The organism is Micromonospora arida (assembly GCF_003857035.1).
Classification (GTDB): domain Bacteria; phylum Actinomycetota; class Actinomycetes; order Mycobacteriales; family Micromonosporaceae; genus Micromonospora; species Micromonospora arida.
This window is the reverse complement of sequence record NZ_QGSY01000220.1, coordinates 1-43,833: the sequence shown is the minus strand read 5'-3', so window position 1 is coordinate 43,833 and position 43,833 is coordinate 1. Positions and strand designations below refer to the sequence as shown.

The 43,833-nt window shown below is 72.2% G+C and carries 41 protein-coding genes; 21 read left to right on the top strand and 20 right to left on the bottom strand.

Features of this window, described 5'->3' with window-relative positions; genetic code table 11:
- On the top strand, positions 1-203 hold a 203-nt coding region (locus DLJ58_RS21585), incomplete at its 5' end, for a carbohydrate-binding protein (protein WP_341869916.1).
- A gap of 64 nt (positions 204-267) precedes the next feature.
- Positions 268-882, top strand: coding sequence for a DUF305 domain-containing protein (locus DLJ58_RS21580; protein WP_124858818.1), 615 nt, complete (start codon positions 268-270; stop codon positions 880-882).
- Positions 883-916: 34 nt separating this feature from the next.
- Here DLJ58_RS21580 and msrB read toward each other — a convergent pair whose 3' ends face one another.
- The gene (gene msrB / locus DLJ58_RS21575; protein WP_091400676.1) at positions 917-1,321 is read right to left on the bottom strand and encodes a peptide-methionine (R)-S-oxide reductase MsrB; all 405 of its coding nucleotides are present in this window, start codon (positions 1,319-1,321) and stop codon (positions 917-919) included.
- A 47-nt stretch (positions 1,322-1,368) separates the two neighbouring features.
- Here msrB and ligD point away from each other — a divergent pair, with 47 nt between their 5' ends.
- The 3 genes from ligD (at position 1,369) to DLJ58_RS21560 (ending at position 3,889) form a co-directional block, all read left to right on the top strand.
- The gene (gene ligD, locus DLJ58_RS21570; RefSeq protein ID WP_124858817.1) at positions 1,369-2,400 is read left to right on the top strand and encodes a non-homologous end-joining DNA ligase; all 1,032 of its coding nucleotides are present in this window, start codon (positions 1,369-1,371) and stop codon (positions 2,398-2,400) included.
- A gap of 203 nt (positions 2,401-2,603) precedes the next feature.
- Positions 2,604-3,233, top strand: coding sequence for an HIT family protein (locus tag DLJ58_RS21565; protein WP_124858816.1), 630 nt, complete (start codon positions 2,604-2,606; stop codon positions 3,231-3,233).
- Positions 3,230-3,889 (top strand): YdeI/OmpD-associated family protein, encoded by a 660-nt coding sequence (locus DLJ58_RS21560; RefSeq protein WP_124858815.1) that lies wholly within the window; start codon positions 3,230-3,232, stop codon positions 3,887-3,889. The genes DLJ58_RS21565 and DLJ58_RS21560 overlap by 4 nt, the downstream gene beginning before the upstream one ends.
- Before the next feature lie 38 nt (positions 3,890-3,927).
- Here DLJ58_RS21560 and DLJ58_RS21555 read toward each other — a convergent pair whose 3' ends face one another.
- Positions 3,928-4,314, bottom strand: coding sequence for a winged helix-turn-helix transcriptional regulator (locus DLJ58_RS21555; protein WP_124858814.1), 387 nt, complete (start codon positions 4,312-4,314; stop codon positions 3,928-3,930).
- Between the two features lie 46 nt (positions 4,315-4,360).
- On the opposite strand from DLJ58_RS21555, the gene DLJ58_RS21550 reads away from it, so the two are divergent.
- The 8 genes from DLJ58_RS21550 to DLJ58_RS21520 all read left to right on the top strand — a co-directional run bounded on the left by DLJ58_RS21550 (position 4,361) and on the right by DLJ58_RS21520 (position 13,827).
- Positions 4,361-5,116, top strand: a complete 756-nt coding sequence (locus DLJ58_RS21550; RefSeq protein WP_124858813.1) for a Rossmann-fold NAD(P)-binding domain-containing protein — start codon at positions 4,361-4,363, stop codon at positions 5,114-5,116.
- A 115-nt stretch (positions 5,117-5,231) separates the two neighbouring features.
- Positions 5,232-5,711 (top strand): DUF2975 domain-containing protein, encoded by a 480-nt coding sequence (locus DLJ58_RS21545; protein ID WP_124858812.1) that lies wholly within the window; start codon positions 5,232-5,234, stop codon positions 5,709-5,711.
- The gene (locus tag DLJ58_RS21540) at positions 5,711-5,926 is read left to right on the top strand and encodes a helix-turn-helix domain-containing protein (protein WP_030336216.1); all 216 of its coding nucleotides are present in this window, start codon (positions 5,711-5,713) and stop codon (positions 5,924-5,926) included. Before DLJ58_RS21545 ends, DLJ58_RS21540 begins: the two co-directional genes overlap by 1 nt.
- Complete coding sequence (locus DLJ58_RS34110; protein ID WP_167493726.1) at positions 5,923-6,087, top strand: hypothetical protein; 165 nt, start codon at positions 5,923-5,925, stop codon at positions 6,085-6,087. Before DLJ58_RS21540 ends, DLJ58_RS34110 begins: the two co-directional genes overlap by 4 nt.
- A 115-nt stretch (positions 6,088-6,202) precedes the next feature.
- Positions 6,203-9,388: an ABC transporter permease gene (locus tag DLJ58_RS21535; RefSeq protein ID WP_124858811.1), complete on the top strand. Its 3,186-nt coding sequence runs from the start codon at positions 6,203-6,205 to the stop codon at positions 9,386-9,388.
- Positions 9,385-12,093: an FtsX-like permease family protein gene (locus DLJ58_RS21530; RefSeq protein ID WP_124858810.1), complete on the top strand. Its 2,709-nt coding sequence runs from the start codon at positions 9,385-9,387 to the stop codon at positions 12,091-12,093. Before DLJ58_RS21535 ends, DLJ58_RS21530 begins: the two co-directional genes overlap by 4 nt.
- Before the next feature lies 1 nt (position 12,094).
- Positions 12,095-13,090 (top strand): ABC transporter ATP-binding protein, encoded by a 996-nt coding sequence (locus tag DLJ58_RS21525; RefSeq protein WP_124858809.1) that lies wholly within the window; start codon positions 12,095-12,097, stop codon positions 13,088-13,090.
- Positions 13,087-13,827 (top strand): ABC transporter ATP-binding protein, encoded by a 741-nt coding sequence (locus DLJ58_RS21520; protein WP_244219070.1) that lies wholly within the window; start codon positions 13,087-13,089, stop codon positions 13,825-13,827. Before DLJ58_RS21525 ends, DLJ58_RS21520 begins: the two co-directional genes overlap by 4 nt.
- Before the next feature lie 110 nt (positions 13,828-13,937).
- Here the strand turns inward: DLJ58_RS21520 and DLJ58_RS21515 are convergent, their stop codons facing one another.
- The gene (locus DLJ58_RS21515; RefSeq protein WP_124858808.1) at positions 13,938-14,390 is read right to left on the bottom strand and encodes a GNAT family N-acetyltransferase; all 453 of its coding nucleotides are present in this window, start codon (positions 14,388-14,390) and stop codon (positions 13,938-13,940) included.
- A 74-nt stretch (positions 14,391-14,464) separates the two neighbouring features.
- Between DLJ58_RS21515 and DLJ58_RS21510 the strand changes: the two genes are divergently transcribed.
- Entirely contained in the window at positions 14,465-14,977 is a 513-nt protein-coding gene (locus tag DLJ58_RS21510) for a potassium channel family protein (protein WP_124858807.1), read from the top strand.
- Here DLJ58_RS21510 and DLJ58_RS21505 read toward each other — a convergent pair.
- Entirely contained in the window at positions 14,904-16,475 is a 1,572-nt protein-coding gene (locus DLJ58_RS21505; protein WP_124858820.1) for an alpha/beta hydrolase, read from the bottom strand. The genes DLJ58_RS21510 and DLJ58_RS21505 overlap by 74 nt on opposite strands.
- Positions 16,476-16,533: 58 nt before the next feature.
- Positions 16,534-17,649 carry an ATP-dependent DNA ligase gene (locus tag DLJ58_RS21500; RefSeq protein ID WP_112584960.1) on the bottom strand — a complete coding sequence of 372 codons (1,116 nt, stop codon included), beginning with the start codon at positions 17,647-17,649 and terminating at the stop codon, positions 16,534-16,536.
- A gap of 135 nt (positions 17,650-17,784) precedes the next feature.
- Here DLJ58_RS21500 and DLJ58_RS21495 point away from each other — a divergent pair, with 135 nt between their 5' ends.
- Positions 17,785-17,997: a hypothetical protein gene (locus DLJ58_RS21495; RefSeq protein ID WP_124858806.1), complete on the top strand. Its 213-nt coding sequence runs from the start codon at positions 17,785-17,787 to the stop codon at positions 17,995-17,997.
- Positions 17,998-18,170: 173 nt separating this feature from the next.
- Positions 18,171-18,593, top strand: coding sequence for an SRPBCC family protein (locus DLJ58_RS21490; protein WP_124858805.1), 423 nt, complete (start codon positions 18,171-18,173; stop codon positions 18,591-18,593).
- Here the strand turns inward: DLJ58_RS21490 and DLJ58_RS21485 are convergent.
- Complete coding sequence (locus DLJ58_RS21485) at positions 18,568-19,062, bottom strand: GNAT family N-acetyltransferase (RefSeq protein ID WP_124858804.1); 495 nt, start codon at positions 19,060-19,062, stop codon at positions 18,568-18,570. The genes DLJ58_RS21490 and DLJ58_RS21485 overlap by 26 nt on opposite strands.
- Before the next feature lie 97 nt (positions 19,063-19,159).
- On the opposite strand from DLJ58_RS21485, the gene DLJ58_RS21480 reads away from it, so the two are divergent.
- Positions 19,160-19,663, top strand: a complete 504-nt coding sequence (locus tag DLJ58_RS21480) for a DUF1990 family protein (RefSeq protein ID WP_244219069.1) — start codon at positions 19,160-19,162, stop codon at positions 19,661-19,663.
- 21 nt (positions 19,664-19,684) lie between these two features.
- Here DLJ58_RS21480 and DLJ58_RS21475 read toward each other — a convergent pair whose 3' ends face one another.
- Positions 19,685-20,605 (bottom strand): DNA-3-methyladenine glycosylase family protein, encoded by a 921-nt coding sequence (locus DLJ58_RS21475; protein ID WP_124858802.1) that lies wholly within the window; start codon positions 20,603-20,605, stop codon positions 19,685-19,687.
- Positions 20,606-21,028: 423 nt separating this feature from the next.
- On the opposite strand from DLJ58_RS21475, the gene DLJ58_RS21470 reads away from it, so the two are divergent.
- Positions 21,029-22,942 carry a stealth family protein gene (locus DLJ58_RS21470; RefSeq protein WP_124858801.1) on the top strand — a complete coding sequence of 638 codons (1,914 nt, stop codon included), beginning with the start codon at positions 21,029-21,031 and terminating at the stop codon, positions 22,940-22,942.
- Between the two features lie 48 nt (positions 22,943-22,990).
- On the opposite strand, the gene DLJ58_RS21465 is transcribed toward DLJ58_RS21470, so the two are convergent.
- The 12 genes from DLJ58_RS21465 to DLJ58_RS21410 form a co-directional block, all read right to left on the bottom strand.
- On the bottom strand, positions 22,991-25,828 hold the full coding sequence (locus tag DLJ58_RS21465; RefSeq protein WP_124858800.1) for a stealth conserved region 3 domain-containing protein: 2,838 nt from the start codon (positions 25,826-25,828) through the stop codon (positions 22,991-22,993).
- Positions 25,825-26,793: a hypothetical protein gene (locus tag DLJ58_RS21460; protein WP_124858799.1), complete on the bottom strand. Its 969-nt coding sequence runs from the start codon at positions 26,791-26,793 to the stop codon at positions 25,825-25,827. Before DLJ58_RS21460 ends, DLJ58_RS21465 begins: the two co-directional genes overlap by 4 nt.
- A 14-nt stretch (positions 26,794-26,807) precedes the next feature.
- Positions 26,808-28,619 (bottom strand): stealth conserved region 3 domain-containing protein, encoded by a 1,812-nt coding sequence (locus DLJ58_RS21455; protein WP_244219068.1) that lies wholly within the window; start codon positions 28,617-28,619, stop codon positions 26,808-26,810.
- 345 nt (positions 28,620-28,964) lie between these two features.
- The gene (locus DLJ58_RS21450) at positions 28,965-31,031 is read right to left on the bottom strand and encodes a DUF6541 family protein (protein WP_124858798.1); all 2,067 of its coding nucleotides are present in this window, start codon (positions 31,029-31,031) and stop codon (positions 28,965-28,967) included.
- A 202-nt stretch (positions 31,032-31,233) separates the two neighbouring features.
- The gene (locus tag DLJ58_RS21445; protein WP_124858797.1) at positions 31,234-31,881 is read right to left on the bottom strand and encodes a hypothetical protein; all 648 of its coding nucleotides are present in this window, start codon (positions 31,879-31,881) and stop codon (positions 31,234-31,236) included.
- A 203-nt stretch (positions 31,882-32,084) separates the two neighbouring features.
- On the bottom strand, positions 32,085-32,867 hold the full coding sequence (locus tag DLJ58_RS21440) for an anti-sigma factor family protein (RefSeq protein ID WP_124858796.1): 783 nt from the start codon (positions 32,865-32,867) through the stop codon (positions 32,085-32,087).
- Positions 32,864-33,556 (bottom strand): sigma-70 family RNA polymerase sigma factor, encoded by a 693-nt coding sequence (locus DLJ58_RS21435; protein WP_124858795.1) that lies wholly within the window; start codon positions 33,554-33,556, stop codon positions 32,864-32,866. The genes DLJ58_RS21440 and DLJ58_RS21435 overlap by 4 nt, the downstream gene beginning before the upstream one ends.
- Positions 33,557-33,681: 125 nt before the next feature.
- Positions 33,682-34,539 carry a spermidine synthase gene (locus tag DLJ58_RS21430; protein ID WP_124858794.1) on the bottom strand — a complete coding sequence of 286 codons (858 nt, stop codon included), beginning with the start codon at positions 34,537-34,539 and terminating at the stop codon, positions 33,682-33,684.
- Positions 34,540-34,557: 18 nt separating this feature from the next.
- Positions 34,558-35,517 (bottom strand): hypothetical protein, encoded by a 960-nt coding sequence (locus DLJ58_RS21425; protein WP_124858793.1) that lies wholly within the window; start codon positions 35,515-35,517, stop codon positions 34,558-34,560.
- Positions 35,514-37,988, bottom strand: a complete 2,475-nt coding sequence (locus DLJ58_RS21420; RefSeq protein ID WP_124858792.1) for an AAA family ATPase — start codon at positions 37,986-37,988, stop codon at positions 35,514-35,516. Before DLJ58_RS21420 ends, DLJ58_RS21425 begins: the two co-directional genes overlap by 4 nt.
- Positions 37,988-39,136, bottom strand: a complete 1,149-nt coding sequence (locus tag DLJ58_RS21415) for an exonuclease SbcCD subunit D (protein WP_124858791.1) — start codon at positions 39,134-39,136, stop codon at positions 37,988-37,990. The genes DLJ58_RS21420 and DLJ58_RS21415 overlap by 1 nt, the downstream gene beginning before the upstream one ends.
- Before the next feature lie 18 nt (positions 39,137-39,154).
- A complete protein-coding gene (locus tag DLJ58_RS21410; protein ID WP_124858790.1) occupies positions 39,155-40,906 on the bottom strand; it encodes an ATP-binding protein in 1,752 nt (583 codons plus the stop codon).
- Between the two features lie 233 nt (positions 40,907-41,139).
- On the opposite strand from DLJ58_RS21410, the gene DLJ58_RS21405 reads away from it, so the two are divergent.
- Positions 41,140-41,658: a SigE family RNA polymerase sigma factor gene (locus DLJ58_RS21405; RefSeq protein WP_124858789.1), complete on the top strand. Its 519-nt coding sequence runs from the start codon at positions 41,140-41,142 to the stop codon at positions 41,656-41,658.
- On the top strand, positions 41,651-42,388 hold the full coding sequence (locus tag DLJ58_RS21400; RefSeq protein ID WP_124858788.1) for a hypothetical protein: 738 nt from the start codon (positions 41,651-41,653) through the stop codon (positions 42,386-42,388). Before DLJ58_RS21405 ends, DLJ58_RS21400 begins: the two co-directional genes overlap by 8 nt.
- A gap of 4 nt (positions 42,389-42,392) precedes the next feature.
- Here the strand turns inward: DLJ58_RS21400 and DLJ58_RS21395 are convergent, their stop codons facing one another.
- Positions 42,393-43,139: a pyrimidine reductase family protein gene (locus tag DLJ58_RS21395; RefSeq protein WP_124858787.1), complete on the bottom strand. Its 747-nt coding sequence runs from the start codon at positions 43,137-43,139 to the stop codon at positions 42,393-42,395.
- Positions 43,140-43,289: 150 nt separating this feature from the next.
- Between DLJ58_RS21395 and DLJ58_RS21390 the strand changes: the two genes are divergently transcribed.
- Positions 43,290-43,833, top strand: a 544-nt coding sequence (locus DLJ58_RS21390) for a plasmid pRiA4b ORF-3 family protein (protein WP_148098003.1), incomplete at its 3' end; no start/stop codon positions are given.

The window sequence follows — 43,833 nt, the reverse complement described above, 5'->3', positions numbered from 1 at the left end:
CCTCTTCACCCACCCCACGGCCCACCCCGACCACCACGCCGACGACTCCGCCCGCGCCGGGCGGCAGTTGGACGACGGGTCGGGCGTACCAGGTCGGCGACCAGGTCACCTACGGCGGAGCGACGTACCGCTGCCGGCAGGCGCACACCGCGATCCCGGGCTGGGAGCCGCCGAACGTACCGGCGCTCTGGCTCCAGGTCTGACCGCACGGGTGCGGCCCCATGGTCGCACCCGTGTCGCCGCTCTCGCGTGAACGGAGCAACCGGCATGCCCCGCCGTACCCCGCTGGCGTCCCTCGTTGCGGCTCTGCTGCTCACCGGAGCCTGCGCCGGACCGCCCACGTCGAGCCCGTCGACCCTGCCGCAGCCGGCCCCCGCGTCCCCGGCCGGGTCGGCGGCGGCCGGGTCGGCGGGTGCCGGGTCCGCGATCGAGGCGGACGCGATGAGCGGGATCGACGTGGTGTTCCTGAGCACCATGGTCGGGCACAGCGAACGCACACTGCAGATCGTCCGGCTGGCCCGGGACCGGGTGCGCGACGACGCGCTGCGCACCCTGGCCGCCGCCGTCGAGGCGACCGAGGCCGACGAACTGGCCGCCATGCGCGGCTGGTTGCCCACGACCGGGCCGGGTGCCAGCGCGACCGCACACCACCACGACGGGCACGGCGACGACGCCGCGCTCGACCGGCTGCGGACCGCGCCGGACGCGGACGTCGACCGAGTGCTGCGCGACGTGCTCGCCGACCACCAGCGATCGGCCGCCGACCTGGCCCGATCCCACGTCGGCGTCGGCCGCAACGAGCGGGTCCGCGACCTGGCCCGGCGGATCGAGCAGTCCCGGACCGCCGAGGTCGAGCTGCTCAGGGGTACGGGTACGCCCTGAGCGCGGTCACGCGGTCACGCCCTGGGTGCCCGGGTCAGCGGGGTTCCAGCTTGATGGAGACCGAGTTGACGCAGTGCCGGGTGTCCTTCGGGGTGAAGCCCTCGCCGTGGAAGACGTGCCCGAGGTGACTGTCGCAGCGGGCGCAGCGGATCTCCGTACGTGCCATGCCGAGGGTGCGGTCCTCGATCTCCTTGACCCGGCCCGGGATGGCGTCGTCGAAGCTCGGCCAGCCGCAGTGCGAGTCGAACTTCGTATCGCTGGAGAACAGCTCCAGCCCGCAGGCGCGACAGTGGTAGACCCCCTGGGTCTTCGTGTCCACGTACTCGCCCGTCCACGGGCGTTCGGTGCCGGCCTCCCGCAGGACGTGGAACTCCTCGGGGGTCAGTCGGACCCGCCACTCTTCGTCGGTACGGGGCAGCTCGTTGTCGTCAAGACTCACCCCTCAACGGTACGTCGAACGTCGGGGGCGTGGCATAAGGTCGCGGGATGGGTGGCACCAAGGCTGCGGCCGCCGAGGTCGAGGTGGCCGGGCACACCGTTCGGCTGAGCAGTCCGGACCGGGTGATCTTCCCCCAGCGGGGGTTCACCAAGGCGGACGTCTTCCACTACTACCTCGCGGTCGGCGACGGGATCATGCGCGCCCTGCGGGACCGACCGACCACCCTGCAACGCTTCCCCGAGGGCGTCGAAGGCGAGGCGTTCTTCCAGAAGCGGGTGCCCACCCGTGGGGTGCCGCCCTGGGTGACGACCGCGCAGATCACCTTCCCGAGCGGGCGGAACGCGGCGGAGCTCTGCCCGGCCGATCTGGCGCACGTGGCCTGGGCGGCGCAGATGGGCACGATCGTCTTCCACCCGTGGCCCGTGCGGGCCGCCGACGTCGACCGCCCCGACGAGCTGCGCATCGACCTGGACCCGCAGCCCGGCACCGACTTCGCCGACGCGGCGCGGGCCGCCGGCGAGGTCCGCGCGCTCCTCGACGAGCTGGGCGCGACCGGTTGGCCGAAGACCTCCGGCGGCCGGGGCGTGCACGTCTACCTGCGCATCCAACCCCGCTGGACGTTCACCGAGGTGCGCCGGGCCACCATCGCGCTGGCCCGGGAGGTGGAGCGCCGCAACCCCGACCTGGTCACCACCGCCTGGTGGAAGGAGGAGCGCGGCACCCGGGTCTTCGTCGACTTCAACCAGATGGCGCGCGACCGCACGATCGCCTGCGCGTACTCGCTGCGGGCCAACGCGCGGGCCACCGTCTCGACCCCGGTCAGTTGGGACGAGCTACCCGACGTCGACCCGGACGACTTCGACCTGCGCACCGTGCCGGCCCGGCTCGCCGAGCGAGGTGATCCGCACGCCGGCATCGACGACGCACCGTGGGACATCACCCCGCTGCTGGAGTGGGCCGAGCGCGACGCCGCCGCCGGCCAGGGCGACCTGCCGTACCCGCCGGACCACCCGAAGATGCCCGGCGAGCCCAAGCGGGTCCAGCCGAGCCGCGCCAAGCGCACCCCCGACGGCCCGTGACCGCCCCGCTGCGTCGATGGCGGGTGCGGCCTGGCTCGATCCCGACCAGCTCCCGCGCCGCAACCACCACCGACGGACGTAGGCGGAACGGCATCGACCAGGCGGGAAGGCTGCTGGGGTGTGGGGCGGGCCCTCGGCGGTCTGCCGCTCGGTGACGATCTGCCGTCGACCACTGTGGATCTTGTCGTACTAGTCTGTGCCGCATGGCCTTACGACCGGACGAGTTCTACGACCGCGCGGTCGCCGCCGCGGACGACGAGCGCCGCCTTCCCCTGGCGCGGATGACCGGGTGGGAGATCAGTCCGTTCGAGCCGGACGGACTTCGAGTGTCGCCGCTACGGCCTCCGGTGCTGCCGGAGCCGGCACGGCACGGCGAGGACCCGGCGGACTGCGATACCTGCCGCAACCGGGACGAAGGGATCTGGTTCAACGAGCGTTGGCGGTTGATCCGAATCCCGGGCGTGGGCGTCCCGCTGGCGCTCATGCTGTTGCCGCTCGATCACCACGACATGGAGGATCTCCCTGACGAGCTGGCTGCCGAGCTTGGGCTGTTGAGCACCCGGATCGTTCGTCACATCCAGGCGCTGCCGCACGTCTCGCGGGCGCACGTCCACCGCTTCGGGGATGGCGGCGCTCACCTGCACGTCTGGTTCTTCGCTCGGCCCGAGGGGCAGGCTCAGTTGTTCGGGTCGTGGCTGATCGCCTGGGACGACCTGCTGCCGGAGTACCCATCGGACGTGGCGGACGCCGACGCCGCGGCCGTCGTGGACGCGTTGATCGAGTCCCACGGAGGTCACCGGCTGTCAGACCCGGCGGATAGCTTGCCCGCATGACGAGCGCCGAGCTGGCTGAGCTGATCGTCGCGGACGCCGACGCGTTACGCGCCTGGTTGTCGGCCAACCACGCCACGTCGCCCGGCGTCTGGCTCGCGCTGACCAGAAAGGGTGGCACGGTCACGACGCTGACCTGGCAGCAGGCGGTCGACGAGGCCCTGTGCGTCGGCTGGATCGACGGTCAGGCCCGTAAGCGGGATGAGGAGTCGTCCTGGATCCGGTTCACCCCACGTCGGCCCCGTAGTGTCTGGTCCCAACGCAACGTCGCCAACGTTGCCCGGTTGGAGGAGCAGGGGCGGATTCTGCCGGCGGGCCGCGCCGCGGTGGACGCCGCGAAGTCGGACGGGCGGTGGGCGGCCGCCTACGCCCCGCCGTCGGAGGCGGAGGTGCCGGCCGACCTGCTCGCCGCCATCGCCGCCGAGCCCGCCGCCCAGGCCATGCTGGACGTGCTCACCAAGGCCAACCGGTTCGCCCTCATCCACCGCCTCAACGCGGTCAAACGGGCGGAGACCCGCGAGCGCAAGATCGGTGAATTCGTCGCCATGCTGGCCCGTCACGAGACGTTCTACCCCCAGAAGGCGAAGCCGGCACCCGAGCCGACGCTTCCACGACCAGGCAGCCGCGACCGAGACAACCGATTGACTTTCGATAGGTAACGAGCGAAACTCGTCAAGCTGCCGAACTCACCCTGAGGTCAACGGACCGTCGTGCTCGCTGCCGGCCCAGGCATCCGAGTTCGTGCCCGCTCGATGTCTGGGGCGTGCGCGACTGCCCATTCGCCGACGGCGATGACCAGTGGCAGGAGTGAGCGGCTCAGGTCGGTGAGCGCATATTCGACACGCTGCGGTGTCTGATGACGGCTGATCAGCCCGTCGCTCTCCAGGGTGCGCAGGGTGCGGGTGAGGATGCGTCGGCTCAGACCGTGAATGGTGCGGTCGAGTTCGTTGAAGCCACGGGGGCGTTCGCGGAGCACCGCGAGAACGAGAACACTCCACTTCTCGCCTACGCGACGCAGCACGTCGGTTGCGGGACACGCCGCGCGGTGGGCGAGGGTCACGGGTAGCTGCAGTGCCGGTGACATCGATGTGCCTTCTTTCGAGTGGGCCGACAAAAGCCAACGATGAAGTATGCGCACAGTGGTGATTGCGGGCGGGACACGTGGCATCGGCGGTGCCCTTGCCGACGAACTGCGGCGGGCCGGAGATCGGGTGGTCGCGATCGGCAGTGCCGACGCCGACCTCACCTCGGTCCGGGAGACCTCCGCACTGGCAGACCGGTTACCGGACAAGATCGACGTGTTGGTACTGGCGGCAGGGCGCTTCGACCAGCGGCGGATCGTCACCAGTGAGGGCTTCGAACAGACCTTCGCGATCTACGTCCTCGGGCGCTATCTGCTCGCCGAACGGCTCCGCCCGGCATTGGAACGTGCTCAGACACCGGTCATCCTCAACCTCAGCGGCACCGGCGGAATCCGGGCCGGCCGAATCCACTGGAACGATCTGCAGTTGGCCAGCGGGTACACCATGTTCAAGGCGACGATGCAGGGCGCGCGCGCCAACGACCTCCTCGGCGCCGGCTTCGCCGCGCACAACCCGCACAGCCCCATCCGATACGTGCTGTACAACCCGCTGTTTGTCGACAGCGGTATGCACCGTCAACTCCGCCAACCGATGCGCGCCCTCGTAGGGGCGTCCGCCGCGCTCCTCGGATCCTCCACCGCTAGCGCGGCCACTCTCCTGGCTGCCTTGCTGGCCGAGCCGCCGGCCGCTCGGCTGACTGCGCTGCGGCGCGGCGCGCCGGTCCCCCTCACGCGACCGGAGTTCGACCAGTCGGCGGCTGCCCGGCTCTATACGATCCTTGCCGAGCTGACCGCTGCCGCGTGAGCCGTCCTGTGGCGCCCCGGCGGCGCGCCGGTTCGGGAGGGCGGCTGCCGGTGCGGCGCAGTGGAGGCGCGACAGACCGATTGACTTTCGATAGGTAACGAGCGAAACTCGATGCATGGTTACGGAGCATCGAGCGGTTGCCGCTCTCAGAGTCTTCCTCGTGGTGCTGTTCGGGGTCCTGGTCGTGTTCCAGACCCTCTCGCTGCCCGGGCAGTTCGCGTACATGGCCCAGGAGTCCCCGGAGGACGCCTACCTCCGCTGGCCGGCCACGATCGTTGCGGTGTTCTGGGTGCTGTGCGTCCAGGTCGTCATCGTCGCGACCTGGAAGCTGCTCAGCCTGGTCAAGAGCGACCGCATCTTCACCGAGGCATCTCTCAAGTGGGTGGACGCGATCGTCTGGGCCATCGTCGCCGCGTGGGTGGTGCTGGTGGCGGTCTTCCTCTGGGTCGGGTTCAACGCGGACGACCCGGGGCTGCCGCTGCTGCTGTTCCTGCTGACGGTGGGCGTCAGCGTGCTGGGGCTCCTCATGGTGGTGATGCGGGCGCTGTTGCGGCAGGCCACCACCCTGCGGACCGACATGGAAGCGGTGATCTGATGCCCATCGTCGTCCGCATCGACGTCGAGTTGGCCAAGCGCAAGATGAGCGTCGGCGAGTTCGCCGAGCGCGTCGGGCTCACCCCCGCCAACGTGGCGGTGCTCAAGAACGGCCGCGCCAAGGCGGTCCGCTTCAGCACCCTCGAAGCGATGTGCCGAGTCCTCGACTGCCAACCCGGAGACCTGTTGGAGTGGGTCGAGGAGGAAACGCCATGAGGTACGTCCTGATCGTCGGCGTCGTCCTCTCGGTAGCGCTCGGCACCACCGTCGTGGTGCTCGGCGGGGCCGACGACTCCCCGGGACTGCAGCTCATCGGCGTCATGCTGGTGCTCTGCGCGGTGGTTTTCGGCATCCGCAACCTTCGAGGCCGCAACTAGCCGTCCCGCCCCGACCGACTCTCGGTAATAACGATCATGTAACGGGCGCGAACCTTTCCCGGTAGGTGGCCTGTCTTGATGGTCGTCGGCCCGCCAGGGCCAGGGGAGGCGTCGGATGAAGCTGGTGTGGAGGCGGGCCCGCGAGGCGCGAGGGTTGCTGGTCGCGGCGGTGATCGCTGCCCTCGTCGCCGTCGCGTTGGTCACTGGGCTGTCCGACTACAACCGTCGGGCGGTGGACGCCGGGCAGCGGGCACTGGTCGCCGCCTCGCCCGCCGAGGAGCGCGGCCTTCTGGTCAGCGGCTCGGGTGGGCGGGACGCGGCCGAGTTCGCAACCCGGGACAAGGCGGTCCGAGCCGAGTTCGCCACCGGGCTCGGCGGCGTCCCGGTCAGTGTCACCGCCGCCCGTTACGGCACCGGCCGGGAGCTGACCGGCGACCTCGGGCAGATCCCGCGTACGGCCGACGACCCGGTCTTCGCGAACCTGGCCACGCTCCCCGACCTCGCCAGCCACGCGGAGCTGACCAGCGGAGCCTGGCCCAGCCCCGGAGCGAACCCCGTCCAGGTGAGCCTGCCCGAGCGGGTCGCCGGCGCCCTCGGCCTGGCCGTCGGCGAGCGCGTCCCGGTACGCGACCGGGCCACCGAACGACGCGGGGAGTTGGTGCTCGCCGGCACCTGGCGGCCCCGCGACCCGTCGGACGCGTACTGGCTGCTGGCCCCCGGCGTGGGGGCGGGCAGTGCCAGTTCCGGCACCTCCTACGGGCCGTTCACACTCGACCCGGCCGACTTCGTGGCCACCTTCCCGGGCTCGGTGTCGGCGTCCTGGCTGGCCCAACCGGACCTCGGTGCCGTCGACACCGCCGACCTGCCCGCCGTTCGGAAAGCCCTCACCGAGGCGGTCTCGGCCGTGCCCGAGGCCGCCCAACTGGGCAGCTCCGGGCAGACGGTGACCAAGATGCCGCAATTGCTGGACCGGATCGGTCGGGCCGACCTGGTGGGTCGCTCGTCGCTGGCCACCCCGCTGCTGCTCATTCTGGTGCTCGCCGGGTATGCGCTGGTGCTGGTCGCCGCACTGCTGCACGAGGACCGCCGCCCACAGACCGCACTGCTGCGCGCCCGCGGCGCCGCCCGTCGGCAGTTGGCCGGCCTGGCCGCCCGTGAGGCGACCCTGGTGGTCGCCCCGGCCGCCGTGCTCGGTCCGCTGATCGCCGGTGAGGCGTTGCGGTACATCCGACCCGGCGGGTCGGGTGACCTTTACACCGCCGGCGGCAACACCACCCTGGTCTGGGCGGCGGCAGCGGCCACCGCGGCCGGCTGCCTCGTCGCCATGGTCCTTCCGGCGCTGCGTGGCGCCGGGACGTACGTCGCCGACATGGCGGCCCGATCCCGGCCGAACCGGGCCGCGAGCGTCCAACGCGCCAGCGTCGACCTGGTGCTCGTTGCGCTCGCCGTGCTCGCCTGGGTGCAGCTGCGCCGGTACGCGTCCCCGCTGGCCGGTTCGGGTGGCCAGCTCGGGCTCGACCCGCTGCTGATCGCCGCCCCGACGCTCGGTGTGCTGGCCGGTGCCGTGCTGGCGTTGCGGGTGCTCCCGCCGCTCACCCGGTTCGCGGAGCGGTTCGTCGACCGACGCCCCTGGACCGCCACCATGTTCGGCATGTGGCAGGCCGGCCGTCGTCCCCACGCCGGCCCGGTGCTGCTGCTCGCCCTCGCCGTCGGCGGCAGCACCCTGGCCTGGTCGCTGATCAGCACCGGCGAGCGGTCCCAGGTCGAACAGGCCGGCCACACGGTCGGCGCCGACCTCCGGGTGACCGAACGGACCGGGGGCGCCCCACCGACCCGGGCCGGTGAACTCGCCGCGCTGCCGAGCGTGGACCGGGTACTGCCGGCGTGGCGCGACGAGATCCGGGTCGGGCGGGAGAACCTGCCGGCGACCGTGATCGGTGTCGACCCAGCCAGCGCCCCGGGCGTCGTCCGGCTCGCCGACCGCCTCGGCGACGGATCGGCGGCGGAGCAGTACCGGAAGATGGTCGACGCGCGGGGAGAGCCCGCCGGCGTCGAACTGCCCGCCGGGGCGCGCGAGATCACCGGCACGATCCGTACCCCGGTGAGCAACGCCGCCCGGTCGGTGAAGGTCGCGGTGACGCTGCTGGTCACCACCCCTGACGGGCTTGCCCGGCGGCTGCCGGCGGCCAACGCCGACGGCGACGGCCGGGCCACCCCGTTCACCGCGCCACTGCCCGACCTGAGCGGGGCGCGGCTGCGGCTGGTCGGCTTCGAGGCCGACGGTGGGTTGGCCGCCGGCAACTCCTACGAGCTCCAGGTGGACGGGCTGACGGTGGTCAAGGCCGACGGCACGAAGCAACCGGCCGAACTGGGCGGCGACTGGGTCGTGACCGCCCCCGGGATGCAGCCAATGCCGGTACGGACCACCGGCGCCGGGTTCGCCGCAGCCCGCTCGGTCGACGTGATCCCCGGCGGGCAGTTCAGGTACCAGCCACCCACCCGGTTCACTGTCGTGCCGGGCGGAGACAACAAGCCCATACCGGTGTTGATGACCCCTGGGGTCATCAACGCGCTGAGCCTGCGCATCGGCGACACCGTCGACCTGACCCTCTCCGGGGCGACGCTGCCGGTGCACCTGGTCGGCGAGCTGGACTCCGTGCCGGCCACCACCGGCGAGGGCGTCCTGCTGGACCTGCCGGTCGCGGTCGACGCGATGATCCGGAGCAGCGGCGCGGTGCGACCCGTACCGGAGTGGTGGGTCGGGGCCAGCGACGCGAACGCCGCTGCCCAGGCGGCCAGAGCGCTACCCGGCGTCACGGTGCTCAACCGGGAGGCGGCCATCGAGGCGGCCGCCGACGACCCGTACTGGCGCGGCTCGCGTACCGGAATGCTCGCCGCCGCGCTCGGCGCGGTGCTCCTCGCTCTCGTCGGCCTGATGGTGGACGTCTGGGCCACCGCCCGGCGTCGGCTCGGCGAGTTCGCGGTCCTGCACACCCTCGGCGCCACGCCCCGGCTGATGGCCCGGGCGCTGCTCGCCGAACAGACGTTCCTCGCCGGCATCGGCGTGGGCGTCGGGTTGTTACTCGGCACCGCGGTCAGCGCGACGATGGCCCCACTGGTCATCCTCACCCCGGCCGCCGGCCGGCCGACACCCCCGGCGGCGTTCGTGCTGCCCTGGGTGCCGATCGGCCTGACCGCGGTCGGTCTGCTGCTGGCGGCGCTCGCCTTCAGCGCGTTCATCGCCACCGGCATCCGTCAGCGGGTGGCGGCGGTGCAGCTGCGAATCGGGGGAGAACGATGAGCGTCGGGGCGGCCGTCCGGCGGGTCCGGGCGTACGGGGGGCAGTTCCTGCTGCTGGCGGTGCTGACCCTGGTGGTCACGCTGCTGATCAGTGGAGTGCCCCGGCTGGTCAACCGGCTCGCCGAACAGGGGCTGCGAGCACAGCTCAACAGCGAGCCGGCCGCGCGCCGGGACATCTCGTACACCACCAGCGTTGAGTCCGCGACGTCGCGCCGGACGGCGATGGGCGACGCCGCCGAACGGTTCGACGCCCTGGCCGCGGAGATGCCGCCGCCGGTGCGTTCGGCAGTGACCGAGCGGTGGTACAGCGTCGAGACCGCAGCGGCCCGCGTGGTCGGACCGGACCTGGCGGCCCGCAACCTGCTGGTCGACATGGGCCTGCGGGCCATGCCCGACATACAAGGCGCGAGCACCCTCGTCGAAGGGGCGTGGCCGAGCGAGACCTACGTTCCCGACCGGCCGATCGAGGTGGCGCTCGACGTCGACGTGGCCGGCAAGCTCAACCTGCGCGCCGGCAGCCAACTGCGCATCGGCAACACCGACGACAAGGGCAGACTCACCGACGGTGCCCCGTTGGTGGTGACCGGGCTGTTCCGCCCCGTCGACCGCGCCAACGGCATCTGGGACGGGCTGCCACAGCTGCTGCGGATCATCGAACCGCAGGGCGATGGCCAGCCGTTCGTCATCGTCGGCGTCGTCGCGCAGTCGCCCCTCAACAAGCGGGCCGCCGAGGGCTGGCCGATCCAGTCCAACTGGCGGTACCGACTGGGCGTCGACCGGATCGACGCACGTGAGCTGGACCAGCTCATCGACGGCCTTCAGGTGATGCAGCGCAACCAGCCGACGGGGCTCACCCTGACCCAGGGCGCCGACGTTCCGTTGCGCGCGTTCGCCGCTCAGATCAACGCCGTCCGGACGTTGCTCGCGGTGATCGCGGCCGGCGTCCTGGCCACCCTGGCGGGGCTCATCGTGCTCGCAGCCGGTCTCGCCATCAGACGACGTCGCTCGGAGTTCGCGTTGCTGCGCGCCCGTGGCGGCGGGGCCACCGCCGGTGCCCGGCGCAGCCTCGCCGAGTCGGTGCTGGTGGTGCCGGTCGCCGCCGTGCTGGGCTGGTGGCTGGGCACCCTGGTCCCCGGTGCCCCGGATCCGACCACCCCGTACGTCATCGGCGTGACCGTGCTGGTCACGCTGGCCCTGCCGTTGGCGACACTGGCCGTACCGGCCGGCGGAGCGGGGCGCCGGGACCTGATCCGGGTGCGCCCGTCGGCCCGTCGGCTCACCGTCGAGGTCTCCCTGCTGCTCCTGGCCGGGCTCGCCGCGGTGCTGCTGCGTCGGCGTGGCCTGACCCTCGGCGAGGTGGACCCGCTGCTCGTGTCGGTGCCGGTGCTCCTCGCGATCGCGGCGGCGGTGCTGGCGCTGCGCGCGTACCCCTGGCCGTTGTTGCTGGTCAGCCGGCTGGCCGCGCGGACCCGGGGCAGCGTGGCCTTCCTCGGCACGGCCCGCGCCGGCCGAGCGGCGGTCGCCGCCCCGCTGGTCGTGGTGGTACTGGCGATCGGCACCGCGGCGTTCTGCGCGGTCGTGGCCGCCGGCGTCGACGCGAGCCGGGAGCGGGCCGCCGCGCAGATCGTGCCCGCCGACGCGGTGATCCGCGGGGAGCGCTTCGCACCCGACACCGTCGACGAGCTGGGCCGTCTGCCGGGGGTCCGGGCCGTTACCCGGGTGCTGTACCAGGACGATGAGCGGTTTGCGTCCGACGAGGTCGGCACCGACGCCTTCATCGAGCAGACGGACGTGCTGCTGGTCGACGGCTCGGGGTTGGACACCGTCGCCCGCGAATCCGAGGTGGACCTCCCGGTTCCGGCCGCGCTGCGCACCGCCGCGCCCGGCTCGGGTCCGCTGCCGGCGATCGTCTCACCGGCGGTCGCCGCGGACCTGACGAAGGCCGGGCTGGACGACTCGGCCTTCATCTCGGTGCAGGGCCAGCGGTACGAGTTCCGGGTGGCCGGCACCCAGGACCGTTTCCCGTTGCTGGCGGCGAACACCAGCCGGTTCGTGATCCTGCCCTGGCAGGCCCTGCCGACGCGTACCACCATCCCGGTGCCGACCAGCCTGCTGATCGCCGGGGACTCGCTGGACGCCGAGGCGCTGCGCGTCGCCGGCGACCAGGGGCAGGAGCGCTACCAGCGGGACGGCACGGTCACCGGTCGGGAACGGATGATCGGGGTCACGGTCGACACCCGGGCGGACGTCCGCCGTGACCTTGGCGAGGGCGGGGCGAACGGGGTGCTGGCCTTCGGTTTCGTGGCCGGCGCCGCCGGCGGCACCGTGCTCGGGCTGTTGGCCATCGCGTTCACCGTGCTGGCCGGGGCGCGTGCCCGGGGCCAGGTGCTGTCCCGGCTGCGCACCCTCGGCCTGTCCCGCCGGCAGTGGCGAGGGCTGCTGCTGGTCGAGTTGACCCCGCTGGTCGCGGTGTCGGTGCTGACCGGCGCGCTGGTCGGTGCGGTGCTGCCCCTGCTGCTCAACCCGGTGCTCGGCCTGTCCGCGTTCACCAGTGGTGTGCCGGTCCGGGTGGCTTTCGAGCCCAGCCTGGTCGCCGCTGTGCTCGCGCTCGGGGCGGTCGCCCTCGGCTTCGCGGTCGCCGTCGAGGCCCTGAACAACCGCCGGTTGCGCCTCGGAGAGGTGCTTCGGCTCGGAGAGGAGAGCTGAGATGACCGCTACCGCCCAGACTCCACTGGTGCCTGACCTGGCCGCCCTGCAACAGCGGGCCGCGCTTCGCGCCGCCGAGCGGGCCGGCGGGCAGGACCGCCTACGCGGGCACATCGTCTGCGACGGCCTGGTGCGCATCTTCAAGACCGAGGGGGTGGAGGTGGTCGCCCTGCAGGGGCTCGACCTGGTCATCGACCGGGGTGAGCTGGTGGCGATCGTCGGTGCCTCCGGTTCGGGCAAGTCGACCCTGCTCAACATCCTCTCCGGCCTGGACACCCCGACCGCCGGTATCGCGCGGGTGGCCGACTACGACCTGCTCTCGCTCTCCGCGAAGCGACGGCTGAGCTACCGCCGGCAGCTGGTCGGGTTCGTCTGGCAGCAGACCGGCCGCAACCTGCTGCCGTACCTCAGCGCCCTGGAGAACGTCGAGCTGCCGATGCAGTTGGCCGGCAAGCGCAGCCGCAGGGCCCGCCGGGAGCGGGCCCGGGAACTGCTCGACCTGGTCGGTGTGGGCTACTGCGCCGACCGGCGGCCCGGGCAGCTCAGCGGTGGCGAACAGCAGCGGGTCGCGGTGGCGGTGGCGGTGGCCAACGACCCGGAGGTGCTCTTCGCCGACGAGCCGACCGGTGAGCTGGACGAGGCGACCGGCGCGGAGGTCTTCGGGGCGCTGCGCACCATCAACGCGGAACTGGGCGTGACCATCGTGGTCGTCACCCACGACCACGCCGTGGCCACACAGGTCCGCCGGACCGTCGCGATCCGCGACGGCCGGACCGCCTCCGAGGTACGCCGGACCGCGCGGACCGACGCGGACGGCAACACCGAGCTGGTCAGCGAGGAGTACGCGGTGCTGGACCGCAACGGCCGGATGCAGCTGCCCGCCGCGTTCGTCGACGCGCTCTCGCTGAAGGAGCGGGTCCGGCTCGACCTGGAGCCGGACCATGTGCAGGTACGGCCCGGCAACCGGGCCTCGGACGAGCGGGGGGCGCGGGCATGAGCCGGCAGAACGTGGTGGTGACCGGGGCGGCCGGTCTCGGCGGTGCGCCCCCGGCGGGCCCCGACGAGGTGGTCCGGGTCAGCGGGGTCAGCCGGACCTTCGGCCGGGGTGAGCACGCCGTGCACGCGGTGCGGGACGTGTCGTTCACGGCCAACCGGGGCGAGCTGGTTGCCATCCGAGGTCGGTCCGGGGCCGGCAAGACGACGTTGCTGAACCTGATCGGTGGGCTGGACCGGCCGGACAGCGGTCAGGTGGTGGTGGCCGGGCACGAGGTGACCTCGGCCGGGGAGGCGGAGCTGCTGCGGCTGCGCCGGGGCACCGTCGGGTTCGTGTTCCAGACCTTCGGGCTGGTGCCGATCCTCTCCGCCGCCGAGAACGTGGGCGTGCCGTTGCGGCTGGCGCAGGTGCCGGCCGCGGAGCGGGAGGAGCGCGTCGCGGTGCTGCTGGAACTGGTCGGCCTGGGCGGGCACGCCGCGCAGCGCCCCTACGAACTCTCCGGTGGCCAGCAGCAGCGGGTCGCGGTGGCCCGGGCGTTGGCCAACGAGCCGGACCTGCTCATCGCCGACGAGCCAACCGGTCAGCTCGACTCGGAGACCGGCCGGTCCATCATGGATCTGCTGCGCGCGGTGGTGCACGCCCGCGGTATGACGGCCCTGGTGGCCACGCACGACCCGGCCCTGATCGACCTCGCCGACCGGGTGCTCGTCCTGCGCGACGGCCGCCTGGTCGACGGCTGACGGCCAGCGAACTGCTGCCCGACGCTGTCCCACGCCTCCCGCCTGCGGCGGGTGGGAGGCGGGTGGGCTGGGCGACTCCCACTACCCCGCCGGGCGAACGCGACGCCGGGTCAGAGCGCGAGCTTCATGCCCTCGTGGCTGGCCACGAAACCGAGGCCCAGGTAGAAGCGGTGCGCGTCCTCGCGGGACTTGTCGGTGGTGAGCTGCACCAGCGCGCAGCCACGCTCGCGAGCCTGGTCGACCGCCCAGGTCATCAGCTGTCGGCCCAGCCCCTGGCCACGCCGGTCGGAGCGGACCCGGACCGACTCGATCAGCGAGCGCTCGCTGCCGTGCCGGCCCAGGCCGGGGATGTAGGTGATCTGCAGGCAGCCGACCAGTTCGCCGGCCTGCTCGGCCACGATCAGCTGGTTACGCGGGTCCGCGTCGATGGCCGTGAACGCCCTCTCGTACGCCTCGTCGACCTCGGTAAAGTCGCGCGCCTTGCCCAGGACGTCGTCGGCGAGCAGGGCGATGACGGCGGGCAGGTCGGCCCGGACCGCCTCCCGGTAGATCACGTCGCTCATGCTGGCGATCCTGGCACAGCGAAACCGGTGAATGGGTCTGTGCCGGTTGCGGACGAGGGGCAGCATGGGGCGGCATGGAGCTAGTGCTACTGCCGTTCCGCTGGATATACCGGGCGTTGGTGTGGTTCGCGAACTCGCCCCGCACGCTGATCACCTCGTACCTGTTGATGATCGTGGTGGCCGGGGTCATCTACGGGGAGGTCGAGCAGCGCAGCCCGGCCGACGCCGTCTGGTGGGCGGTGGTGACCGCCTCCACCGTCGGATACGGCGACATCTCGCCGACCACCTGGGCAGGCCGCACGCTGGCCGCGCTGCTCATCTCGACCATGGTGCTGCTGGTCATCCCGCTGATCACCGCGCACTTCGCGAGCCGGCTCATCGTCGACGACAACGCCTTCGAGCATGAGGAGCAGGAGCAGCTCAAAGCCGACGTGCGCCGGATGCGGGCGCTGCTGGAGGAGTTGGCCACCCGGCAGGGGATCAATCTGCCCCCACTGCCGCCCACCCAGCCCGTCAGCGGGCCGGGCAGCGCTGCCCCTCCGGTGGCACGGTCAGGTCGATCAGGTAGGCGTCGACCGCGTTGGTGATGCAGGACGTCTGCGGGTAGGCGGTGTGCCCCTCGCCCTCCCAGGTCAGCACCCGACCGACACCCAGCATCGACGCGAGTCGCGGCGTCTGCTCGTACGGCGTCGCCGGGTCGCCGGTGGTGCCGACCACCACGATCGGCGGCGCGCCGTTCGCCTTCCCGGTCGGGTACGGGTCACGCCCGCCCGGCCACTCGACGCAGCTCAGCATGCCGACCGCCAACGCCGGCCCGAACAGCGGGTATTTCCCGCGCCACTCGGACTGCAACTGTCGGATCTGCTCCCGGCTCGGCTTCTCCGTCTCGTCGGCGCAGTTGATGGCCAGGTTGGCGTCGAACAGGTTCGAGTAGTGCCCGTCGTCCTCCCGGCCGGCGTACGCGTCGGCGAGCCGGAACACGTCCTTCGGGTCGCCCTCGGCGAGCTTGTCGATCGCCTGGGCCAGCTCCTGCCAGCCGGATTCGGTGTAGAGCGAGGAGATGACGGCGTAGAACACCCAGCCGGCGGTGGCCTCCCGCCCGTCGGCGCCGCGTACCGGGGAGACCTTGGCCTTGTCGATGGCCGAGGTGACCGCGGCGCGGGCGTCCGGGGCGATCGGGCAGCGGCCGGCGTTCGCCGCGCACCAGCGGGTGAAGTTGGTGAAGGCCCGTTCGAAGCCACGGGCCTGGCTCTCCGAGCCCTCGACCAGCCGCTGCTGCGGATCGACCGCACCGTCGAGCACCAGCGCCCGCACCCGCTGTGGGTAGAGCTGGGCGTACGTGGCACCGAGCAGGGTGCCGTACGAGTAGCCCAGGTAGGTGAGCTTGTCGTCGCCCACCGCGGCGCGAACCGCGTCCATGTCGCGGGCGGCCTGCTCGGTGCCGTACAACGGCAACTGGTCGCCGTAGCGGTCGCCGCAACCGCGCCCGATCCGCTGGCTCAGGCCGACGAAGCCGTCGAATGCCGACTGGCTCGCCGGATCCGGGTCGAAGCCGAAGCTGGCGTCCAGGTCGGCGTCGGAGATGCACTTCACCGGGCTGGACCGGGAAACCCCGCGCGGGTCGAAGCCGACGATGTCGAAGCGCTCGGTGATCGAGGCGGGTAACCCGCCGAACTGGGGGCCGAACGAGAGGTAGACGGCGGTGTCGACACCGGAACCGCCCGGACCGCCCGGGTTGATCACCAACGAGCCCACCCGGTCGCGCTGCTTGGTGGACCGGGCGCGCAGCAGGGCGATCTCGAAGGTCTGCCCGGCGCCCGGGCCGGCGCTCGCCCCGCCGCCGGTGCCCCAGTCACGGGGCACCGCGATCCGGGTGCACTCGTAGCGCATGTTCGGTGCGCTCCGCCCGACCAACTCGTCGGGCACCTCCGGGCAGGGCCGCCAGTTCGGTGCGCTGCCGGTCGGGGCGGCCGCGCCCTCCCCCTCGGTGCGCGGCGCGAACGCCGGCAGCGTGCAACCGGCGGTGAGCAGCGCGGCGACGCCAAAGGTGGCGAGAGTGCGACGGACCCGGCGGCTGGTCGCCATTCGAGGCTGGTCGGCGGTGCGGGTCACGTGGTCCTCCGGAATCGGGTCGACGGCCAGGCTACGCCGAGCCGGTGGCGGCTCGGTCCACGGTGGCCGTCGGGTCGCCGCGCAGCACCTGGTCCACGTCGAAGCGGATCGGCCGGTCGAGCTGGTCGTAGCGGCAGGATCGGGGGTCGCGGTCCGGGCGCCACCGAACGAACTGGGCGGTGTGCCGGAACCGTTCGCCCTCCATGGCGTCGTAGCCCACCTCGACCACCAACTCGGGGCGCACCGGCTCCCACTCCAGGTTCTTCGTGCCGGTCCACCGGCTGACCCCACCCGGGATGCGTTGACCACGCTCGTGGTCGCCGTGCACCCACGGGTGCTCGCCGCCGGTGTCCCGATAGGGCGCCAGCTCGTCGAGCAACTCGGCGCGGCGGGCCATGCTGAACGACGCGCTCACGCCCACGTGGTGCAGGACCCCGGCGTCGTCGTACAGGCCGAGCAGCAGCGAGCCCACCACCGGGCCGGACTTGTGCCAGCGGAAGCCGGCCACCACCGCGTCCGCGGTGCGGGCATGCTTGACCTTGAACATCAGTCGCTTGCCCGGCTCGTACGGCAGGTCGGCCGGCTTGACGATCAAACCGTCCAGCCCGGCGCCCTCGAAGACGTCGAACCAGCGCCGCGCGGTGTCCGGGTCGGTGGTGACCTGGGTGACGTGCACAGGCGGGCGCACCCCGGCCAGCGCTTCCACCAGCCGCTCCCGGCGGCGCGGGTAGGGCTGGTCGAGCAGGGCCTCGTCACCGATCGCCAGCAGGTCGAACGCGACGAAGTCGGCCGGGGTGGTCTCGGCCAGCATCTTCACCCGGGACGCGGCCGGGTGGACCCGCTGGGCCAGCAGCTCGAAATCCAGCCGGGGCTGGCCGCTCGGCCCGTCGCGCCGAATCACGATCAACTCCCCGTCGACCGCGCACCGCTCCGGCAACTGCCGGCGGGCCTGCTCGACCACCTCGGGGAAGTAGCGGGTCATCGACTTGCCGCCCCGGCTGGCCAACTCGACCTCGTCGCCGTCGCGGAACACGATGCACCGGAACCCGTCCCACTTGGGCTCGTAGGTCACCCCGGGCGTGGTGGGCAGTTTGGGAACGCTCTTGGCCAGCATCGGCTCGACCGGCGGGTTGATCGGCAGGTCCACGCCGACCAGTCAATCAGACGGTGCCGACAGTCGTGAGGCAGATCACCGTGGATGGCGGGGCGGCGTGTCCGCCTACGCGCCGCTCGTCCCCGCCGGGCGAATCGAATAACCCCAGGTCGGAGCTACTTTCGCGAGGTGTCCGAGTGGGTCTGTGACTGCTGCGGGCGGTGGCGGGTGAGCGTCGAGCTGATCCGGGGCCGCTACCGCTTCCGGCTGACCCGCCGCTACCCGGAGCGGTTCGGCGGCGGCCGGAACGTGCTCGGCGAGGTCGGCTCGGTACCCGAGCTGGAGGAGCTGCTGCGGCGGCGTACCCCGCTCACCCTGGCCGACCTGCGCGAGGCCGCCTGATCCGCGCGCGGCGGCGGCGTGCGGTGTGCGCGGCCGGGAACCAGCGGGTGCCAGGCCCGGTCCGCCTCCACTGAGGAGGGACGGACGGGATCGAGCCTCGGTGTCACAATGCTCCCGGCGGCCTCGTCCGGATCCCTGGCGGTGCCGAACGGTGCCGCCGGGGAGGAGACGACATGCGGTTCGAGGCCGACACCGAGATCGCCGCGGATGCCGAGCAGGTCTGGGCGGTGCTGGTCGACGTGCCCCGCTGGCCCGAATGGACGGCCTCGGTGACCCGGGCCGAGCGGGGGGAGCCGGGGCCGCTGACCGTCGGCGCCACCGCACGACTGACCCAGCCGAAGCTGCGGCCGGCGGTGTGGCGGGTCACCGAGCTGACCGAGCGGCGGGAGTTCGTCTGGGCCTCCGACGCGCCGGGTGTGCGGACCACGGGGGAGCACCGGCTGCTGCCGCTGCCCGACGGGCGTACCCGCGTCGAGCTGGTCATCAACCAGTCCGGCCCGCTGGCCGGCCTGATCGGCTGGCTGTACGGCGGGCTGTTCCGCCGCTACGTGCGGATGGAGGCCGACGGGCTCAGGCGTCGCTGCGAGCGGGGCTGACGGCCGGCTTCTCCAGCACGGCCAACGAGATGCCGTTCGGGTCCGGGCGGTGCGCGACGATCCGGTAGCCGTGCCGCTGGTACAGCCGCAGGTTGCGCGCGCTGTCCGCGCCGGTGAACAGGGTGAACCGGGCCGCCCGGCCGGCGCAGGCCCGCTCGACGGCGGTGAGCAGTTGCGCCCCTACACCCCGCCCCTGCTGGTCCGGGGCGACCGAGAGGCGGCCGACGTGCGCGGTGTCCCCGTCCAGGTGGGCCCGCACCGAACCGACCAGCCGGTGGCCCAACCGGGCGGCGAGCACGATGCTCGGGCCGGCCAGCACCGCCGCGACCTCGTCCAACGTCTCGGTCAGCGGAGGCAGGAACGGATCGGTGTAGTGCTGCGCCTCGCTGAGGTACGCGGCCCGCTGCACGGTGAGGATCTCGCCGGCGTCCACGACACCGGCCGGGACGATGCTCGCCTCTGCGTTCATCCGGGCAGCACACCACAGCCGCCGTGGCCATCGACGGGCGACCCGACCGCACCGGCCGTACCCTGGCCCGTGTCCGGTCGAGGTCGAGGGGGCAACGGTGGCCGAGCTGACGTACCCGGAGGTGGGGTCGACCCGGCGCGGGCCGCTGCCTGGCGGGTACCACCACCTGCGCCACCGGTATCCGTTGCCCGGCGGCTACTTCGACACCGCCGCCGACGCGGTGCTGAGCTGGCGGCTGCACCGCGCTGCCGGCGTCCGGATGCGCACCGACGCGCCGCGGGCCACCGACGGTGGGCTGGTGACCGCCGGCCTCGGCGTCGGCCCAGCCCGCCTCTGGGGGCCGTGCCAGGTGGTCTGGAGCGTGGACTCGCCCACGCTCGCCGGTTTCGGCTACGGCACCCTGCCCGGGCACCCGGAGCGGGGTGAGGAGGCGTTCGAGGTCGTCCGCGACGACACCGGCGCGGTCTGGTTCGAGGTCCGCGCGTTCAGCCTCCCGGACCGCTGGTTCACCCGCACCGGAGGGCCGGCGGTTCGGGCCGTGCAGCACGCGTACGCCTGGTGGCTCGGCCGTACCCTGCGTCGGCTCTGCGCCGGTCGCTGACCGCCGTGGCGCCGGCGAGACTCAGAAGCGGGCGAACGAGCGGATCGGGGCGCGCGGGCCGTACTTCGGAGCCCGGATGCCGGCCGCCTCCAACAGCAGACACACCCGGCCCCGGTGACCTCTGAACGGCTCCAGCAGGGCCATCATCCGGGCGTCGTCGCCACGCGGTTCGCCGGCGAGCGCCCAGGCCACCGTGTTCGGGATGTGGTAGTCGCCGACGCTGACCGCGTCCGGGTCCCCGTACGCGATCCGGACCACCTCGGCGGCCGTCCACGGCCCGATGCCGGGGATCGCGGTCAGCCGGCGGGTGGCGTCGGTGGCGTCGGTGCTGCGCTCCAGGCGGTCGGCCATCGCGGCGGCGCGCCGGAGCGTGTCGGCTCGGCGCTGCTCCACCCCGAACGGGTGGAACACCCAGTACGGGGCCGCGGCCACGGTGGCTGCCTCCGGCGGCAGGAGCAGCGGCTGCAACGGGCCGGGAGCTGGCTCCCGGAAGTGCCGCACCATCGCCGCGTACGCCCGGTAGGCCTCCTTGCCGGTGACCTTCTGCTCGAAGACCGCGCGCAGCAGTCGGGGGAAGACCTCCCCGGTGGCGGGCATCCGGAGGCCCTGGTGCTCCCGGGCCAGCCGGGCGACCAACGGGTGCGCCGCGGCCAGTTCGGTGAAGCCGGTCAGGTCGTCGCGCAGCCCGGCGATCCCGTCGGCGCGGGCGAGGACGTGCTCGGCGCCGGGCCCGTACCCCTCGGCGAGCAACTCGCCGCCAGCCGGTCGCAGCGCGAGCGTCGCCGGACCGTCCGGGGTGCGGGTGGCCCACCAGAAGGTGCCGGCCGCCACCCGGGCGCACGGGTCGTACGGGCTGAAGGTGAGCGCGCGGACCGAGGCGGTGAGCCGGTAGCCGACCGGCGGGTGCAGCACCCTGGTCGCGGCGGGCTCCGTGGCGGTCACCCCGCCACTGTGCCAGGCACCGAGGCGGCACTGGTAGCCGGTATACCGGTGCGCGGGCGGATCCGGCAGCAGCGGGAAGACATCATCGGTCCACCGTTGTGCCGCATTCGTGCCATCCGAACGGACAGAATTAATTGGGCGAAATAGTGCAAGACTATTATATGTGACGATTGTCGGTGGGCGGGACATCGGTCGTGTGGTTGTTTGGTGACCAGTAGGTGAAGATGCTGCTACGGGCTCACCTGCGGTGGCTATACCCGTCCGGAACGGGCAGGCCCGGGGTTGGGTGGTGGTCGGTGATGCGCGGCAGTCGCTGCGTGCGCCTCGACCCTGCCCAGCTCGTCGCGCAGCGTAACGGGGAGCTGTGGAAAGGCATGCAGTGATGGCTGCGCGAGTGAACGTCCGGTCAGAACGGCCACCCGCATGATCGCCCTAAGGATCTACCGCGCGCTGCCCCCACCTGTGCGGCGCCGACTGGTCAACCTGCTTCCCGCGCACCGACGGCTGGGGGTCGTGCGTACCCTCTCCGGGCCGCGCGGGGGCGGCACTGTCCACCCGCTGGGTGCCCGGGTGGCGGTGCCTGACGGCGGGGTCCGTACCCGGGCCGAAGTGGTCGCCACGGCCACGCCGTTGGAGGTGTGGCACCGCAACCTGACGGCGGTCACGACCGCCCTGGAGTCGGCCGGAATCGACTACCACTGCCTGCGTAACGATGACTTCCTCCGCAGCTCGGTGGCGGTTCTCGACGACCACCGTGCCGCCGTCAGTCGGCTGGTACGGTCGGCGCCCGCGCTGGAGGGCGCGCACGTCCGGGTCGTCGAGGTGCTGCCCGGCCGAGATCAGCCGGAGGCGGCGCCGGCAGAGGTGTTCCAGATCTGGTTCCCGATGACCGACGCCCGAGCGGGTGTGGTCCTCGGCGCGCAGTTCGCCTGCGAAGTCGAGTTCTGGACGCGACACGACGACGTGGTCCGCGCCCCCCGGCACAACGCGGTGATCGACGAGGCGCCCGTGGGGGCGGAGCCGGTCCGGGTCGCCGCCGCGCTGCTCAGCCACTTCGTGCCCGAGGCGGACGACCACAGGTACCGCACCCGGCGGGATCTCACCGTTCGCGCCCCCGACCGGGTGGGCTTTCCGATCGACGCCGTGTACACCTGGGTGGACGGTTCGGACCCGGAGTGGTTGAAGCGGAAGATGGCAGCACTCGGCACCCCCGATGGTCCGCTGCACGCGATCGCGGCGAACACGTCGCGCTACCACAACCGCGACGAGCTGCGGTATTCGATGCGTTCGCTGCACAGCTTCGCACCGTGGCTACGCCGGATCTTCCTGATCACCGACAGTCAGTTGCCCAGCTGGCTCGACCCGACCCACCCGATGGTCACCGTCGTGTCGCACGCCGAGCTCTTCGCCGACCTCGGCGGTCAGTCGTCGTTCAACTCCCACGCCATCGAGGCCCGGCTGCATCGCATCGACGGTCTGGCCGAACACTTCCTCTACCTCAACGACGACGTCTTCCTGGGCCGGCCACTGCTGCCGACGCACTTCTTCCACGCCAACGGGATCGCGAAGTTCTTCCTGTCACCGGCGCAGTTCGGGCTGGGTGAGGCGAAGCCGACCGACGCGCCGGTGAAGGCTGCCGGAAAGAACAACCGCCGGCACATCCAGCGGCAGTTCGGCGTCACGATCACCCAGAAGATGAAGCACACGCCGTTCGCACTCCGGCGCAGCATCATGCGCCAGATCGAGGTCACTCTGCAGGCGGACGTGACGGCGACCGCCCAGCACCGCTTCCGCCACTACGGCGACCTCTCGATCCCGTCGTCGCTGCACCAGTACTGGGCGTACCTGACCGCACAGGCGGTCCCCGGGGACATCGAGTACGAGTACGCCGACCTCGGTCATCCCTCGACGCCCGCCCGCCTCACCGAGCTGCTCGCTCGTCGGCACCGTGACGTCTTCTGCCTCAACGACACCGACTCAGACCCGAATACGTTCCAGGAGCAGGAGAGCATGCTGGCCGACTTCCTGCCGCGCTACCTGCCCTTCCCGGCCCCGTTCGAGCTGCCCGACGACGTGATCGCCGAACGCCGGAAGCTCGGGGCCACCGACCTGTGGCGACAGGCTCGCGGCGCCGACCGGCGCGGTAGGCAGTTGGACGCGCCGACGACCCCCGCACTTCGGGTCGGCCGGCATGCGGACTCGGCAGTGGTGCACAAACCCCGGGTAGGACCGCGGCTGGACGCGCCGACGCTACCCTCGGGCCGCATCGCCTCCGGCCGGCATGCCGCGCACCAGACGGAGGATCCCCGCCCGGGACCAGACCTTCCACCGCGGTAGACCCGAAGTCGAGGTTCCCGCTGAGCGGGAACCTCGACAGGGCTCCGTTCAGCGGGCCCGGTTGCGGACGCTGCCCCGCTCGAACTGACTGGCCACGGGAAAGTAGCTCTCGAGGAAGGTCATGACGATCCGGCCCTGCTCCGCCGCGTCTAGGTGACCGTGGTGAGTGTCGTTCAGGCAGAACGAGTCGTAACTCCGGGTCGTCATGATCTGGGTCAGCTGCGGGTGCTCCGACGGCTCGCCGGTGTTGACGTAGCTCATCCGGATGCTGCCCGGCACGGACCGCCCGGTGAGGTAGCCGACGTAGTGGTGCAGCGAGGACGCGACCGAGACGTCCGAGTGGGACCGTAGCTGGGACGTGGCGGTGAGCTTCACGTCGTCGGGGAACTGCCGATCCAGGTCGTTGGCGACGCTGCGGGTCATCGCGTATGGCGCGTGCAGCAGGCCATGGGTCAGCGTACGACCGAACGCGCTCCGGATCAGCTGGCGGTTGTTCTTGGCCGCGCTGAAGTTGTAGTCGTCGTCCGCCGCGACGTCGAGCATCGGGATCGGTGTCGGCGACAGGAAGAACTTCGCCAGGCCGGTCGGGTCGAAGAACAGCGTCTGCCGGACCGGGCGGCCCAGGAAGAAGTCGTCGTTGAAGTAGATGAAGTGCTCGGCGAGGCCGTCGATGTGGTGCAGTTGCGACTCGATGGCGTGTGAGTTGAACGTCGGCAGGGTGCCGCGTCCCCCGAACAGCTCGCGGTGGTCGACGACGGAGACCCGGGGGTGGTCGGTGTCGAGCCAGGTCGGGGTCTGCCCCGCCGTCACCACGTAGATGTTGCGGACCCACGGCGCGTACATGTCGATGGAGCGCAGCGAGTAGCGCAGTTCGTCGCGGTCCCGGAAACGAGCTGATCCGTCCGCCGCAGCGAGTGGCTCCCGCCCCAGCTCCGCGAGGACCCGGTCCTTGGCCGCGCGCCACTGCGGGTCGTCGCCGTCCACCCAGGTGTAGACGACGTCGACCGGGAAGTCCAGATCGGATACGAGTCGGTGGGTGAAGGGCTCGATGGTGGGATGCTCCCGACCCCGCACGGTCAGGGTGGCCGGTGTCATGGCCGCCACCGGGACGCTGGGGCCGACCAGCGTGGGACGAGTGGCGACCAGCGCCGAGCCGTCCTGGGACGGGGTCCAGAACTCGACGTCACAGCCGAGCGCTGGCCCGTACCGGAGGGTCCGCGACGACGACACCACCGGCCGGAACAGCCGCAGGCCGATGGCCTCGGCGGCCTGACTCTCGCTGGTGAGGCACGCGGCGAGGGTCACGGCCGTGACCTTGGCGCCCGTGGTGAGGGTCTCGGCGTAGAAGGGCGCGGCGGAGAACTCCTCCGCGAAGGCGGCGAAGACCGCGTCACGATGCTCCGGGGCGACCACCACCCGGTATCGGACGCCGTGGTCGCGCGCCACCCAGTAGGAGATGCCGTGGCGCCAGAGGAGATCGGTCACCGCTGTGAAGTTTTCGTGGGCGGCGTCGGCGGGTGTCAGGTTGTCCCGGACGACGCTGAGGCGACCGCCGGAGCGGACCAGCCCAGAGACGGCCTCTTGGATGCGCTCCTCGACGGTCGCCACGTCCAACCCGCTCGTGACCTGAGCGGGACGGGGAGCGGCGGGAGCGAAGCCGGCTCCGCCGGTGCGCCCGATCCACGCCGCGAGCCGGTCGGCACGCGCCTGCTCGCCCTCGGCCCGCCCCGCGATCAGGTCCGCGTAGAGCTGTTCCCAGCGGTGCATGATCGGATCGATGCGGTAGTCCTCGGCGGCGCGCAGGGCACTGGCACCGAAGTCCTCCCGCAGCCGATCATCCGCGATGAGCTTCATCATCGCGTCGGCCAGACCGTCGATGTCGCCCGAGCTGACCAGGAAGCCATTCGCGCCGTGGGTGATGATCTCGGCCGGGCCGGTCTGGATGTCGTACGCCACCGCCGGCACGCCGGCCGCGAACGCCTCCAGCAGCACCAACGGCAGTGCCTCACCGTCGCGCGAGGAGAGCAGCGCGATGCTGGTCTTCGACCACTCCTCGACCATCCGGTTGGTCGGTCCGAGCACCTGCACGTTGTCGCTCAGGCCGAGGTCGGCGGCGAGGCCGCGCATCTCCCCGAGCAGCGGGCCGTCGCCGAAGATCCGCAGCGTCCACTCCGGATAGGCGTCGGCGACTGTGCGGAAGGCGCGGATGGCGTGGTCGATGCGCTTCTCCGGCACCATCCGGCCCGCCACGCTCACCACCGGGTTGCGGAGGGTGGACCGAGGACGGAACCCGTCGGGGATGCTGTTCTGGATGACCTCGATCCGCGGGCAGGACGAGGCGAAGGTGTCGACGAACCAGTCCCGGGTGCGGTCGGTCAGCACCACCAGCGCGTCCAGTCGCGGGGCGAACTGGAACAGCGGCTCGCCGGTTCCGCCCCGCAACTGCGACGGCCGGTGCTCCTGGTGCACCGTGACCACGGAGGGCGGCGCCAGTGTGGTGGCCATGGCCATCAGCGCCGGCGAGGAGGAGACGAGCACGTCGGTGTCGAGCGACCGCAGCGCCCGGTCGATCTCCAGGTCGGCCAGGCGACTGCCCTGCTTCTCCCACCGGGCCGGCATCAACCGGCTCGGGCTGCGGTACAGCGCCGCGTACGCCTCGTCGTCGACGTTCGTCGGGCGGATCGGCCGCGGGGCCGGGCCGGTCAGGTCGACGAGGTACCGCATCCGTACCCGCTCGTCGGCCTGGAAGAAGCCCTCGTCGCTGGTGCGGTAGACGCTGATCACTTCGACCGTGTGACGTCGCGCGAGGTGGTCGGCCTGCGTGAGGATGGCGCGCTCCGTGCCGCCCATGGCATCGGCGGTCAGCAGGAGAAATGTGATCTTCAACTCGGGGTCCCCGTGAAACGTGTGAAGCGGAGGCAGGCCACCGCCAAATTGCCGGCTGGGGTGTAGTACGGGCGGTAACCAGCGAACTGGTCGCCGTCGAGCGGCAGAACGGCCCGGCTGACGCGGAGGACCGTACGCGGGTCGGTGAGGTCGTGCAGGAACCGACCGAGCCGGACCACGCGGGTGGCGGAGGTGCGCACCCACGCTTCCCAGATGACCTCCTCGCCCAGATGGTCCGGCGCCAGGTCGGCGAGGGGTACGACGAACTCGAAGTCGTCGCCGACCAGCGTGATGGGCACGACCACGTCGGTGCCACCGCCCCGCGGCGTGAAGACGATCGCCGGAGCGTCCTGCGCCCGTACGCCGACGAGCCGGGCCCGGATCCGGGCCTCAGCGTGGCCGGTCGCGAGCTGGACCACCTCGGCCCTGGCGCGCGCGCCGGTGACGGTGAGCTGTGCGAGCCCGTCGCCGCTGCGCCCCGGCCGGTACGACCAGCCGGACACCGGGTGCGGCGGGTTGCCCACTGTCGGTCCGTCCCGATCCGGGGTCTCCTCGACCGTCAGGGAGAAGCGACGTTCACCCGCCGGGCCGGCGTCCACCGCCAGCCCCATCGACCAGGTGCCTTTGCCCAGCGCAATCTCGTCGGTGGAGTCACCGAGACGGGCCACCGCCTCCACGGCGAGCCGACCGGCCTCCCGCCCGACCCTCGCCGGGCAGCGGAGCGTTTCGCCGTCGCGGACGAAGAAGATTGCGGCCCGGTCGGTCGGTTCGGTGTCGGCCGGCAGCACCGCGTGCACGTGCAGCGTGCGCCCGTCGAGGACGGCGAAGAAGTCGCAGTCGGCCGGCGGCAGCCCAGCCACCGGGTCGTGCCGCAGGCGGGTGACCCGCTCGACGAGCCGGTCGGTGACCAGACCGGCGCGACGGCGGGCACCGTGCATCGCCTGAAGCAGGCGGGGTTGTGCCATCCGGTTGGCCGGGTTCACCGGACCCACTCGGGTTCGTCGGTCGTCCCGTCGGCCCCGCCCGCCGCGAGGGCCTGCTCACCGGCGACCACGGCGGCCTCCGGAAGGTACGTCGCGGCCCGCGCCGTCGCCGTCATCCTCGCCCGCTCCGCCTCGACCTCGGCTGTGAGCTCGAACGGCGCCCGGAATGGGAAGTACGCCGAAAGGAAGTCGGTCAGCATGGCGAGCTGCTCGGAGAGGAGGACGTCGCCCGAGTCGGTGTCGTTGAGGCAGAACACGTCACAGTGCCGCCGGGCCAGCAGGTTGGCCAGCTTCACCGGGGTGGACGGGTCGGCCAGGTCGGCGTACGTGTAGCGGATCGACCCGGGCACCGCCTGACCGGAGAAGAACGACCAGTAGTGCTGCAACGAGGACGGGATCGAGAGGTCTTTCGGGTGCCGGAACTGGTGCCCGGCGGTGCCCACCACCTCGGCCGGCAGGTGCCGCTCGATGTCCTCCAGCACGCTTCTGCGCAGCGGGTAGGGGACGTGCCGCATCTTCTGCGTGATGGTGCGTCCGAACCGTTCCTCGATGTGCCGGCGGTTGTTCTTGCCGGCCGCGGTCACCGGCGCGTCGTAGACGGTCGCCGGGCCGACGTCCAACTGGGCCGGCGACGGAAAGAACTTCGCGATGCCGTTGGCGTGGAAGAACGTGGTGGGGAGCAGCGGGCGCCCGAAGAACATGTCGTCGTTGACGTAGATGAAGTGCTCGCTGAGGCCCGGGATGAGGTGCAACCGGGACTCGATGGCGTGCGAGTTGAAGGTCGGCAGCTGGCCGGTGTCACCGAAGATCTCGCGGTGGCGCACCACCCGCACGGTCGGGTGCTCGACGTCCAGCCACGGCGGGACCTGATCGTCGGTCACCAGGTAGATCTGCCGGACCCACGGCGCGAACGACACCACGGAGCGCAGTGAATACCGCAGCTCGTCGCGGCTGGCGTAGCGCGAGGAGTGCGCGCCGACCAGATTGATCTCGGCCTGCCCGTGCTCACGCAGGGCCGCGTTCTTCCGGGCCTGCCAGTCGCTGTCGTCACCGTCGACCCAGGTGTAGACGAGGTCGATCGGGAAGGTGATGTGCTCGTGGCCGAGGCCGGCGAACTCGGAACGGGTGCGGTAGGTGGCCGGCCCACCGGCCGGCACGAAGCGGCTGAGCTGGGACGCCGGGACGCGGATCGTTTCGCCCGTCTCCGGTACGGCAGTGGCGACCTGGTTGCCGCGCGGCGCTACGAGGTCCGCCTCGGGCTTCTCCTGCGGCGAGACCGTACGCCAGAACTCGACCTCGCAGGCGAAGGCGCTGCCGAGGACGGTGTGACCGAAGGGGTCGGTGACCGCGTGGAAGACCTGTGCGATGGCGTCACGGTGGCTGGCGCTGACCTCGCGGCGGCCGGAGTCGACGAAACGCAGGGTGACCCCGTCGGCCGATGTGGCCCGGGCGAGCACCTTGAGCACCTTCACCCGGTGCTTGCGCGGCACGGCGATCGCGCTGCGCAGGTCGTCGGCGTGCCGCACGTGGAAACCGTCGATCCCGGCCTTGTCGAACGCCCGGGTGACCAGGTCCAGGTTGCGCTGCCGGAGGGCCAGCGGCGTCGCTTCCTCCACCACCCGTGCCTGCACCCGGTGGCCGTCGACATCCCGGACCTGACGCACCTCACCGGGCGCGGTCCGGGATCGGCGGGCGGCGGTGACCTGGGTCAACCGACGGACGAGCCAGAGCTGCCGCTGAGGCGGCACGAGCTGGATGAGCTTGTCCCGGTACGCCTTCGGCACCACCCGGTGGGGGCGCAGCATCATGCTCGACCGCCGTTCCGACGCGTACGCGCGTCCCTCGCGATCCGGCGGCGCGGGCGGGCCGGGCCACTCCGTTCCGACCGCGGAAGGGCAACGATCACCCTGCGTTCCACGCCTTGCCCCCGTTTCCTGTCGTCGACCGGCGAGCGGTCGGCGTCGTCCCATCGCCTGTGCGGGCATGCCGCATGGGCGGCCGCCTCACCTCGCCGGTCGCGCAGCGGAAAGGTATCAGTGCGATCTCCACCGGAACACCCTCTCCTCACCTCGGGGTAACTGTCCGTTCGGATTACATGCGACAAATAGTGCATTTACCATTCACGACGTACCGTCGGTGCCGACGGCGAAATGTCACTGCGCGGACGAACAGGCCCGCCCCGCATCGGTGACCTGGTAGATCCGCACGTGGCCCTCCCGGTGGACCAGGGTCACCCGTTTGCTGTCGTCGAGCCGCTTCTGCTTGTAGTTCGCCTGCCAGCCCTTGTAGTCGCGGCCGCCCACCACCACGTACTCGATACCGAACCGGCGTACCGTGCAGCCCTGGTTCTTCGGCCCCTTCTGGTTGACCAACCAGGTGAACGCCCGCCACCGGTCCGTGTAGTTGTCCCGGCCCACCTTCTCCAGCGGCGGGATCCCGAACAGCGTCGGGACGCCGTAGTCGGCGTGGGCCCAGGACATGAACTGCCGGTGCCGGTCGTACGCGACCACCTTGCCCGGCGGCGTGTGCTCGGCCAGCCACTCGAAAGTCCGGGTGTACTCCTGCCCGACCGGCGCCCGCTGCACCATCGTCTTCCGCAGCGGGCGCCACGTGTCGGGCACCAGGGCGAGCGACGCCAGACTCGCCACCACGACCGAGGCCGCGACCGCTGCGGGGACAGCGGATCCGCGCAGCGTCCCGGCACGGGCGACGAACCGCACGAGCAGCCACTGGACTCCCAACCCGATGACGGTCGCGCCCGCCACTGTGAGCACCCCGTACACCGGGAAGATCATCGAACGGGGTCGTTCGGCGTCGCCGTACCAGAGGCCGGCCAGGGCCTGTGCGGCCGACGAGCCCGACGCGACGGTCCAGATCCCCAGGAGCGTGAACAGGACGCCGGCCAGCAGCCACGGGCGGGCCCAGCGCACCTGCGGCAGCACCAGCGACAGGGGAGACGCGAGCAGGCAGGCGATGACGATCCAGACGCCGACCTGAACGGCCAGCCCGTCGAGCTGGGTGTTGTTGCCCGGCCCCGGGAAGCCCCACAGCACGTAGCGTTGCGGATCGGTGACCCAGTATTCGATCGCCTTGCCCCACTGGCCGAGCAGTTCGGGCGGCTCGGTGATCCGCTCACCGCCGGCGCCCAGGATGACGCCGATCAGGGGCAGGATCGGGACGAGGCCCGCGACGGCCGCCGCGCCGATGCCCGCCCCGCTGCGGCGCCAGGTCAGGGCTCCCGGCACCACCAGGAGGAAACCGAGCGCGAGCACGCCGACGAAGAGGACGTCGTACGAGTGCATCATCACGATGCCGGCGCCCCCGAGGCCGGCCAGCAGGCCGAGCCGTACCGGATGTGGGCCGCGCAGGGAGAGTGCGAGCAGCAGGGCGACGCCACCGGCCAGACAGGGAGCGGTCTGCTCGTTGACCCGACCGGTGATCAGTGAGGTCCACATCGGGCCGAGGAAGGCCGGAGCGGTGGCGGCGGCGGCCGCGATCACCGGTCCCCCGCGGAGGATCCGGACGGCGGCGTAGATGCCGGCCACCAGGGCGAGCGGCCCGATGACGATCGCCCACGCGGTCATCGTCGTGCTCAGCAACCCGCCGGACAGGTGGGTCGCCTGCGCCCAGGCGACGTTCTCCGCCAGCGGATAGAACTCGCAGGAGGTGACCGTGTCGGTCGAACCCGAACTGCACACCGAGGGAATGTCGACGCTGTTCGTGTCCAGAATGCGCCTCGCCATGTACCCGTGGTTCATCGCGTCCCAGCCGGGAGTGGCGACGAGTCTCCCCACCATCGCCCAGCCGTACGCCAGGCTCACCACCGACGGCACGGCGACGGCGATCAGGTCGGCGCGGCGCGGCAGGACCGGCCGGACCGGCCGGATCCGGAAGCGCGACACCAATGAGCGGCGGTTGTCGCCGTTGGTGTCGTCGGCGTCGCGCTCGGCGGTTGGCTGCCGGTCAGCGGCCTTGCGTCGGGAGAGCAGCCGGGAGAGCGCGACCGCGGCGCCGGCCACGAGCAGCTCCGCGACGAGCACCGCCGAGGCGCTGTCGGGCAGCCCGAGCGCGGGCAGCCAGGCCATCGCCAGCGCGATCAGGCCGAGGGTCAGGGCGGGGGCGGCCGCCCAGGCAACCCAGCGGTACCGCCCCGGCGGAAGGGCGAAGCCGAGCAGCGCCCCGGGCACGACGGCCACGAAGAGGGCGATGAGTGTGGTCAAGATTGGTTCCCTCCGTGGGTCGCCGCGCAGCCGCGGCGGCCGGAAGAGTACCGGAACGAGGGCGGTGGGCGGTGCCCTCCTGTTGCCGAATGTCGGCGCCGCCGTTGGGACCGCTGATCCCCGAAGGTCCCTCAGCACGACGGTGGCCGGTCGCGCCCTCCCCGGCGACGACCGACCACCGTGCCCTCGTGGGCGACCAGGCTCAGTACGAGTAGCCCGAGCCGCCGGCGTCGTTCGAGCCGCTGTCCGCCGGCGGTGCGACCGCCTTCGGCGTGCCCTTGGGCAGGCAGCTCAGGTTCTTCTTGCCGTCCGGCTGGACCACGAACCAGGTGCCACCGACAGCCTGGCCCTTCCACTGGCCGGGCTTCTTGTCACCGATGTAGCGGTAGACCGGCCAGCCGCCGACGGTGAGCTGACGGGTGCCGTCCTGCCGGGTCACGCTGCCGACCTTGTCGTCCGAGACGCCGGTGAGCTCCGGGTTGCCGTCGGTCAGTGCCGGAGGCCACACCTCGGCGCACTTGTCGACACAGTTCGACGACGGCGGGTCGGCGGTGTCCTTGTCGAAGCGGTACAGGATCCAGCCGTCCTGGTCGGTCACGACCTTGCCCATCCGGGCGACACTCTTGCCGACCAACTTCTCGGTCAGGTCGACGTCCGCGGGCGGGGCGTCGGCGGCGGGCGCCTCCGGGGAAGCCGAGGCCTCAGGTTCAACCGTCGCGGTGGGCTCGGCCGCGGCGACGGCGACCGGCTCGGCCGCGCTCGAGTTCGCCCCGTCGTAACCTGCGGGAGCGCAGGCCGTTAGTGCGACCATCGCGCTCGCGACGATGACGGTCCGCTTCATCTGTGCCACGTGCCCTCCTCATTCTTGACAGTTCACCCATAGGTACGGCGGGCGGGCTGTCAAGGTTGAAGTAGTAACAGTGGTCAATTTCACGTAAACCGATTGAACCGTTTTCGGCCGCCGTGCGTACGCCCCCGCGAGGGACCCTTTGTGTGACGACAGATCGGCGCCGGTCATTGTGACAATGACCGGCGCCGATGCGGTAGGCGCGCTTACATGGGTACGGTGACCAGCGGACTCGCCACGCCGTTGGCATCCACCGACTGCACCTGGAGCTGCTTGATGTCCTTCGGCAGAGCCGACGTCGAGGCGCTCAGTTCGAGACCCTGCGGCCGGTTGTTGGTGCCATAGCCGCCCTCCGGGACCGACCAGGTCGAGATGACCTCGGTGGTGGCGTTCTTGCGTACCACCACCAGTCGGCAGACGCGTGGGCCGGGCAGCTTCCGCAGGCTGAAATTGATCCGGGTGCCGTAGTCCTTGGTCACCAGGAACATGGTGGTCTGCACACCGGTGGTCGGGTCGGTCGCCTCGACCTGGTCGCCCTCCACCTCGGTGCCGCCCACACCCGGGCCGCTCGGCGCGGCCGTCGGCACGCTCGTCGGCGGGTCGTTGGGCGCGCTCGGGGTCGACCCGGCGAGCACTCCCGGCGGTTGCTCGCTGCCGGTCACGCTGACGAAGCCGTACCCGGTCAAACCGCCGAAGACCACCACCGCGGCGGCCGTCGCGAGCATGTGACGAAACCGGGTACGCCGCCGGTCGGCCCGGACCGCGCCGAGTGTCCGGTCCAGCAGTGCCGGGTCGGTCGCCGTCTGCTCCAGCGCCATCATCGTCTCGCCGTCGATGTCGGAGAGCAGCCCGACGACCGGCACCATCGTCTCCAACTCGGCCGCGCACGCCCAGCAGGTGGCGAGATGCTCCTCGAACCGCTCAGTGTCCTGCTCGTCGAGCACACCGAGCGCGTACGCCGCGACGTCCATGTGGTCCGGCCGGCTCATTCTGTCACCCCCCGCTCCTGCAGAGCCGTGCGCAGCGCGCGCAGCGCGTAGTAGACCCTCGACTTGGCGGTGCCGAGCGGCAGGCCCAACTCCTCGGCGGCCTCCGGCACCGTCCGCCCCCGGAAGTACGTCGAGATCAGGATCTCCCGGTGCGACTGACTGAGCGTACGCAGCGCGTCCGCCACCGTCATGGTGCGTAGCACCCGGTCGGTGCTGTCCGCCTCGGTGAACGCGGTGAGGTCCCGGTCGTACGTCTCCGGCGGCCGGGCCTCCTGGCTGCGGTGCTCGTCGATGGCTATGCGGCGGGCCACCGTGACCAACCACGGCCGCAGCGAACCCTGGCCCTGGGTGCCCAGGCGGTGCGCGTTGCGCCAGGCCCGCAGCAGCGTCTCCTGGACGATGTCCTCCGCGCGCTGCCGGTCCCCCCCGGTGAGACGCATGACGAACATCAGCAACGGGCCGGCGTGTTCGGCATAGAGCTGACGGATCAACTGGTCGGAGTGGCTGGCCTCGGTTGTCGTCGCCTGATGGCGCCCGGGCGCCGGTCGCGGCGTCACCGGACCATTCTGGCGAGGCGTCGCCCGCGCGTCGACCCCTCGGGCAGACGAGGTTGACCGTGACGAGGGTCGCGCCGACAACCAGTCAGCGCGTACCGCGTCGCCATGCCAACCGGCCGCCACCGCGTGCATGCAGACCTCCGGGATGTCCGTGACCAACGCCGGCCCACGAGGTGGGCCGCCCGGTGGTACGCAACGCCCGCCCCGGCGGATCAACAAACGACGAAAAAACTTCCCCGCCGCTGTCGAGTGGACGGTCAGCGCCGTACCGAGAACAGCCCTGGCGGTGGTGGATCGGAGCCGGTCGCGTCGGCGTCCCGCACGACCTGCGCGCCACCGACGAAGCGGTCCAGCTCGTCGCCGGCCACCACCCGGCCGGGGAACCAGTCGCCGGCAGCGCGTCTGGTCAGCTCCGGCACCGGTGGTGTGGACCGTCCGGCGACCAGCACCAGATTCCCGTACCGGCGCCCACGCAGCACCGCCGCGTCCCCGACCAGACAGGCCTGCGGCAGCACCGATCGGACAGTGGCGACCTGCCCACGGGCGTGCCGCAGCGGCGGGCCGTCGGCGAGGTTCGCCAGGTACCAACCAGCGGGGCGGAGCACCCGGGCCACCTCGGCGGCGTACTCCACCGACGTGAGGTGGGCCGGCGTACGCGCACCGGCGAACACGTCGGCGACCACCACGTCGTAGCTGGCCTCCCGGGTGGACGCCAGCACCGCCCGGGCGTCCTCCACCCGGACCCGCAACCGGGCGTCGGACGGCCACGGCAACGCCCGACGGACCAGCTCCACCAACGCACGGTCCACCTCGGACACCCGCTGGGTCGACCCGGGTCGGGTGGCGGAGACGTACCGGGGCAGGGTCAGCGCTCCGCCACCCAGATGCAGCACCCGCAGCGGCTCACCGGCTGGTGCGATCAGGTCCACGGCGGCGGCCAACCGCCGCACGTACTCGAACTCGAGGTGGGTGGGGTCGGTCAGGTCGACGTGTGACTGCGGCGCGCCGTCCAGCAGCAGCGTCCACGAGCCGGCCCGGTCCGGAGCCGGGACGAGCTCCGCCAGCCCGGTGTCCACCTGCTCGACCACCCGGTCACCCGCCCGCTTACGCCCCATCGGAACCAGTGTCCGCGCTCATCGGGCGGCGCGGGCCGCGGCGGTCAACGCACGGTGCAGCAGCCGGGAATCACCGAGCAGGGCCCGCAGCCGGCGCTCCAGGCCGGCGATCGGGATCAGGTTCTGCGGGGCCCGCGGATCCTTGTACGGGGTGGAAGCGAAGCGCGGCAGGGTCACCAGCGACAGGTCGGCCAGCTCGATCGCCGCCTCGACGGGCAGGTCGGCGGAGCACTCCACCCGAACGACGCCCGCCCACGGCGCGCCGATCGCCACCGGCAGCCGCAAATACCACGACCAACCACCCCAGGCGGTGCCGAGCCGGAACACCGGGGAGCGCTCACCCGACGCCATACCCGTCACCACCGCGGTCAGCCGGGCATCCAGGTACTGACTGTGCTGCGTCTTGATGTAGCCCAGGGTGCGCGGCAGCTGCCGACGACTGCGCAGCGGGCCGTCCACCACCAACAGGTCACCGTCGACGCGGGCGGCGTCGGACACCGCCACCTCCAACGCGGTCAGCGGGCCCTGCACGGCGGCCGGCAGCTTCGCCAGCTCACCGGTGCCACCCACCCGGTGCACCGGGTAACGGATCGCACCCGCCACCACATCCTGCGCCGACGGGCTCGCGGTGAACAGGCCCCGACCGACCCGGGTGCCCGCCAGCTGCGCCGCACCCCGCCCCAGGTCACACCGGACCACCCCGGCCGCGTACGAGGCGGCCAACCCGGGGAACGACAGGCCGTCGGTCTCCGCCGTCCAGATGCTCGCGTCGATGCGGCGAACCCCGTCGACCAGCAACACCACGTCGGGTGCCCGCACCCCGGGGCGTACCCCGATCGCCCGCCAGTCCACGGCGGGCAACTCCACATCCGCGTCGACCTGGGCGCTGCTCGGCGCGGCCGGCCCGGCGGCGGACGCCTCGAAGGACGCCCCGTACGCCGGATCCCACGAATCCACGAAGAACGCGGCGTCAGTCACCGGCCCGTCCGCTCCACGCGCGCGGACCGGGCATCCTTGCGCACCTCGAAGCGGACCGGGATCCGCTCGGCCAACGCCGGCACGTGGGTGACCACCCCGACCATCCGATCGCCCCGGGCCGCCAGGTTTTCCAGGGTCGCCGCCACCGTGTCCAGGGTGGCGGCGTCGAGCGTGCCGAAACCCTCGTCCAGGACGATCGACTCCAGGCTCGCCGCCGTGGTGGACATCCCCGCCAACTGCTCGGAGAGCGCCAACGCCAGCGCCAGCGACGCCTGGAACGTCTCACCCCCGGAGAGGGTGCGCACGCCGCGACGCAGCCCCGCGTCGTGGTGGTCGACCACCACGAACTCGCCCTTGTCGTGCACCAGCTCGTACTGCCCGGAGGACAACTCCCGCAGGATCCCCGACGCGCCGTCGACCAGCAGGTCCAACGCCTCGGCCAGCAACCACCGCTCGAAGTTGTTGGCCCGCAGGTGCCCGGCGAGCGCACGCGCCACCTGCGCCTCCCGCTCGTGCCCCGCCCGCTGCTCGCGCAACGTCCCGGCCTGCTCGCGACGCTCGTGCAGCCGCCGCCGGTCGGCGTCGGCCCGCTCCACCGCCACTGTCGCCGCGTGCACCGGGTCGTCCCCGACCGGCACGTCGGCGGCGGCGAAGATGCCCGCGATGGCCCGCTGCACCCCGTCGGCCACCGACTCGGCCTCCGCCACGGCGGCGGCCCGACCGGCCCGCTCGGCACGGCGGCGGTCCGCCTCGGTGGTCGCCCACCGGGTCAGCGCCGCCCACGCGGCAGCCACGTCGTCCCGGTCTGTCGCCGGTGGGCCGAACCGGGCCAACCCGTCACGGGCGGTGTCGAAGGCCCGCCACGCCGCCCGCAGCCGCTCCTCGGCGGCGTCCACCCCGGCCCGAGCCTGCCGAGCGGTCTCGCGGCCGGCCCGGACCGCGGTTGCCGCCTCCTCCAGCGCGCGCCGCAACCGGGCGTGCTCGGCCAACTCCCGCCGCAGCACGGCCGGTTCGGCCGCGCCGGAGAGCTGCCCGTCCAGCTCGGCCAGCCGGGTCTCCATCTGCTCCTGCCTGGCTCGCGCCTGCACCAGCAGCCGCTCCAGCTCCCGCGCCGCCGTGTCCCGCTCCTGAACGGTCGCCTGCGCGGCCTTGGTAGCGGCCCGCGCGGCCTTGCCCGCCGCCGTCGCGGCGGCCACCGCCGAATCGGCCGGCACCGCGGGCACCTCGGCCACCGGCTGCTCGCACACCGGGCACGCCGCACCGGCATGCAGGTGCACCCGCAGGCTTACCGCCAGGTCGGTGGCCTTCGCCTCCTCGTGCGCCCGGAAGGCCGCCTCCAGCTCGGCGTCGGCCCGCTCGGCGGCCACCCGTGCGGCGGCCAACGCCGCCACCGCAGCGGCATGCTCGTCATTCGCCGCGCGCACCGTCGCCCGGACCGTGTCGGCCTCGCCGGACAGCCGATCCCGATCGTCGTACGCCCGCAGTTGCAGTCGCAGCGCGCTCTCGTCACCGGCGGCGGCCAGCTCGCCGCGCAGCTTGTCCTCCCGCTCCTCGGCCAGCGACACCCCGTTCGCCGCGGCCTCGGCGTCGGCCCGCGCCGCGGCGACCGCGCGAGCGACCTCGGCCACCCCAGCGGGCGCACGCACCCCGGTCAGCACGGTCAGCTCGTCGTCCAGCGCGGTCAGTGCCGCCGCGGCCTCCCGTGCGGTGACCCGGGCAGCCGCCAGCTCCGGCACCGCCTCGGCCACCGCGGCCGCCAGCTCGGCCATCCGCTCCACCCGGGCGTCGGCCTCGGCCAACGCCTCGTCGTCCACGCCGGTCAACCCGGCGAGCACCTGGTCGACCGCCTCCAGCCGGGCCTCTGCCTGCGCGGCGCGCGCCGTCGCCTTCTTCTGCACGTCCTCGTAGACGCCGAGGCCCAGCAGGTTGACCAGGATCTGTTGCCGCGTCGCCGGCTTGGCGTGCAGGAAGTCGGCGAACTGCCCCTGTGGCAGCACCACACAGCTGGTGAACTGCTCGTACGGCAGCCCGACCGCCTCCAGCACCGCCTGCTCCATCTCGGCGGGAGTGCCGGCCACCACCTCGCCGAGGTCGTCCGGGCTCAACCCGGTGTCCAGTTTTGTCACGTCGAAGCCGGCCGGCATCAGCTGCAACCCGGCGTTCGCGGTCTTCACGTTGCCCCGGCCGTCCCGGCGGACCACCCGGGTCGCCACGTAACGGGCGCCGCCGGACTCGAAGACCAACCGCACCCGCGCCTCGGTCGCCGACGGCGCGAGCGCGTTCGCCAACCCTCGGGCGCCACCCCAGCGGGGCACCATGCCGTAGAGGGCGAAGCAGATCGCGTCCAGCACTGTCGACTTGCCCGAACCGGTCGGGCCGATCAGCGCGAAGAAGTCGGCGTCGGTGAAGTCGACTGTGGTCTCGTCCCGGAAGACCGTGAACCCGGCCATGTCCAACCGCATCGGACGCATCAGTGCTCGACCTCCTCGAAAAGCTCGTCGAAGAGCTCCCGGACACCCTCGTCGGCGTGGCCCCGGCTGTCCAGGTAGTCGGCGAACAGCTCCCGCGGCGAACGCCCCGAACGCTGGGCGATGCGAGCGCCGCTGCCGGGCGCGGCCAACAGCTCCGGGTCGATCCGGATCTCCAGGGCCCGGGGGAGCAGCTCCTGAATTTCCTCGCGCAGGCCGGCGCGGGGCTGCTCCCGCACGTACACCCGCAGCCACGCGTCCGGTGCCTCGATCTCGGCGAGCTGAGCCAGGGTGCCCCGCACCGTGCGCAGCGCGCTCGCCGCCGTCACCGGCACCTCCCGCACCCGGGCGGCGGTGCTGGCCGTCACCTCGACCATCGTCACCGAGGGGATGTTCTCCTGCTCACCGAAGTCCACAGCGAGCGGACTGCCGCTGTACCTCACCGGGCAGGGGCCCGCGACCCGCTGCGCCCGGTGCAGGTGACCCAGCGCCACATAGTGCGCGGTGGCCGGGAAGACGGTGGCCGGAACGGCGTAGCCCAACACGGTGTGCGCGTCGCGCTCGCCACCACCGGTGGCCGCGCCGGTCACCGTCAGATGCGCGGTGACCAGGTGCACCCGGTCCGGCTCGGTGAAACCCTCGGTCAGTCGCCCCAGCACCCGGCCCAGGTGGTCGGCGTACGTCTGGTTGGTCTCCGCGGCGGTCAGCTCGTACATCTCCAACGCGCGCACCGCGTACCGCTGGGACAGGAACGGCAACGCGGCCAACCGCCACCGCTCGCCACCGGCGGTGGTGCCGTCGATGAGGTGCTCGTCCGGGTTTTCCCGCACCCCGCCGCGCAGCGTGATGCCGGCGGCATCGGCCCACGGGCGCAGCGCGTCCAGCGCCGGGCCGTTGTCGTGGTTGCCGCCGATCGCCACCACGTCCGCGCCGGTCCGCCGTAGCGCCGTCAACGCCCTGGTGACCAGGCGGGTCGCCTCCGAGCTGGGCGCGGCGGTGTCGTAGAGGTCACCGGCGACGATCACCAGATCCGGCTGTTCGGCACGGGCGATCTCGATCACCCCGGCCAGCACGGCCTTGTGCTCGTCGGCCCGGGACTGCCCCTTGAGCACCTTTCCCACGTGCCAGTCGGAGGTGTGCAGGATCTTCATGGCTGTGCCGGCCCCTAGCTAGAACGGGATGTCGTCGTCGGTGCCGCCGCCGGAGCCCACCACGGCGAACGGGTCGGCGGACTGGGTGATCGAGCGCAGCGTCTCCGATGGTGCCCGGCCCGCCTCGGAGACCCGGGTGGCCCAGGCCGGGAACGGGAACTCCAGGCAGAGCGGCACCGGGATGTCCGGCTGGTTGACGAACATGGTGCCCGGCTTGGCCAGCAACGCCCGTTGGCGCTGCGCGGGCGGCAGGAAGCCGTACTCCGGGCGGGACGCCTCGGCCGGGTCGAGCCGGCCGACCACCCGGATCGCCGAGTTGGTGACGATCCGCCGCTCCACCTCGCTCGCCGTCTGCTGCGCGCCGATCAGGATCACCCCGAGCGAGCGGCCCCGCTCGGCGATGTCCAGCAGGACCTCCTTGATCGGCGAGGAGCCCTCCCGGGGGGCGTACTTGTTGAGCTCGTCGAGGACGACGAAGAGCAGCGGCTTGGCGGTGCCGGACTTCTCCTTGCGCTCGAACTCGCTCTTGAGCGTCACACCCACCACGAACCGCTGCGCGCGGTCGGGAAGGTTGTGCAGGTCGACCACAGTGACCTGGGCCGACTCGCTCGTGTTGATCGAGTGGGGGCGGCGGGTGGCGAGGTCGCCACGGATCAGCCGGGCCAGGTCCTTCTTGCTGCCGATCAACCGCCGGGCGAACGCGTTGACGGTGCCCAGCCCCACCGCGCTGCCCGCCCAGTCCGAGCGGGTCTCGTCGTCGTTGAGCTGATCGACGATGTGGTCGACCAGATCGCCGTAGGAGCCGAGGCGGACCCCGTCGATGCTCACCCCGCCGTCGGCGGGCTGGGCGTAACGGGCCAGGTGTGCGGCCACCGAGTGGACCACCATCGTGTACTGCTGGCGCTCGTCGTCGGCGTCGGCGAAGACGTACGGCAGCAGGCGGTCGGTGCAGAACTCGCTCAGCGTCCAGTAGAACGCGTCCACCCCGGTGAGCCGACTGCTCACATCCGGCGTGCCGGCCGAGTCGCCGACCCGCGGTGGGGCGTACACCCGCACGTCGGGGAAGGCGCCTGCGCTCAACCCGAGCTTCGCGTACGCCGCGCGGGTGGGCTCGTCGAGGCGGGTGTTGGGGTGGTCCAGGAAGAGCAGATCCTCACCCTTGACGTTGAAGATCAACGCCTTGGCGTTGACCGCGTCGCCGCCCAGCACCCCGGAGCGGAACACCGAGTAGAGCAGGAAGGTGGCGAAGCTGGTCTTGGTGGCCACCCCGGAGATGCCGGAGATCGAGACGTGCGCGCCCCGACTGCCGTCGAGGAAGTCGGCGTTGAGGTAGACCGGCACCCCGTCGCGACCCATCCCCATCGGGATGCGCCGCTCCATCCGGTCGAAGTGCAGCGCGCGCGCCCGGGCGTCACCCTCGGCCCGGTGCACCACCGCGCCCGGGGTCGGCGGCACGTAGAGCTCCGGATCGACCCGGGTGGTGGTGACCTCGGCCGCCTCCTGCACCTGGGCGGGCAGCGTGCCGTCAGCGATGGCGAACACGTCGGACTCGAACTGGGCGCCCTCGTGGCGTGCGCGGACCTGGGTGACCACCCCGGCGATCGTCACCGGCTCCCGGTCCGGCAGCTCCCGTCGCGTGACCACCACGTCGTCGAGCTGGAGGTAACTGCCGGGCGCCACGGCCGTCCAGAACTGCAACGGGGTGGCGTCGGCGGTGCCCAGCACCCGCCCGACCGCCTCGCCAGGGCTGTCGAGGTCGGCGTCGGTCATCGGGCGACTCGGGTCGCTCGGGCATCACGGTCGGCGCGCATGCCCTGCATCCTGCCCGAGGAGTACGACAGGTCGCCACGCGACGCGTCGGACGACACCATGCGCCGTCACACTCATGACGCTGGGTGCTCGAGCGAGCGCATGAGGTGGGCGGGAGTCGTGTTGGCGTGCACCGCGCGAGGTCGGACTCAACTCCCGGGGCACCGGTCGCGTTACCTAGGCATGGAGCACGTATGAATGACGACTTCGGCGCCTTCGTCGCGACGAGCGGCTCGCGACTGCTCCGCTTCGCCGTACTGATCACCGGGCAGCGGGCGGACGCCGAGGACCTGCTGCAGGAGGTGCTGGAGCAGGCGTACCCGCGCTGGCACGTGGTCCGGCAACGGCAGCCGGAGGCCTACCTGCGTCGCGCGATGACCAACAGGTTGGTCAGCCGGTGGCGCTCACCGTGGAACCGACGTCGGGTCGCCGGTCTTCCGGACGCGATACCGCAGCAGGATGAGATGACCCGGGTCGACGACCGGGAGTTGCTGCTGACGGCACTGCGGGAGCTTCCACCGCGGATGCGGGCGGTGGTGGTGGTCCGGTACTGGCTTGGCTTCTCCGAGGCGGAGGCTGCTGCCGAACTGGAGTGTTCTGTGGGCTCGGTGAAGAGCCAGGCTTCCCGTGGTCTGCACCGCCTGCGGGTGCGACTGGAGGCGGCCGGTGTTCCCCCACTCGACCTCGACCTCGCGGAGGAGAACCATGCGTGACCACGAGGTGGCCGCCCTGCTCGACCACGCCGTCGCGACCGTGGAGCTGCCACCCGGTCTCGCCCAACGGGTCGTCACGGGAAGCCGGGCGCGCCGCCGTCGGCGTCTGCTGCTCTCTGCCGGCATGGTGGCCGTGGTGGTCGCCGCCGGGGCCCTGCTGCTCCCGCACCTGGGGCCGGCCGGTAGCGAGGGCGGGGGCGCCGGGCCGATCGCCGGTGCCGGGGTTCCGGCCGGGATCGTCGGCCCCGACGGTCGACCGGTGACGCAGGCGCAGGTCGTGGCTGTCGGCCGGGTCGGTACGGAGACGCTCGTGCTGATCCGGCGCGAACCGCGCGCCGAGGAGCGGGTCGCCGGGGGACAGGCGGTCGAGGTCCTGACCGCCCCGGACGTGGGCGAACCGCGCCGGTTGCTCGACCACCTCTCGTACGACCTGGCCTGCGTCGACGGTGACGTGGTCTGCGCGGCCGTCCGATCCGCCGGCAGTGGGTTGGGCGTTGCCGTGGCCCGTCGCTCCGGGAGCCGGCTCTACGTCCTGGTCCAGGCGCCTCAGGGGCGTACCGTCGAGGTCGTCGCCAACGGCGTGCCGCATCCGCTCGGCGCGGCGCCGCGGGGCGCGGTTGTCGAGGTGGTCGCCGCCGAGCCGTACGAAGAGGTGCAGGTCTGGGCGAGCACCGAGGACGGCCGGCGATACCAGATCCCGTGGGCTCCCGGGGCGGTGCTCATCGACTGAGATCTCACGGACGGGCGTGGCGGAGCAGGAGCACGCCGTCCTCGGCGGCGAGCACGTGGCGCAGTGGCAGGTGCCGGGGTGGTGCGGCGTCGCCGGCGGTGATTCGGCCGGGGCCGGGGCCGGCCAGCAGCGGCGAGACGGTGAGGCACAGCTCGTCCACCAGGTCGGCGGCGGTGAGCGCGCCGAACAGGTGTGGGCCGCCCTCACAGAGCAGTTGGGTGAGCCCGCGGCGGTGCAGCTCGGCGAGACCGGCGGCCAGGTCGACCCGCTCGGCGCCGCAGCGCAGCACGTCGGCGACGTCGGTCAGCCCGGGCGGCGGATCGGCGTCGGCGTGGGTGAGCACCACCGGGCGGGTCGGCGCGTCGGCGAAGGCGGCCTGCGCCGGGTCCAGGTCGAGCGAACCGGAGACGACCACCAGCGTCGGGTACTCGGCCAGCCCGTTGGCACGGCGCCAGGCGCGGCGGCGCTCGTTGAGCCGGACCGCCCGGTACTCCTCGTGGCGGAGTGTGCCGGCGGCCACGACCAATGCGTCGCAGGCCATCCGCAGCAGGCCGAACACCCGCTTGTCCGGCTCGCCGGAGAGCCCGGCGGAGTAGCCGTCAACGGTGACCGCGCCGTCCAGGCTGGCCACGAAGTTCATCCGCAGGCGGGGCTTGTCGGCGCGGCCGTAGAGGGCGGTCAGCGCGGCGTCGTCGAGCGGCTGCGTCGACGGCTCGGGCCAGAGCCGTCGGATCGGAATTCCGACGGTCATTCGCCGGCCGGACCGGTGACCGGAGGGGTGGGTTCGGCGGTACGGTGCTGGCAGTCGCACCAGTTCCGGCCCGGGCAGTCGTCGTGTCGCCGGGCCCGGCACGCTCGGCAGATCATGCTCGCAGCCTAAGCCGCGGGAGGACAGGACAGCATGGCGCGTCAGATCTTCCAGCTGAAGATGTCTCTCGCCGGGACCCGCCCGCCGGTGTGGCGTCGGGTGCTCGTGCCGGCCGGCTACACGCTGGACCGGCTGCACCGGGTGGTGCAGCACGCGATGGGTTGGCGGGACTGCCACCTGCACTCCTTCGAGATCGACGCGGTGCAGTACGGCGAGCCGGACCCGGACGGGGAGTTGGCGTTGCACGACGAGCTGGACGTGCGGCTCGACGCGGTGCTCGGCAAGGGCAGCCGGTTCTCCTACACGTACGACTTCGGCGACTGGTGGGAGCACGACCTGGTCGTGGAGGACGCGTTGACGGCCGACCCCGAGGAGCGGTACCCGGTCTGCCTGGCCGGCGAGCGGGCCTGCCCGCCGGAGGGTGTCGGCGGGCAGTTGGGCTACCAGGCGCTCCTGGAGGCCCTGGACGACCAGACCGCCCCGGCCGACCTCGCCAGCCCTCGTCAGGCGATCCTGCGTGACTGGGCGGGTCCGACCTTCGACCCGTCCCGCTTCGACCCCACCCGCGCGACCACCC

Excerpts from the sequence above, each read along its gene's own strand:
- DLJ58_RS21580 (WP_124858818.1), top strand. The coding sequence starts at position 268 with ATGCCCCGCCGTACCCCGCTGGCGTCCCTCGTTGCGGCTCTGCTGCTC.
- ligD (WP_124858817.1), top strand. The coding sequence starts at position 1,369 with ATGGGTGGCACCAAGGCTGCGGCCGCCGAGGTCGAGGTGGCCGGGCAC.
- DLJ58_RS21565 (WP_124858816.1), top strand. The coding sequence starts at position 2,604 with ATGGCCTTACGACCGGACGAGTTCTACGACCGCGCGGTCGCCGCCGCG.
- DLJ58_RS21560 (WP_124858815.1), top strand. The coding sequence starts at position 3,230 with ATGACGAGCGCCGAGCTGGCTGAGCTGATCGTCGCGGACGCCGACGCG.
- DLJ58_RS21555 (WP_124858814.1), bottom strand. The coding sequence starts at position 4,314 with ATGTCACCGGCACTGCAGCTACCCGTGACCCTCGCCCACCGCGCGGCG.
- DLJ58_RS21550 (WP_124858813.1), top strand. The coding sequence starts at position 4,361 with ATGCGCACAGTGGTGATTGCGGGCGGGACACGTGGCATCGGCGGTGCC.
- DLJ58_RS21545 (WP_124858812.1), top strand. The coding sequence starts at position 5,232 with ATGGTTACGGAGCATCGAGCGGTTGCCGCTCTCAGAGTCTTCCTCGTG.
- DLJ58_RS21540 (WP_030336216.1), top strand. The coding sequence starts at position 5,711 with ATGCCCATCGTCGTCCGCATCGACGTCGAGTTGGCCAAGCGCAAGATG.
- DLJ58_RS34110 (WP_167493726.1), top strand. The coding sequence starts at position 5,923 with ATGAGGTACGTCCTGATCGTCGGCGTCGTCCTCTCGGTAGCGCTCGGC.
- DLJ58_RS21535 (WP_124858811.1), top strand. The coding sequence starts at position 6,203 with ATGAAGCTGGTGTGGAGGCGGGCCCGCGAGGCGCGAGGGTTGCTGGTC.
- DLJ58_RS21530 (WP_124858810.1), top strand. The coding sequence starts at position 9,385 with ATGAGCGTCGGGGCGGCCGTCCGGCGGGTCCGGGCGTACGGGGGGCAG.
- DLJ58_RS21525 (WP_124858809.1), top strand. The coding sequence starts at position 12,095 with ATGACCGCTACCGCCCAGACTCCACTGGTGCCTGACCTGGCCGCCCTG.
- DLJ58_RS21520 (WP_244219070.1), top strand. The coding sequence starts at position 13,087 with ATGAGCCGGCAGAACGTGGTGGTGACCGGGGCGGCCGGTCTCGGCGGT.
- DLJ58_RS21515 (WP_124858808.1), bottom strand. The coding sequence starts at position 14,390 with ATGAGCGACGTGATCTACCGGGAGGCGGTCCGGGCCGACCTGCCCGCC.
- DLJ58_RS21510 (WP_124858807.1), top strand. The coding sequence starts at position 14,465 with ATGGAGCTAGTGCTACTGCCGTTCCGCTGGATATACCGGGCGTTGGTG.
- DLJ58_RS21505 (WP_124858820.1), bottom strand. The coding sequence starts at position 16,475 with ATGGCGACCAGCCGCCGGGTCCGTCGCACTCTCGCCACCTTTGGCGTC.
- DLJ58_RS21490 (WP_124858805.1), top strand. The coding sequence starts at position 18,171 with ATGCGGTTCGAGGCCGACACCGAGATCGCCGCGGATGCCGAGCAGGTC.
- DLJ58_RS21485 (WP_124858804.1), bottom strand. The coding sequence starts at position 19,062 with ATGAACGCAGAGGCGAGCATCGTCCCGGCCGGTGTCGTGGACGCCGGC.
- DLJ58_RS21470 (WP_124858801.1), top strand. The coding sequence starts at position 21,029 with ATGATCGCCCTAAGGATCTACCGCGCGCTGCCCCCACCTGTGCGGCGC.
- DLJ58_RS21460 (WP_124858799.1), bottom strand. The coding sequence starts at position 26,793 with ATGGCACAACCCCGCCTGCTTCAGGCGATGCACGGTGCCCGCCGTCGC.
- DLJ58_RS21455 (WP_244219068.1), bottom strand. The coding sequence starts at position 28,619 with ATGATGCTGCGCCCCCACCGGGTGGTGCCGAAGGCGTACCGGGACAAG.
- DLJ58_RS21440 (WP_124858796.1), bottom strand. The coding sequence starts at position 32,867 with ATGAGCCGGCCGGACCACATGGACGTCGCGGCGTACGCGCTCGGTGTG.
- DLJ58_RS21435 (WP_124858795.1), bottom strand. The coding sequence starts at position 33,556 with ATGCACGCGGTGGCGGCCGGTTGGCATGGCGACGCGGTACGCGCTGAC.
- DLJ58_RS21430 (WP_124858794.1), bottom strand. The coding sequence starts at position 34,539 with ATGGGGCGTAAGCGGGCGGGTGACCGGGTGGTCGAGCAGGTGGACACC.
- DLJ58_RS21420 (WP_124858792.1), bottom strand. The coding sequence starts at position 37,988 with ATGCGTCCGATGCGGTTGGACATGGCCGGGTTCACGGTCTTCCGGGAC.
- DLJ58_RS21415 (WP_124858791.1), bottom strand. The coding sequence starts at position 39,136 with ATGAAGATCCTGCACACCTCCGACTGGCACGTGGGAAAGGTGCTCAAG.
- DLJ58_RS21410 (WP_124858790.1), bottom strand. The coding sequence starts at position 40,906 with ATGACCGACGCCGACCTCGACAGCCCTGGCGAGGCGGTCGGGCGGGTG.
- DLJ58_RS21405 (WP_124858789.1), top strand. The coding sequence starts at position 41,140 with ATGAATGACGACTTCGGCGCCTTCGTCGCGACGAGCGGCTCGCGACTG.
- DLJ58_RS21400 (WP_124858788.1), top strand. The coding sequence starts at position 41,651 with ATGCGTGACCACGAGGTGGCCGCCCTGCTCGACCACGCCGTCGCGACC.
- DLJ58_RS21395 (WP_124858787.1), bottom strand. The coding sequence starts at position 43,139 with ATGACCGTCGGAATTCCGATCCGACGGCTCTGGCCCGAGCCGTCGACG.